The organism is Nocardioides sp. NPDC023903, from assembly GCF_040639295.1.
GTDB lineage: Bacteria > Actinomycetota > Actinomycetes > Propionibacteriales > Nocardioidaceae > Nocardioides.
Genome location: NZ_JBEZZS010000036.1, coordinates 1 through 53378, shown reverse-complemented (window position 1 = coordinate 53378; position 53378 = coordinate 1). Strand labels below are relative to the sequence as shown.

Genomic DNA, 53378 nt, shown 5'->3' with positions numbered 1-53378 from the left:
GTCGGCGAGTCCGGCTGTGGCAAGTCCACCACCGGGCGGATGGTGACGCGGCTCTACCAGCCCACCGAAGTGGGCGACGAAACTCCATTTTCGTCGCCCACAACTACCTTCTCGGCGGCTTAGACGCTGCGGCGACCAAGGTGGATGACGGCGACGGTGATGCGGCGCTCCTCGACGACATACACGATCCGGTAGCGGCCGACGCGGAGGCGGTAGCGGTCCTTGCCCCAGGCGTAGGCGCCGACGTCGCGCGGGGTCTCGGTCAGGGTGTCGACGGTGTCGAAGACCTGGATCAGGCCGATGGGGTCGTCGTCGACGTACGCCTCGGCCGACTGCAACGCTTCGTCGGCCCAGACGACCTGATAGGTCACTCGCTGAGCGGGCGGTCGAGACCGAGGGCGCGGCGGGCCTCGGCGTGCGGGGTGTAGCTGACCTCTCCGAGCTCGCGGCGCAGGGAGTAGCGCGCGAGGGCCAGATCGTCCTCGAGATCCTCGATGCGGCGCTCGTGATCGTTGAGGTAGGCGCGGATGGCCTCGCGGGCGATCTCCTGCTTGGACCGGTTCTCCGTCCTGGCGCGGTCGGTCAGCAGCCGGTCGTCGGCCTCGCTGAGTCGCAGAGTCATAGCCATGGACCCAGCGTAACCCGAAGTGGTATCACGCGGTATCGTACGCAGGTCGGAACGTCGAGTTTCAGCCTGGGGGAAGTCCAACATGACGCTGACCGCGCTCTATCTGCTCGTCGCACTCGGAGCGGGGCTGGTCGCGATGTTCCTCAAGCTCCCGCCCCTGGTCGGCTTCCTGGCCGCCGGGTTCGGGTTGCATGCCGCAGGCGTCGGCGAGATGGCCGGGCTGCACACCCTGGCCGACCTCGGCGTCACGCTGCTCCTGTTCGGCATCGGCCTCAAGCTCGACGTGCGATCGCTGCTCCGGCCCGACGTGTGGCTGAGCACCTTCGCCCACCTGGGCTTCAGCGTCATCATCGGGGTCGGGATGCTGGCCGGCATCGCGCCGCTCGGCTTCGCGCTCCTCGCCGACGCCGACCTGGGCGAGATGGCGCTGATCGCCTTCGTGCTTTCCTTCTCCTCCACCGTCTTCGCGATCAAGGTGCTCGAGGAGCGCCACGACAACAACACCCTCTACGGCCGGATCGCGATCGGTGTGCTGGTCATGCAGGACATCGTCGCGGTGGTGTTCCTGACCATCTCCAAGGGCCACTGGCCCTCCCCATGGGTGTTCGCCCTGGTGTTGCTCCTCCCGGGCGCCTGGCTCGCCCACCGGATCTGGGACCGGATCACCTCCGCCGAGCTGACCGCGCTCTTCGGCCTGGCGATCGCGCTCGTGCCGGGCTATTGGCTCTTCGAGGCGGTCGGGCTCAAGGGCGACCTCGGGGCGCTGGTTGTCGGCGTACTCCTCGGGTCGCACGTCAAGGCGCCGGCGCTGGCCAAGCTGCTGTTCAGCACCAAGGAGCTCCTGCTCATCGCGTTCTTCCTGAGCATCGGGCTGACCGGGGTGCCCTCGCTGGAGGACCTGGCGCTGGCCGCCGTGCTGCAGCTCCTGCTGCCGCTCCAGGCCGTTGCGTACGTCGTGATCTTCGTGATCATGGGGCTGCGCTACCGCACTGCGACGCTGGCCTCGTTCACGCTGACCAACTACTCCGAGTTCGGTCTGATCGTGATCGTCATCGCCTCCGCGACCGGGCTGGCGTCGGCGCAGTGGCAGACTGTGCTCGCGGTCGCGACCTCACTCTCGTTCCTGGTGGCCGCGGTCTTCAACGCGTACGCCGCGAAGCTCATCAACCTGCTCAACCGGCTGCTGCCGGAGCGGAGGCCCGCCCGGCTCCAGGAAGCGGACCGGCCGATCAACCTCGGTGACGCCAAGGCGCTGGTGGTCGGGATGGGCCGGGTGGGGCGTACGACCTATGAGGAGCTGCGCGACGCCCAGGGCTATCAGGTCCTGGCGGTCGAGCATGACTCGCTGCGGGCAGCCTCGCTCAAGGCGGAGGGCTTCGACGTGGTCGAGGCCGACGCCACCGACCAGGACTTCTGGGAGCGGGTCAAGAAGGGCACCGGCATGGAGCTGGTCGTCCTGACCATGCCCTTCCACGGCGACAACCTGCTCGCCATGGACCTGCTCCGCAAGCTCGGCTTCAGCGGCACCGTGGCCGCCATCGCCCTGCGCCCCGAGGAGCGCGACGAGCTCAAGAAGCGTGGCGCCCACGCCGTCCTGAACCTGTACGCCTCCGCCGGCTCCGACCTCGCCGAGAAGGCGCTCCGGGTGAACCAGGAGCGCCAACTCTCGGCGTGAGTCAGCCCAGCAGGTTGTAGCCCGACAGTGCACCCAGGTAGGTGCGGGTCAGGCCGGTGCCGGTGCTGTTGCGCTCCAGCGCATAGATGTAGCTGCCAGACCGCACGATCAGGTCGCCGCCCGAGCCGGCCCGCAGATCGCGTACGCCGAGCACCGCGTCATAGCCGGACAGGTTGATCGACAGGGTCTGCGTGGAGACCAGGCCGCCGGGCCCGTTGCTCTCGTGGACGACGGTGCTGGTGCCGTTGACGAAGAGCACGTCAGGGGTGTTGCCGCTGTTCCAGCGCCCGACGCCGACCAGGCGGGTGCCCGCGGCCGAGGACTTCATGGTGATCGACGTACCGACCTTGGTCGAGCCCTTGCCCGGCCACAGCTTGATCGTGCCGCCGGAGGTGCGGCCCATCAGGTCCGGGTAGCCGTCGCCGGTGACGTCGCCGACCGCGTCGATGACGCTGACCGTGCCGAGGCCGGTCGCGATCGTGACGGGGCTGGTGAACTTGCCGGTGCCGTAGCCCCGATAGAGGCGTACGGAGCCGTCGGACATCTTGGCCAGGAAGTCGCCCTTGCCGTCGCGGTTCCAGTCACCGGCGTTCATCAGTGCGGTGGCGCTCGTCAGGGTGATGCCGCTGTCGACCGGCGCGGCCAGGCTGACCCGACCGCTGTTCGGCTTGACGTAGAGCGTCGAGCCGGACTTCATCACCAGGTCCGCGAGGCTGTTGCCGACGAGGTTGACCGCGCCGACGACGGTGCGGTTGACGTCCGCGTACGGCCCCAACGGCTTGCCGAAGCCCGAGCCGGAGGCCGGGTAGATCCAGCCGCGGTTGGAGCCGTCGCGGCCGATCAGGTCGCCGCGGCCGTCGCCGGTGAAGTCGCCGTAGCCGCTGATCTGGACCAGCGAAGACCAGGACGGGCTCTGGGTCGCGAGCTTGATCGGCGAGCCGAACGTAGCGCTGCCGGAACCCTTGAAGTAGTAGAGCGCCCCGGACTTGCGGCCGATCAGGTCGCGCTTGCCGTCCTTGTTGACGTCGCCGGTCGCGGCGAGCTTGTCGAAGCCGCTCAGCGAGCGCGTCGTGCCGGCCCGGGTGAACCCGCCGGCGCCGTTGCCGGTGTAGCGGACCAGGTAGCCCTTCGCATTCTTGCCGACCAGATCGTTGGCCGAGGTGCCACCGATGTTGCCGGTCGCGGTGATCTTGGAGACCCCGGAGAACGTGCTCTTGCCGAGGTTCTTGAAGACCGCCGCGAAGGTGCCGTCGCCGCGGCCCTTGCGGATGCCGGCCGAGCCGTCGGTGCGGACCTGGATCAGGTCGGCCTTGCCGTCGCCGGTGATGTCCGGGGTGACGACGGCCTCGCGCACGGTGCTGCCGACCGTCGTGGACGTCTTGGTCGAGTTGAACCCGGCGAACCCGCCCGTACGCAGCGTGAAGATCCGGCCGTCGGAGGCCCGTCGCGCCACGAAGTCGGAGTGGCTCGTGCCGGCGATGTGGGACTCCAGGTCGCGGCCGCTCCAGCTCTTCTGGAGGCTGGCGGCGAGCGTACGGATGGCGGGGAGCTTGGCTTGGAGGTTCGCGCCCGGGCAGACGGTCTCGCCCGCGTCGCGGTGGCCGTTGATCGCGTGCGGGAACACCGTCTTGGTGACGCCGTCGGTCTTGGTCAGCGCCACGTTGGTGGCGTTGGCGGTGACGCCGTGGAGGGACAGCTTCCAGGCGTAGAGAGAGCCGTACGCCTGGATCAACGCGTCCGTGGGCTGGTTCTGCGTCGCGCCGGCGTCGTTGAGGCAGCCGGCCGCGACCGTGTCGAAGCAGCCGAGCGCCGAAGCACCGAAGCTGTCGTAGTTGTAGCCGCTGGTGTGGGCGCCCTCGACCGGCAGCGCGACGCCACCGTGGCGGCCCTCCCAGATGCGGCCGAACTTGTCGACGAAGTAGTTGTAGCCGACATCGCGGTAGCCGCGGGTGGTCACGTGGAACTCGTAGATGCCCCGAATGATGCTGGGGACGTCAGCCTCGGTGTAGGCGTTGGTGCCCGCGGTGTGGTGGACGAAACCGCCGTGGATCGTGCGGTAGCTCGGGGCCGTCTGCTCGCGGAGCGTCTCGTCGGCGCCCCACTGAGCCCGGCTGTAGATCGTCGGGCTCGAGGTGTAGGTGGACGCGACCAGGTTGAGGTCGGAGTCCTTGCTGCCCTTGTGGACGTTGGTCGCCCGGGGCTTGTCCTTGTCGGTCTCGATGTCGGGAAGCTCGGAGACCGTGTCCTCGGGCTTGCCCGGCTCGATCACCGCGAGCTCGAGGTCGCCGGGGATCTCGGCAGCGTCAGGGACGATGATCCGGGTCTGCACCTGGTCGACGTGCCCGGCCAAGAACTCGTCGGTGCCCGGGCGGACGCCCTTCGCCTCCGCCGTGCCGGCGTCCGGACCGTGGTCCTCGACGTCGACCACCATCGGGCTCCACGACGACCACACGTCGTCCTTCAGGGTGCGGATCTCGGGGCGTACGTCGTCGGCGATGGCGCCGGACCAGGTCACGCCGATGACGCCGAAGCCGGTGACGTCCTGCGGTTCGCTCTTGATGACGTTGGTGCGGGGCTTGTCGACCTTCGTCGCGTGCTCGGTGGCCTTGCCTGTCGAGGTGGTCAGCGCGACCTCCTCGACGTGAGACTCGACCGGGCCGGCGGGAAGGGTGGACGGCTCCCTGTTTGCTGCCTCGAACGCGGCCAGCGGGCCGGACGTGGTCGGCTCGGCGGTGGCGGAGTTCAGCGTCAGGGGGATCGCCACTGCGGCCGCGCCGAGAATGAGGGTGGTGCCGGAGATGGACGCGATCTTGGCGCGTCGGGGCATCGAAAGCCTCCGTGGGGGAAGTAAAGAACGGGCTGAGGAAACCTATACCCCCGCGGGGTGGGGTGTCGCACCTATATTGCGGTGTCGCGCAGATCCGTCTTCAAGACCTTGCCGCTGGCGTTGCGCGGAAGGCTGTCGACCAGGACGTACGCCCTCGGCTGCTTGTAGTTGGCCAGGCGGTCCTTGAGCCACGTCGAGATGGTGTCGGCGGTCAGGTCGTCGCGTACGACGACGAAGGCCTTGCCCACCTGGCCGAGGCGGGCGTCGGGGACACCGATGATCGCGGCCTCGACGATGCCGGGGTGGCCGGCGAGGGTGTTCTCGACCTCGGCGGGGTAGACGTTGAAGCCGCCGACGGTGAACATGTCCTTGATCCGGTCGGTGATCTTCAGGCAGCCGTGCTCGTCGAGGAAGCCGACGTCGCCGGTGTGGAGCCAGCCGTCCTCGTCGATCGCCTCGGCGGTCGCCTCGGGATTCTCGAAGTAGCCGAGCATGACGTTGTCGCCACGGATCCAGACCTCGCCGTCCTCGCCCGGCTCCGCGTCCTCGCCTGCCGCGGTGACGGTGCGGATCTCCAGCCCCTCTACCGCCGGCCCGACCACCTTGGCCACGTGCTCCGGATCCTCGCCGGGACGGGTGGTGGTGGCGACCATGCACTCGGTGAGGCCGTACGCACCCTTGACCTCGTCGATCCCGAGGATGTCGCGCATATCGGCGAAGAGGCTCTCCGGGACGCTCGCGGCGCCGGCGATCGCGAAGCGCAGCGAGGAGAGGTCGTACGCCTTCAGGTCGGGGTGGTTGATGAGCGTGGTGAAGATCGTGGGGGCGCCGGGGAGGACCGTGATCCGCTCGTCCTGGATCAGCTGCAGCGCTTGGGTCGGGTCGTAGGTCGCGATCGGGTAGACCGTCGCGCCCGAGGTGAACGCAGCGATGAAGCCCGCCTTGTAGCCGAAGCCGTGGAAGAACGGGTTGACGATGGCGTAGCGGTCGCGCGTGGTGAGCTCGGCGCCTCGCGCCCAGACGTCGGCGACCCCGATCGTCTGGCGCTGGGCGCTCATCACGCCCTTCGGCTTGCCGGTGGTGCCGGAGGTGAACAGCAGGTCGGCGAGGGTGTCGGGGGTGACCGACGCCTTGACGTCCTCGAGCCGCTGGTCGGTCGTGTCCTCGCCTCTGGCGAGGAAGTCCTCCCAGTCAGTGGCCGAAGCGGAGCCCGAGGCGGTTTGTCCGGCGAGGTCGACGATGGTGAGCAGGTGCTCCGGGAGCGGCCCGGCGTCGTGGAGCATCTGTACGTAGTCGGTGCCGAGGAAGCCGTTGACGGTGACCAGCGCCGTGGCGCGGGAGCGCTCCAGGATCTCGCGCGCCTCATGGCCCCGGTAGCGGGTGTTCAGCGGCACCACGGCCGCCCCGATCGTCTGCGCGCCGAGAACCGCGACCGGGAACTCCCAGCGGTTGGGCGCCCAGATCGCGACGCGGTCGCCGCTGCGTACGCCGCTGGCCAGGAAGGCGCGCGCGGCTCTGTCCGCTGCCTCGGCGAGTTCGGCGTAGGTGAGCGTCGTGGGGCCGTCGACGATCGCCGGGTGGTCGGCGTAGGTCTGCTTGGCCTTCTCGATCAGGGCGGGGATCGTGCGCGGGGTCACCCTCGCTAGCGTAGTTGAGCAACTGCTTGTTTGGTAGGATTCGTCCATGACTGACACGGGGGTTGCGCCGAGAAGGCGGGGGACGGCGTCGGGGTCGTCGCGGCGAGCTGAGCTGCTCACGCTGGCTGCCGAGATGTTCGCGACCAAGGGCTTCGCCCAGACGACCGTACGCGACATCGCAGACGCCGCCGGGATCCTGTCCGGCTCGCTCTACCACCACTTCCGGTCCAAGGAAGCGATGCTGACCGAGCTGCTCTCGGGGTTCCTCGACGGGCTCAACGCGCGGTTCACCGAGATCGTCGAGAGCGGTGTGGACCCGCAGGCCGACCTGGACGGACTGATCACCGAGTCGTTCCGGACCATCCACAACGAGCGGCTCGCCGTCGCGCTCTACCAGAACGAGGCGTCCTTCCTGGCGACCGTCGAGGGCTTCGAGTTCGTCGCCGAGCGCTCACGCGACAACGAGGCGCTGTGGATCCGGGTCATCGAGGCCGGCCAGGCTTCGGGCGCCTTCCACGGCTCCCTCGACCCCGCGCTGACCTACCGGTTCATCCGTGACGGCGTCTGGTCCACCGTCTCCTGGTACCGCCCCGGCGGCCGCCACACCCCCGAGACCCTCGCGGAGCAGTATCTGAAGCTGCTCCACGCCGGCATCCTGGCGTAGCGGGCCTGTCCTAGGGATACCCGGTCGACCGGTATCCCTGGGGTTGACGGGCACTGAAACACCCGTCAACCCGATGAAGTTCCCGTCCAGTTGCCCGCGGTGTCTCAGGGTTCGGGCACCTCGCGGTGGCGCAGGCCCTTGGGGTCTTCCGCGGCGATGATCTTCATCTCGTCCGGGGTGGGCTCGCGGGTGAGTGGCGCGTTGGTGACGTCGATCGGGAAACCGGTCGCCTCCTGGAGCTCCTCGGGCGTGACGCCGGGGTGGATCGAGTCGACCTTGATCAGGCCCCGCTCGTCGTAGCCGAAGACGGCGAGATTGGTGACGACGACGCCGAGGTCGTGGAAGCGCGCGGCGGTGCCGACGGCACGGTCGTTGCCGACGCCGCTGGCGACGTCAACGCGGTCGACGAAGATCCGGGCGGAATGCTTGGCGACCCAGTAGTCGACACGGTGGTTGACGGTGTTGCCAGGGGCGCCGCGTACGCCGATCAGCTGGCGCTTCGGCTGCCGCCAGTCGCCGATCGAGGAGATGTTCTGGTTGCCGTGGCGGTCGATCTGGCTGGCGCCCATCATCGAGTGCCGGCGGCCGCTGGCGACGATGTCGAAGATGCTGCGGAACGGCACCCAGGCCTCCGGGGTGCCGCCGGCCGCCGCCGTCTTCAACAGCGGCGGAGCCTCGGCCATCATGAACGCCTCGCCGTCGCTGAGCGCGAGCTCGGGGGTGTGGGTGGCCTTGGCCAGGCGTACGCCGATGGCCGGGACGATTCCGACGGCGTGGGCGAGCACCTCGCCGGAGCCCTTGAAGGCGTCGGAGACGGCGGCCACGCAGACGTCCGCTCGGCTGATCGTTTGCAAAGTCACAGGTAACGCTCCTCGAACTCGGTCCAGTCACTGTCGGAATCCGACTTGGCTGCGGCGGCGTACGTCTTCTGGAACTCTTCGTCGCGGCCGTAGTCGGGCTCGCAGCTGGTGAAGTGGGCACCGCCCGGGGCCTCGACGACGTGATTCACGAAGATCCGCGGGACCAGGAGCGTCTGCGGCGGGGCCTTGGCGGTCAGGTCATCGGTGGAGACGATCTGCTCGACGGACATGATCGTGCTGTCGGCGGCCATCGCGAAGAGGTCGTCGAAGTACGGGTCGGGGCCGAGGTACTGCCCGTTGCCGGCCGCGTCGGCGCGGTTGAGATGGATGAGCGAGACGTCGAGACGGAGCCCGGGGACGGCGACGTACTCCTCGTCGTCGTAGGGCGACTTCACCGTCTTGAGGTCGGGGTTCATCGCCATCACGTCGCTGCCCAGGCCTGCGCGGATGGGCTGGAACGACAGCCGGTTGGCGCCGGCCTTGAGGCCGGCGACGAACATGCCCTCGTCGTACTCGCTCGTCTCCGGGATCTCGCCCCGCTCACGGGCGCGGGTGAAGTTCGGGTCGAGCGGGATCGAGTCGAGGCTGACGAAGCCGTAGACCAGCTTGCGGATCCTCCCGGCACGGGCGAGCAGGCCCACGTCGGGGCCGCCGAACGCGACCACGGTCAGGTCGGTGATGTCGCTGCGGAGGATCTCCTTGACCAGCGCCATCGGCTTGCGCCGCGAGCCCCAGCCGCCGATGCCGATGGTCATCCCGGACTCGAGCTTGCTGCTGACCTCGGTGAGGGGCAGCGTCTTGTCGATAGGGGTCTTGTTCACGTGTCTCCTCGGAAGAGCTGGGCGGTGGCGTGGGCGCGCTTGAAGTAGAGGTGGGCGTCGTGCTCCCAGGTGATCGCCACCCCGCCGTGGAGCTGGATCATCTCCGCCGCGACCTGCGAGAACGCATTGGAGCACCAGGTCTTGGCAGCGCGGACGAGGCGTCCATCTGGGCTCGGCTGCGTGAGCTCCCAGGCCGCCGCCCAGCTCATCGTCCGCGCGGTCTCGACCTGGACCAGCAGGTCGGCGCACCGGTGCTTGAGTGCCTGGAAGGAGCCGAGCGGCCGACCGAACTGGTGGCGCTCCTTGAGATAGGCGACCGTACGCTCCAGCGCCTCGCGCGCGGCCCCGGCCTGGAGGGCGGTCATCATGGTGGCGCCGACGGTGGTGACGTACGCCGGGTCGACCGTGCCGACGAGGACACCTGCGGCGTCGTCGACGGTGACTGTCGCGAACCTCCAGGTCGGGTCCAGCGCCGGAGTCGGGGTGACCGTGGCCGCCGAAGAATCCACCGCGTGGACCTGGTCGCCGCGCAGCACGAGGAGGATCTCCGCGCCAGTCGCGTCGATGACGAGATCGGACCCCGGGGCGACCACCGCGGCCGTGGCGCCGGTGGCGATCCGCTCCAGCAGCTCACCGGCCTGTGGGGTGCCGGCGGCGGTGAGGACCTGGGTCGCCAGCAGCGTGCCGACGAACGGCGACGGCGTGAGCGTGGCGCCGAGCTCCTCGAGGACGAGATGCGCCTCGATGTAGGAACAGCCGACACCGCCGTACGCCTCAGGGACCGCCAGCGCGGTCACCCCGATCTGCTCGCTGAGCGTCTGCCACAGGGTGGTGTCGTAGCCCTCGGGCGTGCTGATCGCCGCCCGCAGGTCCATCGACGCGGCCCGCTTGGCGATCAGCGTGTGCACGGTCGCGACCAGGTCGGACTGCTCCTCGGTGAGCGCGAACCTCATCGGCCCTCCACCAGCGACTCGAGGATCCGCGCACGATGCTCGGCCGGCGTGCCCCAGGCACCGACCAGCGCGCGCACCTTCAGGATCCACAGGCTCAGGTCGAACTCGCGGGTGTAGCCGATCGCGCCGTGGACCTGAAGCGCGGTGCGCGAGGCGAGGTACGCCGCGTCGCCGGCCGCCACCTTCGCGGCCGAGACCGCGCGGCCGCTTGTCGGGGTCCCGGCGTCGAGCTCGACCGCCGCGTTGTGCACCAGCGGGGCCGCGAAGTCCAGGGCGACGCGTACGTCCGCGAGCAGGTGCTTCACCGCCTGGAACTCGCCGATCGGACGCCCGAACTGCGTCCGCTGCTTCACGTAGGCGACCGAGTCGTCGAGCAGGCGCAGCCCGGCGCCGTGGAGCTGGGCCGAGCAGGCGAGGGTGCCGAGGTCGAGCGCCGTCGTCGTGTCGATCGTGGCGATCTCCGCGCCCGGGGTCACGTCGAAGAGTCGTCGGGTCGGGTCGACCGACTTTCGCTCGGCGCCGACAACCGCGTGGCGGAGGTTCGCGGACGGGACTGTGTTGGTTTCGACACCGGCTCGCTGGCGCTCGCCGGGCTCAACCAACGCGTCGCTGGTCGAGCCGCCGGAGCCGCTAGGCGGAGGCGTGTCGAGACCAACACAGTTCTTCAGCGCGTACGTTCGTTCGGAGATGTCCGCATCCACGGCCCATGCTGCGGGCGCCACCGAGACGATCGCTTCGCCGGAAGCCACCCGTGGGAGGAGGTCCGAGTCGGGCGTGCCGGCGAGGAGTCCCGGCGCGACCGAGGCGGACTCGATCCAGGGCCCCGGGACACCGTGGTAGCCGAGCCGCTCGAAGGCGACGGTCAGGTCGACAGGAGTCGCTCCCACGCCCCCGTGCTCCTCCGGCACCAGCAGCCCGGTGACGCCGAGCTCGGCGAGCCGTTGCCACAGCTTGAGTCCGGCCGAGTGGTCACCGGCCGCCCAGGCGCGCGAGACCGAGGGGACGTCGGCGGCGGTCAGCAGGTCATCGAGTGCTTCGGAGAAGGCGTGCTGCTCCGGCGTACGTCCGAACCTCATCGGCCACCCCTCGGCAGGCCGAGCACCCGCTCGGCGACGATGTTGCGTTGGATCTGGTTGGTGCCGGCGTAGATCGGGCCGGACAGCGAGAAGAGGTAGTCGTCGAGCCAGCGCCCTTCGAGCTCGGCGTCGGCGCCGAGCAGCGAGAGCGCGGTCTCGTGCAGCGAGAGGTCGAGGTCGGACCACCACAGCTTGTTGATCGAGCCCTCGGCGCCGACCGAGCCGCCGGCCTCGACGTGGGTGACGGTGCCCCAGGTGTAGAGGCGGTAGGACTCGGCCCCGATCCAGGCGTCGACGACCTGGTCGCGCAGATGCGGCTGCGGGTCGGAGGCCCACAGGTCCAGCAGCCGCTCCGCCGCCGCACAGAACCGTCCCGGCGAACGCAGCGACAGACCCCGTTCGTTGCCCGCCGTCGACATCGCGACCTTCCAGCCGTCGCCGACGCCGCCGAGCACGTCCTCGTCGGGCACGAAGACCTCGTCGAAGAAGATCTCCGCGAACCCGGGAGTGCCGTCGAGCTGGTCGATCGGGCGGACGGTGACGCCGTCGGCGTCGAGGGGGAAGAGGAAGTACGTCAGGCCCCGGTGCCGTTCGGCGGAAGGATCCGAGCGGAAGAGGCCGAAGCCGCGGTCGGCGAAGGGCGCGCGGCTGCTCCAGGTCTTCTGGCCGTTGAGGCTCCAGCCGCCGTCGACGCGGGTGGCCGTTGCCCGGAGCGAGGCCAGGTCGGAACCGGCCTCCGGCTCGGACCACGCCTGCGCCCAGACCAAGGATCCGTCGGTCATGTCGCGCAGGTAGCGCTCCTTCTGGGCCTCGGTCCCGTGACCGAAGATGATCGGCGCGAGCAGCGAGATGCCGTTCTGGCTGATCCGGGTGGGAGCGCCGGCGAGGTAGTACTCCTCCTCGAAGATGACCCACTCGGTGAGCGATGCGTCCCGCCCGCCGTAGGCCTCGGGCCAGGTGACGACCGACCAGCGGCCGGAGGCGAGGGTGCGTTCCCACTCCCGGTGGGCGGCGGCTCCCTCGGCGGTGTCCATCGACGGCAGCCGACCGGGGTTGTTGGCGGCGAGCCACTCGCGGGCCTCGACCCGGAAGGCCTCCTCGGCCTCGGTGAACTCCAGCGTCGCTGTCATGACTTCATCGACCTCGCGTTCATGCCCGCGAGCGAGTCCTTGCCGACCTCGGCGTTGTGGGCGTGGGCCGCGTGGTGGAGGCCGAAGACCGAGTCCATCCCGGCGCGCATCCCCATCAGGTCCTCGGCCTGGTTGACCGCCTTCTTCGCCAGCGCCAGGCCCAGGCGTGGCATCTCGGCGATCCGCCCGGCGAGGGCGAGCGTCTCGGTCTCGAGGTCGTCGCGGCGTACGACATGGTTGACCATGCCCCAGCGCTCGGCCTGCTCGGCGGAGAAGCGGTCGCCGGTGAAGAGCATCTCCTTGGCAGCGCGGGGGTTGGTGACCCACGGGTGGGCGAAGTACTCGACCCCGGGGATGCCCATCTTGACCACCGGGTCGGAGAAGAAGGCGTCGTCGGAGGCGACGATGAAGTCGCAGGACCAGGCCAGCATGAGGCCGCCCGCGATGCAGGCGCCCTGCACCATCGCGATCGTCGGCTTCGGCAGCTCGCGCCAGCGGCGGCACATGCCGAGGTAGACCTCGGACTCGCGCGCGAAGCGGGAGTCGACGCCCTCCTTGCCGACGTGGTCCCACCACATCACGGCCTTGCGCTCGAAGCTCTCGTCGATGTCGCGGCCCGGCGTGCCGATGTCGTGGCCGGCGCAGAAGTGCTTGCCGTTGCCGCCGAGGACGATGACCTTGATCTCGTCATCGTTGGTCGCTCGGGTGAACGCCTCGTCGAGCGCGTAGGTCACCTTCGAGTTCTGGGCGTTGCGGTATTCGGGGCGGTTCAGCCGCACCACCGCGACGGGTCCGTGGGTCTCGTACGTCACGACACTGGTCTCGGTTGGAGTGGCGCTCATGCCACAGACGCTACCAAACAAGTGCTTGGTTTGGTAGGTTGTCGGGCATGGACCTGACCTACTCCGCCGAGGACGAGGCCTTCCGCGCCGAGGTGCGCGAGTGGCTGGCCGAGCATCTGGTCGGCGAGTGGGCCGCGCTGCGCGGCACCGGCGGGAACGGCCGGGACCACGAGTCGTACGAGGGGCGGCTGGCGTGGAACCGCTACCTGGCCGAGCACCGCTGGACCTGCCTGGGCTGGCCGGAGGAGCACGGCGGGCGCGGATTGCCGCTGTTCCAGCAGGTGATCTTCCACGAGGAGTACGCCCGGGCGGACGCCCCGGTCCGGATCAACCACCTCGGCGAGGAGCTGCTCGGGCCCACCTTGATCGCCCACGGAACCGACGCCCAGAAGGAGCGGTTCCTGCCGAAGATCGTGGCCGTGGAGGAGCTGTGGTGCCAGGGCTACTCCGAGCCCGGTGCCGGGTCCGACCTGGCCGGGGTGCGCACCCGCGCGCGGCAGGACGGATCCCAGTGGGTGGTGGACGGGCAGAAGGTCTGGACCTCGAACGCCCACCTGTCCGACTGGTGCTTCGTGGTGTGCCGGACCGAACCGGGATCGTCGCGCCATCACGGCCTCTCCTACCTGCTAGTTCCGATGGCGCAGCCCGGCGTCGACGTACGACCGATCGAGCAGCTCACCGGCACCTCCGAGTTCAACGAGGTCTTCTTCGACGGCGCCGTCACCTCGGCAGACATGGTCGTGGGTGAGCCCGGCGACGGTTGGAAGGTCGCGATGGCGACCCTCGGCTTCGAGCGCGGGGTCTCCACGATCGGCCAGCAGGTCGGCTTCGCGCGTGAGCTCGAGACGGTCGAGGAGGCAGCCCGGGCCAACGGCACCATCGACGCCCCCGGCATCGCCGCCCGACTCAGCCAGGCCCACGTCGGCCTGGAGGTGCTCCGGCTGCACGCGCTGCGGACCCTCTCTGCGTACGACTCCGGCTCCTCCGGTCCAGAGGCGAGCGTCTCCAAGCTGCTGTGGGCGCGGTGGCACCGCGAGCTCGGCGAGCTGGCGATGGACGTTCTCGGGCTCGCCGGGCTGACCACCGGGGAGGGCTACGCGCTCGACCGGCTGCAGTCGCTCTACCTCTTCTCCCGCGCCGACACGATCTACGGCGGCTCGGACGAGATCCAACGGAACATCATCGCCGAGCGCGTGCTCGGCCTGCCACGAGAGGCCCGTGCATGAAGCCGGAACAACCAGCCCCCGCGTACGTCCCCGGCCACTCGCTCCTGGACGGACGGGTCGTCGTCGTGACGGCCGCCGCCGGTGCGGGGATCGGGGCGGCGGTGGTGCGGAAGGTGCTCGAGGAGGGTGCGAAGGCGGTCGTCGTCTCCGACACCCACGAGCGACGGCTCAAGGAGTCGCGCGATGCCCTCGCCGAGGAGTTCGGGGACGATCGGATCACGGCCGTGACCTGCGATGTCACGCAGGAGGACCAGGTCCAGGCGCTGCTCGATGCGGCGGAGCCGTACGGCGGTGTCGACGTGATGATCAACAACGCCGGCCTCGGCGGGACCGCCTCGGTGCTGGAGATGACCGACGAGCAGTGGTCCCGTGTTCTCGACATCACCCTGACCGGGACGTTCCGATGCATCCGCGCGGTCGGACAGCGGTTCGTGGCTGCCGAGAAGCGTGGCGTCATCGTCAACAACGCCTCTGTGATCGGCTGGCGGGCGCAGGAGGGGCAGGCGCACTACGCCGCCGCCAAGGCCGGGGTGATGGCGCTGACCCGCTCGGCTGCCGCCGACCTCGCGCCGCACGGGATCCGGGTCAACGCGGTCTCGCCTTCTTTGGCGATGCACCCGTTCCTGGAGAAGGTCACCTCGCCCGAGCTTCTGGTGGAGCTCAAGGGCCGCGAGGCGTTCGGCCGCGCGGCCGAGCCCTGGGAGGTCGCCAACGTCATGGTCTTCCTGGCCAGCGACTACTCGTCCTACATGACCGGCGAGGTCATCTCCGTCTCCAGCCAGCACGCCTGATCGAGAGGATCACACATGCCTGAGGCTTTCATCGTCGACGCCGTTCGTACGCCCGTGGGGAAGCGAGGTGGCGCGCTCGCCGGGATCCATCCCGCTGATCTCGGCGCCCACTCGCTGGCCGCGCTCGTCGACCGCACCGGGATCGACCCGGGGGCCGTCGACGACGTGATCATGGGTTGCTGCGACACGATCGGCGGGCAGGCCGGCGACGTCGCGCGGACCGCGTGGCTGGTGGCCGGGCTGCCCGACCACGTACCCGGCGTGACCATCGACCGGCAGTGCGGCTCCTCGCAGCAGGCGGTGCACTTCGCGGCTCAGGGAGTGATGTCGGGGACGCAGGACCTGGTCGTCGCGGGTGGGCTGCAGAACATGTCTGCGATCCCGATCTCGGCGGCGATGCTGGTGGGGGCGCAATATGGCTACACCACCCCGTTCGCCGAGTCGCCCGGCTGGGTCAAGCGCTACGGCGACCAGGAGGTCTCCCAGTTCCGCTCCGCCGAGATGATCGCGGAGAAGTGGGACATCTCGCGGGAGGACATGGAGGCGTACGCGCTCGCCTCCCACCAGCGGGCGAAGGCCGCGATCGCCGAGGGGCGGTTCGACCGGGAGATCGTGCCGGTCGGCGACTTCGCTGTCGACCAGTGCCCTCGCGACACATCCCTCGAGAAGATGGCCTCCCTGGAGCCGCTCGCTCCCGGCGGACGGATCACCGCGGCTGTCGCCTCCCAGATCTGCGACGCGTCCTCGGCGTTGCTGGTGGCCTCGGCCGCGGCCGTACGCACGTTCGGCCTGACCCCGCGAGCCCGGATCCATCACCTCTCGGTCCGAGGTGACGACCCGGTATGGATGCTCACCGGACCGATCGAGGCCACCCGTCACGCCTTGGCGAAGACGGGTCTGACGGTCGACGACATCGACCTGTTCGAGTGCAACGAGGCCTTCGCCTCCGTCGTCCTTGCGTGGATGAAGGAGCTCGACGTCCCGCACTCGAAGGTGAACGTCAACGGCGGCGGCATCGCCCTCGGCCACCCCATCGGCGCCACCGGCACCCGGCTGATGACCACCCTCCTCAACGAACTCGAGCGCACCGGCGGCCGCTACGGCCTCCAGACCATGTGCGAAGGCGGCGGTCAGGCCAACGTCACCATCATCGAGCGACTGTGAGCACGGCTCGCTTTTCATGTCGTTTCTCGGCGCGTTCGGCGGCCGGTGAGCCGGGGGTGGGGAACCAGCGGTGGGTGACCGCGGCCTGGCCGGCGGTCCACAGGCCGCTGATGACCCAGTAGACCAGCAGGGCGAGGGGGACGCTGCTGCCGGCGAGGAGCATGCCGGCGGCTGAGATGACGGGCATGAGCTCCTGCATCCGCACCATCGACTCGGGCAGGTCGGCGCGCACCATGTTGGGCAGGACCCACAGCCGCTGGCTGAGGTAGCTGACCGCGGCGGCGGTCGCGGCGAGGCCGAGGGTGATCACCAGGTGGGTGGTGTCGCCGGAGAGGTAGCCGCTGCCGGTGAGCGGAGTGCCCAGGAAGGTCGCCGCTCCGAGTGAACTGACCAGCGAGTCGTTCATCGCGCCGACCGCGTTGTTCCGGCTGACGTCGGAGAGCAGGTGGTAGAGCGCCAGGAAGATCGGCAGCTGGGCGAAGGCGGCGAGCATGGCGAAGCGGGGTACGCCGTGCTCCTCGTTGATCTTGCGCCGCTCCTCCATCATCGCCATCACGTCGGCCTGACTCGGGCTCTTGGACGAGTTCTTCTTGGTGTACTTCTTGGTCAGCGCCTGCAGCTGCGGCCGGGCCCGGGCGGAAGCGTGGGAGTGGCGTACGCCGCGGATCGTGAGCGGGAGGAGGACGAGCCTGACCAGCACCACGACGGCGGCGATGGCCAGCAGCCAGCTGACGTTGGGGCCTACGAAGGAGAGGACGTGGTGGGCGCCGGCGAGGACGGCCGCGAGCGCATGCGACAACGGGGCGAGAACGGACATGGGTGTGCTCCTGAGATGGATGAGTAGGGCTGACGGGCTCGCCGGATTCGGCGAGTGTCAGGCCTGCTCAGGAGCGCGCGGACGGCGCGGGGAGCACACCGGGTCGGTGACCCGGGCAGCGAGATGGTGAGGTCCGTCGGAGACGTCCGGAGGGACCGTCGAACGCGCCCTGACCAGGGCGAACGAGCTCACGTTGTGGAGCGCTCCGACCGCGACGGCCGCGAGCGCGGTCGAGACGGCGATGGTGAGCAGCGCCTGCTCGGGATCGACGCTCATCAGCGCCGGGAGCATCAGCGTGAAAAGTGCGACGAGCGCGATGCGTACGCGGCTCGTCTCGTTCTTCACGACTCACACTCTACCGATCGAGGTCAACCACGCCCTCATCTCAGGTCGCGCCGCATCAGCACGCGCGGGTGGCCGGCGAGGACCGAGGTGGTGTCGGCGGCCCAGGTGAAGCCCGCGGCCTCGAAGTTCTTGCGGATCCCGGCATACGCCATCGTCAGGTCGACCTTGGCGCCCTGGTTATCGAGCGGGTAGGCCTCGACGGCGGGAGCGCCATGGTCGCGGGCGAAGTCGACGGCACCCTCGATGAGCGTGTGCGAGATGCCCTTGCCGCGGTGGCCGGGGCGGACCCGGATGCACCACAGCGACCAGACCGGGAGGTCGTCGACGTGAGGGATCTTCCGGTTGCGGGCGAAGGTGGTGTCCGCGCGCGGGGCGACGGCGGCCCAGCCCACCGGCTCATCGCCTTCGTAGGCCAGGACGCCCAGCGGCCCGGAGGCGAGCAGGTCGCGTACGAACTCTCCTCGCGCTGGCCCGCTCAGCTCGTTGTTGAGCTTCGACGGAATTCGGTAGCTGAGGCACCAGCACACGCTGGCGTCGGGGCGTTTGGGACCGACAAGAGTGCGTACGTCCTCGAACACCGTCGCCGGGCGAACCTCGATGGCCATGGGTCCACCCTGAGGCTCAGACGCGGGTCGCGTCCAGGTGTTTGAGTCGGTCGGTGGCCTGGGCGACGATGCGGTCGACCAGCTCCTCGCAGGTGGGGAGGTCGTCGAGGAGGCCGACGACCTGGCCGCTGGAGAGCATCCCGGCATTCGTGTCGCCCTCGACGAGGCCGGCGCGGAGCAGCATGGGGGTGTTGGCGGCGAGTACGACCTCGGCCCAGGTGCGGTCGCCGCCGTGGACCATCGCGCGGCCGTCCTTGATCAGGGTGCGCCAGGGGAGGCCGGACATGTCCTTGAACTGGCGGGTGCGCTTGAGCGTGCGCAGCAGCTTCGCGGTGAGGCCCTCCTTCTCGAGGGTGTCGATGAACTCGGTGCGGAGCAGGCGATGCGGCATGCCGTCGGCCTTGGTGGTCACGACGGTCCCGTCGAGGCCGAAGGACAGGTAGCGCCGTCGGACGTCCTCCGGGACGGCCGAGTCGGCGGTGAGCAGGAAGCGCGTGCCCATGCCGATGCCGGCGGCGCCGTACGCCATGGCCGCGGCGAGTCCACGGCCGTCGAAGAAGCCGCCCGCGGCGACGACGGGGATGTCGACGGCGTCCAAGACGCTGGGAAGGAGCAGAGTGGTCGGGACCGCGCCGGTGTGGCCGCCGCCCTCGCCGCCCTGGATCATCACCATGTCGGCGCCCCAGCCGGCGACCTTCTTGGCGTGCTTTGCTGCGCCGATCGAGGGCATCACGACGATGTCGTGCTCCTTGAGCGTGCTGATGAGCTCGGGTTTGGGTGCCAACGCGAAGCTGGCGACCTTGACGCCGTGGTCGATCAGGAGTCGGCAGCGGTCGGGGGCGTCGGAGGCGTCGGCGCGAAGGTTGACGCCGAAGGGCTTGTCGGTGCGGCCCTTGACCTCGACGATCGCCTTCTCGAGCTCATCGAGGGTCATCGTGGCCGAGGCCAGGATGCCGAGTGCGCCCGCGTTGGCGGTCGCGGAGACGAGGCGCGGGCCCGCGACCCAGCCCATTCCGGTCTGGACGATCGGGTGATCGACCCCGGTCAGCTCGGTCAGCGGCGTACGAAATGTCTGTGCGGTGCTCATCGTCCGTCCTTCACGAAGGCGTCGCGGCGCTCGTCGGCGACGCCGGCGAGGTTGAGCTCGTAGGTGAAGCCCTGCTCGAAGCGGTAGGAGGCGTTCACGTCGACCGGGTCGATGCCGTTGAGCGCGGCCTTGGCCGCGCGGATGACCTGCGGGTCCTTCGCGGCGATCTGTCGTGCGACCTCGAGGGCGGCCTCGTCGAGGTCCTTGCGGGGAACGACCTGGTGGACCGATCCGAGCTCGTGGAGACGCTGGGCGGTGATGGTCTGGGCGGTGAAATAGAGCGTACGCAGCATGTGCTGGGGCACCAGCCTGCTCAGATGGGTGGCCGCGCCGAGGGCTCCGCGGTCGACCTCGGGTACGCCGAAGAAGGCGTCGTCGCTGGCCACGATCGTGTCCGCGTTGCCGACCAGGCCGACGCCACCGCCGAGGCAGAAGCCGTTGACCGCGGCGATGACCGGGACCGAGCACTCGTAGATCGCCTTGAATGCCGCGTAGCAGCCTCGGTTGGCGCCGAGGATGCCCTCGAACCCCTCGATCTGCTGCATCTCCTTGATGTCGACGCCGGCGTTGAAGCCCTTGCCCTCGGCGCGCAGGATCACGACTCGTGCGCCCTCGTCGGCGGCGGTCGTGACGGCGTCGGCGACCTCGAACCAGCCCTTCACCGGCAGCGCGTTCACCGGTGGGTGGTTCATCGTGACGACGGCGATCTGCTCGTCGGTGATCTCGGTGGAGATGCCCATGGTCCGTTCCTAACCTAGCGATTGCTTGGTAGCCTAGCAGTTGCTTGGTTTCTGTACGCAAGACTGGAAAGGGACGCCACCATGGCTCGACTGCTCGAAGGCCGGATCGCGATCGTCACCGGAGCGGGGCGAGGCATCGGCCGGGCGCACGCGCTCGAGCTCGCCCGCCACGGGGCGAAGGTGGTCGTCAACGACTTCGGCGTCTCGCTGGCGGGCGAGGGCACCGGTGAGTCGCCCGCTTCGCAGGTCGTTGACGAGATCGTCTCCGCAGGTGGGGAGGCAGTTGCCAACGCCGCCGATGTGGCCGACTTCGCGGATGCCGAGGCGATGGTGCGGCAGGCCATCGAGACGTACGGGGGTCTGGACATCCTCGTCAACAACGCCGGGTTCGTGCGCGACCGGATGCTCGTCAACACCTCCGAGGAGGAGTGGGACGCGGTCATCCGGGTGCACCTGAAAGGTCATTTCGCGACGCTGCGGCACGCGGGTGCGTACTGGCGCGCCGAGTCCAAGGCGGGCCGGCAGCGGGATGCTCGGGTCATCAACACCTCCTCCGGCGCGGGCCTGCAGGGTTCGATCGGGCAGGGCACCTACTCGGCCGCCAAGGCCGGGATCGCCGGGCTCACCCTGGTCGCTGCCGCCGAGATGTCCCGTTACGGCGTGACCGTCAACGCCATCGCGCCGGTCGCCAAGACCCGGATGACCGAGGGCGCCTTCGACACCTCCGCCATGGCGCTGCCCGAGGACAACAGCCCCATCGTCGCCTGGCTCGCCTCCGGCGACGCCCGCGACATCACCGGCCGGGTCGTCGAGATCGACGGGTCAACGATCACCGTCGAGAACGGCTGGGCCCACGGCCCCTCCGCCGACGCCGGCGCCCGCTGGGACGCCGCCGACGTCGGCCCGGCCCTCCGCAAGCTCCTCGCCCAGGCGCCGGAGCCGGAGAAGGTGTACGGGGTCTAGTTGCAGGAATACCCGGTTAACAGGGTATTCCTGCACTTCTCTGGCAACGCAACGCCAGAGAAGTGCAGGTTTCACCGGTTAACCGGGTATTCCAACGACTCAGCCGAGCTCCCCACACACTGCCGCCGCGATGTCAGCGAGCGGGGTGTCGAGGGGTGCGGCGGTGGGGTCGTCGGAGCGGGTGAGGGCGGCGATGACGATCGGGGCGCCGTCAGGGGTCCAGGTGACACCGACGTCGTTCCGCGACGCGTAGTCGCCGCCGCCGGTCTTGTCGGCGAGCCGCCAGCCGGCCGGAACCCCGGCGCCGAACCGCGTGACGGTGGACTGGTTGGCCAGCATCCAGGTGGTCAGCTGGTCCCGGTCGGCGCGGTCGAGGGCGTCGCCGAGGACGAGCTTGGTGTAGGTCTGCGCGATCGCACGGGGCGAGGTGGTGTCGCGGGGGTCGCCCGGGATCGCGCTGTTGAGGTCGGGCTCCCAGCGGTCGAGCCGGGTCACGGTGTCGCCGAGCGATCGGGCGAACCTGGTGATGCCGGAGGGGCCACCGATGAGGTGGAGCAGCTCGTTGGCGGCGGTGTTGTCGGACCGCGTCATCGTCGCCTCGGCGAGCTGCGCGACGGTCAGGCCGTTGCGGGTCGTGAGCGAGGTGACCGGTGAGTTGACGACGACATCGGCTGCCTCCCAGGTCAGCCGCTGCTGGAGCGTACGCGCGGGGAGATCGCGCAGGATCGACGCGGCGAGCAGGGTCTTGAAGGTCGACAGCATCGGGAAGCGCTCGTCGGCCCGGTGCTCGATGACGCGGCCGGTCCGCATGTTCTTGGCCCAGACGCCGAGGTGACGCTGGTGCTTCTGCTCGAGCGCGGCGATCGAGGGGCTGTCGGTGGCGTACGCCACGGAGCTGCTGACTCCGGTCGCGGCGACGGCGACCGCGGTGGCGGCGCCGCCCAGGATGGCGCGGCGGCTGAGGATCGGTGTGGTCATGCCGAGCATCGTGAGGCCGCCTCGGCAACCGCGTCCAAGGACGATCCGGCATGGACGTATGCATCGCCGACATGGGACGAGGTGGGGGCGATCAGCCATCCTGTACGCGTGGACCTACTGCTTCACCTGCGCGGCTTCGCCGCCGTCGCGGACGAGATGAGCGTCTCCGAGGCCGCCCTCGAGCTCGGCGTCGACCAGCCGCTCCTCAGCCGCCGTCTCCGTGCTCTCGAGCGGGAGCTCGGGGTGGAGCTGCTCGACCGCACCCGCCGCCAGATCGCGCTCACCCCGGCCGGTACGGCGCTGCTGCCGCGGGCCAGGCACCTGCTCGACCAGGCCGACCATCTGCTGCGGAGCATCCGCCGGCACGACCGGGAGAGCTTCGTGGTCGCGGTGCCGTCCGGCTGTGACCCTGCTCCGCTCGGGCGTTTGGTCGCGCTGCTGGAGGCGGAAGGCGTCGACGTACGCCTCGCGAGCGACAGCGACGAGACGCCGCAGCCGGCCGCCTGGACGGTCGAGGCGTGCGACCCGGACGCGGCCACGTGGCTCACCCCGCTGGGCGCGGCCACCGCTCCCGGGACCACTGAAGGGTCGGTGTCGCTGAGCGCGCTGCGACCACGCCGAGGCGGAGAACGTACGCAGGTCCTGGCCCTCCCACGAGACCTCGACGATCCCGCCGGCCGGCTGCGACGGCTCGCGGAACGGGCCGGCATCGGACCGGCCACCTTGCGCCGAGCCCCGCATCAGCTCGCGGTGGCCGAGACCTTGGCGGGGCGCGCGAGCCTGGTCTGCGCGCGGCATGAGGCGGTGACGTACGGACTGAGCTGGTCCCCCTTCGTCGACCAGGTGGCGCGCGGCCACCGGCTGGTCGAGCAGCCGCCGGCACCCGGACCGCTCGCGGCCGGCCCGGTGCGGGAGCAGGCGCTCGCCCTGCTCGGCGCCTGCGTCGGCGCACCTGAGGAAGGACGCGAATGAGTCCGCTCGTCGGCGGCGACCGGGGCCTGATCGATCTCGCCGAGGCCATCGCGGAGCGCTTTCGGGAGCTCCAGGTCCGGGTCGCGTTCCTCGCCCGCGACATCGACACCGGCTACGAGGTCGGGGTCGGCGTCGACCGCCCGATGCCGCTGGCGTCGGTGGCGAAGGTGCCGCTGGCGCTGGTGGTGGCGGACCGGATCGCCCGCGGCGAGATCGACGGAGGCGAGATGGTGACGCTGACCGCCGCGGAGCGGAGCTACGGGCCGTACGGCATCTCGGCCTTCACCCACGACGCGACCTGCTCGGTCACCGACCTGATGCTGATGATGCTCGGCCTCAGCGACAACGCCGCCGCGGACGCGCTCTTCGACCTGGTCCCACCGCGCGAGGTCGACGAGCAGCTCGCCGAGTGGGGCGTGGAGGGGCTGCGGGTGCGGCACCGGATGCAGCCGATGTACGACTACGCCACCCGTGTCGCCGGCCACGACTTCGCCCTCGCCACCCAGCTCGCGGTCGAGGGCCGCCGGCCGGGTGGCCGGCACGTCATCGACTCGCTCGACGTCGGCCGCGCCACGATCGGCTCGCCGCGCGCCTGCGTCGACCTGCTCCAGCGCGTCTGGCGCGACGAGGTAGCCAAGCCCGAGGCGACCGAGCTGGTACGGCGGCTGATGGGCAAGCAGGTCTTCACCCATCGGATCGCCGCCGACCTGCTCGCCGACGACATCGAGCTCGCCGGCAAAACCGGCGGATTCCTCACCCTGCGGCACGAGATCGCCGTCGTCATCCATCCCGCCGGCCGCGTCGCCATCGCCGTACTCACCGACTCCGACCGCACCGCCCGGGTCCAGAACGACGTCGACCTCGCCATCGCCGCCACCGCCCGCGACACCGTCGAAGCCCTCGCCTCCCGCCGCCCCCGCTGAGGCCAGAAAACCAGTCGGCAATCACCCGGTCGCGGTGGTGGAATTGGCCGGTGCCCCTGCCCGGTTTCATCAGCAACCTCATCCCGCCGACACCGTTGTCGCGGCGGTTGGCGACGCAGTCGCTGCTCTTCGCGGCGGGGGACGGGACGTTCAACACCGCGGCCGCGTTCTACCTCGTCGCATTCGTCGGCCTGAGCCCGGCGCAGATCGGTGTCGGTCTGACGGTGGCGGGGATCGCGTCGTTCCTCACCGCCTACCCGATGGGGCGGCTGGCCGACTTCATCGGCCCGAAGCGGATCTGGGCGATCAGCGCGCTGATCAGCGCATTGATGTTCGCGACGATGCCGTTCATCCACGGCTTCTGGGCCTACCTGGCGGTCATCGTCGTCTTCGAGGTGGTCAACAACGCGGGCGGCGCCGGCCGGAATGCGTACGTCCTCGATGTGCTGCCCGACAAGGAGCGGGTCGCGACGCAGGCGTTCATGTACTCCAGCCTCAACCTCGGCTTCACGATCGGCGCTCTGATCGCCGGTATCGCGCTCGCGCTGGACACCGACACGGTCCTCAAGTGGGGCGTGCCGTTCTTCGCGCTGGCCATCGGGATCGCCAACTCCGTCTGGATCACCCGGCTGCCGAGGGCGCCTCATGACGAGCGCCGCGCGGCCGGCGAGGTCGTCGAGAAGCTGCCCGGCCCGGGCGCGCTGCGCAACGTCGGCTGGCTCCTGGTGACGACCTTCACCGGCACGCTGTGGTCCAACCAGGTGCTGCTGCACACCGTGATCCCGCTGTGGCTGGTCGAATTCACCGACTCCCCGCGCTGGCTGCTGGCCTGGCTCTTCGCGACCAACACGGTGCTGTGCATCATCCTCCCGGCCTACACGTCCAAGGGCGTCCGCAACGTCCGCGACGCGTTGCGCCGGGTCTGGTGGAGCAGCGCGTTCTTCGTCGCCGCCTGCGCGATCACGCTGGTCACCCACGACACCCGCGGGTTCCTCACGATCTTCCTCGTCTGGCTCGGCCACGTCGCCGTGACCGGCGCAGAGCTGGCCATCGGCTCCGCCTCGTGGGCCTTCCAGGCCGAGCTCATGGACCCCGAACGACGGGGCGAGTACGAAGGCGTCGCCGGCATCGGCCGCCAGCTCGGCGGTGCCTGGGCACCCGCCCTGTTCACCTTCCTCGCCATGGGCTGGCACCCCGACTTCTACAGCGGCGCCGGCTGGCTCGTCATCGGCGCCATCGTCGTCGCTGCTGCCGCCGCCATGGGGCCCTCGACGAGGATGGCCGTACGTTTCAAGCAGACCCACTTCCCGCACGAGGACGAGCCCGAGCCGGAGCCGGCGGCCGCCTAGCTCAGCACAATCAGCGCAGGATGGTCGCCATCCGGTCGCCGAGGTAGGGCGCGAGGGTGGCGGCGTAGAGCGGCGAGATGTGGAAGCCGTCCTGGTAGACCTGCAGGTTGCCGACGACGGGGGAGCAGGTGTCGGGCTCGCAGAAGTAGTCGGTGAGATCGACACGGTGGGCGTTCGGGGTCAGCCGGGTGGCGCCGGCGCTGCCGTCGTCGCGTACGACCCGGTCCCGAGCCCGAGCGCAGGTCGATCCCGCCGCGAGGCCGGCGTCGTCGATGCACGGCTGGACCACGCGCGCGAACCGGGTGGTGCTGCCCTCGAAGATCGGGCTGTCCCGGATCGCGATCACGGGCACGGCCGGGTCCGGCCGGCTCGCCCAGGCCTCCGCTAGGCCACGGCTGAGCGCCTCGGCGGGAGTCTCGTCACCGTCGGCCTCGACCGAGACCTGGCTGGAGTGGATGACGACGTACGCATCGATCCCCTCCTCCTCGGAGAGGTAGGTCGCCAGCCGCGACTTCCACTCCCGGCACAGCTCGACGGTCGTCCGGGGAGCGCCGACGCGATCGCGCGCGTTCCAGTGGCAGCCGGCGCGGCTGGCGACGTCGATGCGCCACCCGCGCTGCCTGGCGATCTCGCGGTAGGCGGGGACGAGCTGGTGGTTGTGCGAGTCGCCGATCGCGAGCAGCCGCCGCGTGTAGCCGCGAGCGGGCCCGAGTGTGCAGACCTTGAACCGCACCGGCCGCTCCTTGTTGGACCAGCAGCCCGACCCGTCGGGCGCCTGGTAGCCGAGGCTGGCGTCGAGCAGCCGGTTCGGACCCTCGCAGCCTGCGGTCGCGGGGTCCATGGCGGCGGCGCCGATGCAGCCGGCGTACCTCTTCGCGGCGTCGACGGCGGCCGCCCTGGCCGCGGCGTCTTGGCGGTCCACCGCGGTGGCGCCGGCCATCGTCGTGCCCGCGACGAGCGCGAGCACGACTGGGATGGCAACGAGCCGTCCGAGGCCGGCGCTGTGCGGTCCGAGGGGCGGCCCGAGGCGGGTGACCGGCACCTCGACGAACCGGTGGGTGAGCCAGGCCAGGACCACCGAGGCCGAGAGCACGACGACCGCGGCGAGGAGCGTGGTCCGGGTGGCGTACGTCCAGCTCAGCCACGCCACCAGCAGCGGCCAGTGCCACAGATAGAGCGGGAAGGAGATGTCCGCGACGAACCGCAGCGGCCTCACCGCGAGGAGTCGCTGCGGCCCCCAGGAGTACGCAGACCCGGAGCCGATCACGACCAGCAGCGCCCCGCCGACCGGCCACAGCGCCCACGGGCCAGGGAAGAGGGCGGCGCCGTCGAGCACGAATCCCGAGGTCACGACGAGCAGCAGCCCGGCCCAGGCGAACAGAGGGCGCGCGGCCCCCGGCGGGCGGAGACGGTCGAGCCCGAGCGCGAGCAGCGCGCCCACGCCGAGCTCCCAGAAGCGTGCGCCGGTGTGGAAGTAGGCCACCTGCTGGTCGGCGATCCCCAGCCGCCACGCGAAGACGAACGAGGCGACCGTCGCCACCGCCACGACGAGCGCCAGCGCGAGCCGCAGCCGGGTCCGCGCCACCCGCCAGATCACCAGCACCACCACCGGCCAGACCAGCAGGAACTGTCCCTGCACCGCCAGCGACCAGAAGTGCTGCAGCGGGCTAGCGCTCGGCCCGGCCGCCCCGTAGGCGAGCTGCGACCGGATCATCTCCCAGTTCAGGACGTACGCCGCCGAGGCAGCGATCTCCCGCAGCGTCGAGCTCCACATCGCCCGCGGCATGACCGTCACCATCAGCACCGCCGTCCCGGCGAGCACGACCAGCGTGGGAGCCGAGAGCCGCAGGAACGTACGTCCGTAATGGTCCCCCAAGCGCAGCTCGGACGACGCGGCCCGGCGGACGAGCGACCGGGTCACCAGGAACCCGGTCAGCGCCAGGAAGACGTCGACGCCGCCGGAGACCCGGCCGTTGCCGAAGAGGTGGAAGACCACCACGAGCGCCAGCGCCAGCCCCCGCAGCCCGTGGATCTCGGCGATGCGCGGCGGTCGGGGAGGCTGCGGCATCGGGTCACGCTAAAGGCCCCCGGTGACCCGGGGGAGAAGTGCAGGTTAAGAGCCGAGGATTTGCTCGAGGTAGGCGTTGCCGAAGGTGCGCGACGGGTCGAGCTTGTCGCGCAGCGCGACGAAGTCCCCGAACCGCGGATAGCGTTCGCCCAGGTCAGCGGCGGTGAGCGTGTGCATCTTCCCCCAGTGCGGGCGGCCGCCGGCCTCGCCGGCGATGCGCTCGAAGGTCGCGAAGTACTCCTCGCGCCAGGGTGAGGAGGGCGCTGTGTGGATGGCGATGTAGACGTTCTCGCGCTCGAACCCGGTGGACAGCGGGATGTCGTCGGCGCCGGCCACCCGGACCTCGACCGGGAAGGAGATGTTCCACGACGAAGCCTCGACGGCGCGCTGCAGCGAAGCGAGGACCTCCATGCCGACAGCACGCGGGACGGCGTACTCGCTCTCCACGAACCGGACCTTCCGCTGCGAGGTGAAGACGCGGTAGGAGATGTCGGTGAACTCGCGTGGCGAGAGGGCGGAGGCGGCGAAGCGGGCCAGCGGCTTCACCAGACCCGGGACGCGAAGACCGAGACCGACGGTCGCGCCGAAGGCCTGGTTGGAGAGGAGCTCGTCGTCGAACCAGCCGCGCACCCGGCCCACCGGCGCCAGCGGTGTCTCCGGCAGCGGCAGCCGGGTGTTGTGCTTGGTCAGGACCCGGGTCGTGTGCGGGAACCAGTAGAACTCGAAGTGGTCCGTGCCGGAGGCGTGCTCCTCGAACGATGCCATCACCTCGGCGAGCTCTCCGTTGCCCTCGCGTGCGCGCAGCGCGTAGAGAGGCTCGGTCTGGAGCGTGACCTCGACGATGATCCCGAGCGCGCCCAGCCCCACCCGGGCGAGGTCGAAGACCTCGGGATTCTCTTCAGCCGAGCAGGCGATCACGGAGCCGTCGGCGAGGAGCAGCCGCAGGCCGCGTACCTGGGTCGCCAGGCCGCCGAAGCGCGCTCCCGTGCCGTGGGTGCCGGTCGAGATCGCCCCGGAGATCGACTGCTCCTCGATGTCACCGAGGTTGGTCATCGACAGGCCGAGCGCCTCGAGCGCGCGGTTGAGGACGTTGAGACGGGTGCCGCCGCGTACCGTCACCAGGCCGGTCGTCGCGTCCGCGCGGACGATCCCCGAGAGACGATCCAGGTTGACCTGGAGGTCGACCGGCGATCCGATCGCGGTGAACGAGTGCCCTGCGCCGATCGGCCTGATCCTCCGCCCGGCCTCCGCCGCGGCCACGACGACCGCCGAGAGCTCTGCCTCGTCGCGAGGCAGCACGACCTCGATCGCGCCCGCGTGCTGGTTGCCCGCCCAGTTCTGCCACTCCCTCACGCGGGAAAGGGTGTCGCCTCGGAGGCGCCCGGTCAACGCCTTCGCCCACATCGATCGGCCCGCGCGGCGGCACAGTTCGTCACCTCCCGTTGACGGGAGCGCCGCGTGGGGCATAGACACTTGCGTCGTGGTCACGACTTCCCACCATCTCTCCGCCCAGCAGCACGAACGGCTCGACCGGGCGACCGCTCGTCTCGACGGACCCGTCGGGGCGGTGGACCTCGCGGCGTTCGACGCCAACGCCGACGACCTCGTGCGCCGTGCCGCCGGCACCCCGATCCGAGTGGCCAGCAAGTCCGTACGCTGCCGGGCCCTGATCGACCGGGTGCTCGCCCGCGAGGGATACGAGGGGATCCTGGCCTTCACGCTCTTCGAGGCGCTGTGGCTGGCCGAGTCGCACTACGACGTCGTGGTCGGCTACCCGACCGCCGACCGAGCCGCGCTCGCCACCCTCGCGAAGGACGAGGAGAAGCTCGCCCGGGTCACCCTGATGATCGACAGCGCCGAGGGGTTGTCGCTGGTCAAGGCCGCGATCGGCACCCCGGTCGCCCCCGTGCGCGTGGCCATCGACCTCGACGCCGCGCTGGTCATCGCCCGCCGCATCTGGCTCGGCGCCCGCCGCTCCCCGGTCCGCACCCCCGAGGACGCAGTCGCTCTCGCCCGGATCGTCGCCGAGGACCCGGACTTCCAGCTGGTCGGGCTGATGGCCTACGAGGGCCAGATCGCCGGCACCGTCGACCGCCCGCTCGGCGGCAACCCGCCCCCGGCCGTCATCAGGAGGATGAAGAAGGCCTCCATCGCCGAGATCACCGAGCGCCGCGGGAAGATCGTCGCCGCCGTACGCTCCCTGACCGATCTCGAGTTCGTCAACGGCGGTGGCACGGGCTCGATCGAGTCCACCCACGCCGACCCCTCGGTCACCGAGATCGCGGCCGGGTCCGGGCTCTACGGGCCGACCCTCTTCGACCGCTACGACGGCTTCACGCCCCACCCCGCGGCGTACTTCGGGCTGAGCGTGGTCCGCCGCCCAGCGCCCGGCATCGTCACCGTCGCCGGTGGTGGCTGGATCGCCTCGGGCCCGCCCGGACTCGACCGCGTCCCCAGCCCGACCTACCCCTTCGGCCTGGAGTACGTCGGCACCGAAGGCGCCGGGGAGGTCCAGACGCCGCTGCGCGGCCATGCCGCCGACCAGCTCGCGATCGGTGACAAGGTCTGGTTCCGGCACGCGAAGGCGGGCGAGGTCTGCGAGCGGCTCGACACGCTCCAGCTGATCGAGGGCGACTCGATCATCACGGTCGCGCCGACCTACCGGGGCGAGGGTCAGACCTTCCTGTGACCTGCCGGGTCACTCGCCCAGCAGCTGGAACCAGCTCTCGGTGAGCAGCTCGCACATGCGGTCGTGCTCGACGCCCCAGAACCCGTCCGTCCAGCGCTGGAACAGATAGTCGAGCTGGCCGACCGCGAGTGCGCCACGCAGCCGCCGGCTGTCGGCGTCGAACCGGTCCGCCTTGTCCAGACCCACGCTGACGTCCTCGATCGTCTCGTCCGTCCAGGAGTCCACGATGCGGGTGAGATCGGGATCGACGGCCTGGGCCGCCCGGGCGATCGTGACGATCGGACGCACCGCCGGCCACCGGGCTGTGGCCTGCCGGATCCAGGCACCCAGCTGCTCGCGGGTGCCGGCCGCCACCGCGTCGGCGAGGCCGCCGAGCGAACTGCCCTGCGGGGAGCGGAGCTGGATCAGCTCGTCCTCGAGGCGCTCGGCGATCAAGGCCTTGATGACTTCGGACTTCGAGGGGAAGTAGGCATAGAACGTCACCCGGGTGGTGCGTGCCGCCGAGGCGATCTCGTCGATCGTCGTGGCCGCGTAACCGCTCGCGACGAACCGATCCATCGCCGCGTCCAGCAGGAGCTGGCGAGTCATCGCCCTCTGAGCTGCACGGTTGGTCACGGCCTCACGATAAGCGACGCCGGTACCTCCCTGGGGATTTCCAAGTTTTCTCGAAACCCGATGCCCGGCAGATGGGCCCTCGGTAGGTTCTGTCCCGATGGACGATCATGTGACCTGGGCGGACAAGGGCTTCTGGGAGCCGGGAGAAGCCGTCGATCTCACCACGTACGCAGCCTCCGGCCGCAACCTCTTCGACGGCTCGTTCACCTGGCCGGTGATGGTGCTCAAGAAGAGTGCGCTGGAGCACAACATCGCGACTCTCGCGGGCTTCGCGGAGGAGCACGGCCTGCTGCTCGCGCCGCACGGCAAGACCACGATGGCGCCGTCGCTCTACCAGAGACAGCTGGACGCCGGCGCGTGGGCGATCACGGTCGCTTCACCCAGCCAGGCCCTGGTCGCCCGCCATGCCGGCGTACGCCGGGTCCTGGTCGCCAACGAGATCCTCGACCACAGCGCGCTGAGCTGGGTGGCCTCCGAGCGCGCGGCCGACCCGGAGTTCCTCCACCTGCACTGGGTCGACTCGGCCGAGGGCGTCGAGGCGGCGGCCGAGGCGTCGGCCCTGGTCGGCGTCGAGGACCGGCCGATGGCCGTGCTGATCGACCTGGGCTTCCCGGGCGGCCGCACCGGCTGTCGCTCCGTCCAGGAGGCTGTCGAGCTCGCGCGGGTGGTCGACTCCACGCCTGGCGTACTCCTGGCGGGGGTTGCCGGCTACGAAGGCGGGCTGCGGATGGCGGAGGAGGTCGGCGACTACTTCGACCGCCTCAAGGAGCTCGCCTCGAGGCTGTACACCTTGGGCCTGATCCCCGCCGACGCCATCGTCTCCGCAGGTGGCAGCGCCTTCTTCGACGTGCTCGCCGAGCGCTGGGCCTCGGGCTGGCCGGACGGGATGACGCCTCGCAAGGTGCTGCGCAGCGGGACGTACGTCACCCACGACCACGGCCTCTACGCCGGGAGGACGCCCTACAACCGCATCGAGGGCACCCTGGACCCGGCGATCGAGGTGTGGGCCCAGGTCGTCTCGGCCCCTGAGGAGGGACTGGTCATCGTCGGCATGGGCAGGCGGGACGCGCCCTATGACAGCGGCCTGCCCGTCCCGCTCGCGGTGCGACGCAACGGCTTCGGCGGCGCGGAGCCACTCGAGGGCACCGTCGAGAAGCTGGCCGACCAGCACGCCTTCCTGCGCACCGACGCCGGGCTGCGGCCGGGCGACCTGGTCAGCTTCGGGATCTCGCACCCGTGCACGGCGTTCGACAAGTGGCGGCTGATCCCGGTCGTCGACCTCGACTACACCGTGACCGACCTGGTCCGGACGTACTTCTGAGGACTCAGGCGATGTCGGAGAGACGCACCCTGACCTGGTAGAACGCGCCGTGGTCGGTGGCCCGGCGGGCCGACGGGCCGGAGTAGACCTGGTAGCGGTCGGGACGCAGCGACGGGCTGAGGAAGGCCTGGTCGATCGGCGCCCGGCGGGCGGTGGCGCACTTCTCGTGCGTCGCGAGCGGACTCACCAGACCGGTCCCGGGTGAGGTCAGGTCGCACAGGATGTCGTTGCGCTGGTTGAAGTCACCGGCGACGACCATCGGCACCTCGGCGCGGGCAACCGCCTCCTTGACGATCTGGGCGTTCAGGTCGCGCCACTGCTTCTGCCTGGGGGCCGAGGGAAGGCTCGCCGGGAAGTGCACGGGCAGCACTCCGACGCGCTGGCCGGAGGAACGCTCCTCCAGCACCACCACCGGCGCGCTGACCTGGGCGCCGTGGCGGTAGTACATGGTGACGGTGTCCTTGCTGACCAGCCGGAACACGGAGCGCCGGTAGAAGACCGCGTCGTCGGTGGCGTCGGGCGTGGAGACGAGCGCGTACTCCCGTCCGAACGACTCGAAGGCCTCCCGCTGCGGCGCCTCCACCTCGGCGAGCACGCCGAAGTCGATGAGCGTACGCCGCAGGTGACCCACCACGATCCGCATCCGCGGCACCCCGTCGAGCCGTCCGGCAGCAGCACCCCCGGGCGCGGTGTGGTGATCGGCCCAGGCGTTGAGCCAGGCGAAGCGCTGGAAGCCGGGCTGCACCGGCGCGGCCTGGGCGACCGTGACGGTCGGGCCGGCGGAGGCGGTCGTCGGGACCAGGAAGCTCAGGGCGGCGCCGAGGACACCGCACAACGCGATCGCGGGCACGACGGCGCGCAGGAGCTTGCCCGAGGCGAACAGCTTGGGGGACACGCCTACCGACGGTATGAGTCCGCCATGTGCGCCGAACCAAACGCTTTCGAATACTCAGAAACCTCGGGTGAACTCCGGCGACGGGTCAGGCCGGCGGCCCGATCTCGGCGGTCACGAGGTCCGCGAGGCGCTGGGCGGTGCTGAAGTCGGGAGTGAGGCGGTTCTTGGTGACGGCGAACGAGATCCCGGTGGCCGGATCGGCGTACGCGTAGCTGCCCCCTCCGCCGGGCCAGCCGAGCGCGGTCGGTGCCTCGCCGGCCGTGGCGCCGATGCGGCCCAACGGATAACCCAGAGCCAGCCGGGCCGGGTTGCCGAAGACCTGGTCGATGCCCTCGAAGGCGATCGCCGACAGCTCCTCGAGCTGGTCCGGGGCGATCAGTCGGCCGTCCAGCATCGCGGCGTACGCGGTCGTGATCCCACGTGCGGTGAAGGTGCCCACCGACGGGATGTCGGCCTGGAGGAGCTGAGGGTCGTTGCCCATCGACGCCCGAGGTTGTCGTTCCCAGGGCGCCAGGACGCCGACCGGTTCGGGGGCTTCGGGTGTCGGCGGCGCCGCGTCCTCGAGCCGGGCGAGCCGGTTGAGCTCGCTCGGTGGGACGCCGAAGTACAGCTCACCGGTGACCCCCAGGGGTGTGGCGACCCAGTCGTTCAGCAGCCGTCTCATCGGCATTCCGGTGACCCGGCGCGCGATCTCGCCGACCAGGAAGCCGAAGGTGTACGAGTGGTAGCCGGTCCGGGTGCCCGGTCGCCACAGCGGCTCGGCCACGGCGATCGCCGCGCAGACCCGGGACCAGTCGCCCAGGTCGCCGGGTCCGAGTCCGCCTGGCATCGCGGGCACGCCGACCGTGTGGGTCAGCACGTGACGCAGCGTCGCCGACTCCTTGCCGCACACCCCGAACTCCGGCCATACGTCCGCGACCGGGGTGTCATAGCCGACCAGGCCGTTGCCGACCAGGAGGTGGGCGATCAACGCGGCCATCCCCTTGCCGGTGGAGAGGCTGAAGAACAGCGTCTCCGGGCCGACCGGCCGCCCGGTCCGGCTGTCGGCGACACCGGCGACAGCGTCCACGACCCGGTGGCCGCGGTGGTCGACGGCGACCTGCAGGCCGGTCTCTGTCCCGCTGGCGACGAGCTCGTCCAGGACGTACTGGATCCGGTGCTGGAGGGTCATCGCCGCCTCGTCCGGCCTACAGGTCCATGAAGATCAGGGCGCCCGCGATGTCGGCGGTGCCGTAGTGGAGGTAGTCGTCGACGGTCGCCTCCGGGACGCCCTTCTGTGCGGTCACGAAGCCCACGACGACCGCCTTGGAGGAGTCCTTGGCGACCCACTTCCCGATCACGTCGTCCGCGATGAGGCTGCCGGTGGGCAGGTCGAAGTCGGTCTCCTTGACCGACTCCGCGGCCGCCGTCGCCTCCGCCTCGCTGTCGAAGACGTAGATCACCCGGAGCATCCGCAGCTTGCCGCCCTCGGCGTCGTGGATCCCCATCGCGGCGTAGCCGCAACCCTTCTTCTCCAGGGCCGCCGACGCGATCGGCCCGCAGTCCGGATAGTCCTGAGCGGCCACGTACGTCGCGTTCATGCTCACGTCGCCGAGCTTGAACTTCCAGTCACCCTCGAACAGGTCCGCGGCCAGCCCGCCCGGGACAGGGGCGGCCGACGTGCTCGGCGTGGCCGTCACCGTCAGCGGTCCCGGCTTCGCCGTCGGGTCCTCCTCACCGCGGAGAACGACGATGGCGGCCGTGATGATCACGCCGATGATCAGTATCCCAGCGATCGCCCCGAGCCCGATGACGATCGGCCACGGGTTGTGCGGCTTCTCCGGCGGCGGTGGCCCTCCCGCGCCGAACGAATTTTCGTTCGGCGGCCAGCCAGCTGGTGTCCCGGGCTGGAGGTTCGGCGCAGGAGGCATCGCCCCGTACCCGTCCGGCGGCGGTGGTGGTGTCGGCGTAGTCATCGGACCCCCTGGCCGAGTAAAGATTCACGTAGGAGAAACGTTCCCACGCGGTTCCACGATTCTCTCGTACGCCCCCACAACCGCTGCTACTTTCTGCGATGCGCCAACGGGTGGGCGCCATCTCGGCCCATCACGCTCCGCACAAAGGATCCCCATGCGCGCTCGCTCGACCACGTCCGCCGACTTCTACGTGAGCCAGTAGATGGAGACCAAATGGAAGTTCCTCATCGCGGCCGGCGCGGTCCTGGCGATCTGGGTGATCCTCGAGCTGCTCGGTCTCATGGCCGACGTGATCTTCCGGTCATTCCTGCACAGCTATCCGGTGGCGTTGGCGATCGTCGCGCTGGCGGTCGGTTACCTGCTCGGCCGCGACAGCAATCGCTAGCAGCCGGAAGTAGTCCGGGACGTTTCCGCCCCTATACCCGCAGGTAATAGGCAGAAACGTCCCGGACTATCTCGTTCACACCCTCCCGATCACGGGGCAACCGGGTAGTGGCTGGAGATCGCGATGCGGTTCCAGGCGTTGATGGAGATCGCGACCCAGGTGAGGGCGGCGATCTGCTTGTCGTCGAGGATGCTCTCGACGTCCACCTTGGGGGTGGCGGCGGTGTGCAGGTCGCCGATGCGGGTGATCTGCTCAGCGATGGTGAGGGCGGCCTGCTCCTCGGGGGTGAAGTACTGCGACTCCCACCAGGCGGCGACGAGGGCGAGACGGTCGGCGGTCTCGCCGTTCTTGATGGCGTCCTGGGTGTGCATCCGCAGGCAGAAGGCGCAGCCGTTGATCTGGGAGGCGCGGAGCTTGACCAGGTCGACGGTGAGCCGGTCGAGGCCGGCGACGGTGATGGCCTCCTCGACCGCCTCCTCGACGGCCATCTGGGCCTTGTACGCAGCGGGGAACAGCTTGGTCACGTTGACGTTGGCGAGCATCGGGGTCCTTCGGGTCTGGCCCGCCACAGCGCGGGCACTCGTCAGGTTGACGAGGCGGCGGATGCGATTGTGAGGTCGCCACCTCACAATCGCGATGTCTGGCTCGTCACACTGGGTGAACCGCGGAGGAGATGCCACGATGCCTGACATGGACGACCTGGGCGAGGTGATGGTCGAGCGCCGCCGTCTGATCGCGCTCGCCTACCGCCTGCTCGGCACGGTCGAGGAGGCCGAGGACGCGGTCCAGGAGACCTACCTGCGGTGGTACCGCCTCTCCGACGACGAGCGGGCGGCGATCGACAATCCCTCCGGCTGGCTGAGCCGCGTGACCAGCCGGGTCTGCCTCGACGTACTCAAGTCGGCACGCAGCCGCCGGGAGAGGTACGTCGGCCCGTGGCTGCCCGAGCCGGTCCGGCCGGGCTTCCTCGCCGCCCCCGAGGATCCGGCCGACCGGGCGACCCTGGACGACACGGTGAGCACCGCGCTGCTCGTCGTGCTCGACGCGATGACTCCGGCAGAGCGGGTTGCGTTCGTGCTCCATGACATCTTCGCCGTCCCGTTCGGCGACATCGCCGGTGTGGTCGGCCGCTCACCGGCCGCGGTGCGGCAGCTCGCCGCCTCGGCACGTCGCCGGGTCGCCCAGCAGCGCGACGACGTCGCTCCGCTGCCGGAGCACGACGACGTCGTCCGCGCGTTCGTCTCGGCCACCGCCGGCGGCGACCTCGGCCGGCTGGTGACGCTGCTCGACCCGTCGATCACGCTCCGCTCCGACGGCGGTGGCCGCGTCAGTGCGGCCCTCAACCCGATCCTGGGGCCGGAGAAGGTGGCGCGGTTCCTGCTGGGCGTACTCACGAAGCGGCCGACCTGGGCGATCCGCACCGAGGCCACCGCCGACGGCCTCGGGTTCACGTTCCTCGAGGACGGCGCTCTCCGCGGCGTCGCCAACCTCCGGGTCGCCGGCGGCCGGGTCACCGACGTCTGGATCGTCCTGAACCCGGACAAGCTCGCCCGCTGGAGCTGATCATCAGAGCCACGGCCCGAGCGTCGGCGCGTCCATGAGGTCGTGCGGTCGCCCGGCGAGCCAGGCGGCCACCTCGGGAAGCGGGCCCTCGACACCGATCAGGTCGTCGTCGGCGAGACCGCGCTTCGTACGGATCTCGTCGGCCAGCGCGAGCAGGAAGTCGTCGGGCAGATCGGCGAAGGTGATCCCGACGCCGAGATCGACGGCGTGGACGAAGACCTCTCGGGCCCGCATCCATGGGACGTCGCTGGCCTTGCGGGTGACGAGCTGGGCGGTGATCACCTCGTGCTCCCACTGCTCGGCGGTCAGCCTGTCCATGGCCTCATCGAGCTCTGCGACGCCGCGGTGATACCAGGATCGGAGCTCCTCGGCCGGTCGCGTCGCGGCCGCCTCGATGTCGGCGTTGCGCTGCTCCGTGGAGGCGTACATCCGCTTCTCCACGCCCGTCTCTGCCCAGGAGATCAGGTTGCCGAGGGCGTCGGCGTTGGCGGCGACGTGGCCGACCAGGTGCTTGCGGGTCCAGCCCGGCAGCTGCGAGTCACCGTCGAAGGCCGAAGGATCCAGGCCGTCGATCGCGCCGGTCAGCAGGGCGGTGCCCTCGGTGACCCAGCGGCGGGAGTCGTCGAACGTACGCGTCGGGGTGGTGCCGATCAGGACGGACATCGCGTTCAGCCTTTCACGATCGTGTTGGTGAGGGTGCCGATCCCCTCGATGGTGATCTCGACGCGCTCGCCGCCCCACAGGAACTCCTGCGGCGCGCGTGCATGCCCGACCCCGCCGTTGGTGCCGGTGAGGATCAGGTCGCCGGGGCGGAGCGTGGTGATGGTGGAGATGTAGCGCACCAGGTCGACCGGGTCGAAGAGCAGGTCGGAGGTGTTCGCGCTCTGCTTCTCGACGCCGTCGACGGTCAGCCGCGCGGCCAGCTCCGGACGTACGCCCCCGGGCAGCTCGTCAGGGGTGACGAGGTAGGGGCCGACCGGCGTGGTGGCCTCCCACATCTTGCCCTGGAGCCACTCGCGGGTGCGGAACTGCCAGTCGCGGACGGAGTAGTCGTTGGCGGCGGTGAAGCCGGCGATCGCGGCTGTGGCCTGCTCCTCGTCCGCGCGCCGAACCGTCTTGCCGATCACGATGGTCAGCTCGCACTCCCAGTCGAGCTGCTCGGTCTCGGCGGGCTTGGTCACCGCGTCGTTCGCGCCGGTGAGCGTGTCGGCGAACTTCGCGAACAGGACCGGGTACTCGGGCAGGTCGCGGCCCATCTCCTCGATGTGGCTGCGGTAGTTGAGCCCGACGCAGACGACCTTGCTGGGCTGCGGGACGACCGGCGCGAAGTCGGCTGCCTCGACCGGATAGGTCGTCGAGCCTGTCGAGGCCGCCCGAGAGCCCCAGTCCTCCTCGGCGAGGAGCTCGCCCAAGGAGGCGTAGCCCAGGTCGACGTGCTGGTCTCCGTCGAGCCTGACCGCGCGGGTCCCCTCGGCCGTACGGATGGTGGCGAGCTTCATCGTCTGGTGTTCCTCACTTGTCGATCTGGGTGCGGTCGGGACGCATCGCCTCGAAGACGTGGCCATTGTCACAGCGCCTCCCCAGCTCGCTCAATCTCCTGCGAAGGCGAGCGATAGATGCCAGGTTTGGTGTGATCAGGAAGAGGTGGGATGGACAAGCCGCTCAAGACCCGGCCCCCGTATGCGATCACCAGCGTCGACCACGCACTCAAGCTGGCGGCGATCCTTCAGGTCGAAGGCCGCATGACCGTCTCGGAGGCAGCGGCTCGGCTCGACGTCGCTCGCTCCACCGCCCATCGGCTGCTCGCGATGCTGGTCTACCGCGACTTCGCGGTCCAGGACGAGGACAAGGTCTACCGCGCCGGACCGGTGCTGGAGCTGGCCGCCCACTCCCGCTCGACCGCATCCCGGCTCCGCCAGGTGGCGCTCCCGCATCTGCAGCGCCTGGTCGACCTGCTCGGCGAGTCCGCGAACGTCGCCGTACGCACCGGCGACACCTGCCGGTTCATCGCCTCGGTCGAGTCGCCCCAGTCGCTCAAGGTCGGCTCCCGCGAGGGCATGGTCTTCCCCGCCCACCGCACCACCGCCGGCCTCCTGCTCCTGGCCCAGATCTCCGACGACGAGCTCGCCTCGATCTACTCCCGGGAGAGGTACGCCGACCACCTGACCGACCGCCCGGACATCGAGACGCTGCGTACCGAGCTCGAGCGCGTACGCCGCAACGGCTTCGCCTTCAACGACGGCCGCTCCGAGCGTGGCGTGGTCGCCGTCGGCGTCCCCGTCCGTGGCGCCGGGGGCGACGTCGTCGCGGGGATGTCGATCTCCATGCCCAGCGTCCGCTACGACAAGGAGTCCCTGCCGAGCGTCGTCGCCACCCTGATGTCCGGCGCAGCGGCTCTGGAGCGTGACCTGATCCACGGGTGATCTGCGTCAAGTTGGTGCCGGTAGCCTCGGGTCGCGAGTTAATCTGGGCCCAATGAGCAACACCCCGCCCTCCAGCGATTCCCGAGAAACGAAACCAACGCGCATCGACTGGATCGCGACCTCCGCAGGCGCCCTCGCTGCCGTCACCTCCGCCCTGCTGCTCTCCACGCTCGGTGCCGTCGGGACCCTCGTCGGCGCGGCGATGGGCAGCGTCGCGGCCACGGTCGGCACCAACCTCTACTCCCAGTGGCTTGCGAAGAGCCACCAGAAGGTGACCAGCGTCCAGGCCCTGGCCCGGTGGCGGGCGGCCGGGCTTGCCGGCGTACGGAGCGGCTCGGAGCCCGCGACCGAGCCGGCTTCGGATTCCGTGGCCGAGGCGGCGGAGATGGCCGAGGACGGCGACGCTGAGCCGATGCCGTCGTGGCAGGAGCGCCTCAAGACGCTGCCCTGGAAGCGGATCGCGCTGCTCTCGCTGGCGATGTTCGTGGTCGTGATCGCCGTGATCACCGTCTTCGAGCTGCTGGCCGGACGCAGCGTCAGCTCGATCACGCGCGGCGGAGACGGCGGCACGACGATCTCCCGGGTGACCGGCGGCGGCTCGGAGAAGGGCGACGAGCCGCGAGGCGAGGATCCGTCGCCGAGCAGCACCGCGTCTCCGGAGGAATCCGCGAGCACGAGCACCGAGCCCTCGGAGTCGGCCGAGCCGTCGGAGTCGGCCGCGCCGGAGGAGCCGAGCGCCGAGCCGTCGACCTCGACCGGTTCGAGCGCCACGCCGTCGGCGCAGCCGAGCGAGAGCGGCAGCGCCTCGACCCAGCCTTCGCCCACAGTGGGAGCCTCACCCGAAGCAGGAGACCAGGCGACCCCCTGAGCCGGGCTCACATCCGGAAGAGGATCTCCGCGCCGAGGTCGGTGTTGCCGTAAGAGGTGTACTCCTTGCCCTGGGCCACGGTGATGCCGTCGCTGGCCGTGACCATGGTGTAGACGACGTACTTGCCGTAGTCCTTCACCTTGAACCAGCCCTGGGTGTAGCTGGGCAGGGAGGCTTCCTTGGGCGGGATCACGTGCTCCGGCTCGATCTTCGTGGCGGCCTTGCCTGCGGCCTCGACGGTGCTGAAGTCGTAGATGAAGTGGGTCATCCGCAGGTTGCCCCGCTGAGCCTTGTAGGAGACCCGGACGGCGTAGTCGCAGCCGAGATCGCGGATCGCTGGCTTGAGCGTCGCCTTGCAGCCGGAGTAGTCCTTGCCGCTCAGGTAGCGGGCCTTCAGCGTGACGTCGCCGTAGGTGAACTCCCAGGGGCGCGGGACGTCGGCCTTGGAGAGGTGTTCGGGACCGATGGTCGAGCGCGACGTGGTGGCGCCGTCGCTCGGGTCGGCCGGGGAACTGGTGCCGGGCCAGGCGGGCTTGCCGCTGGACTCGCCGCCGACGTCAGTGCTTCCGCCGCCCTGGCTCGGCGACTCGCTCGGTGTCCTGCCGGCCGACGGCGTGTCGCTCGCGGTCGGCGATCCGGCGGTCGTGGCCGCGTCGTCCCCGCGGGTGAAGAGGGCGTAGACGACGACCCCGCACACGACCACGAGCCCGAGGGAGACAGCGATCGTCAGCACCTGGCGCAGCGGGCCGCCCTGGGCGGCGCGCTCCTTGCGGGCGTTGAAGGCCGGCCGGTTGCCGCCGATCTCCTCGGAGAGCCCGATCAGGCGCTCGTTGTAGTCGAAAGGGGCAGGCTGCTTCTGCGGCTCCTCGTCAGGCGCGCCCGAACCGGGGGAGCCTGGGGGCGGCGGATACGGCATGGGGTTTGTCTACCATCTATCAACGGTCGCCACGCCGAAGGTTTGGAAGACGGACGAAATACCGCCCGAATCCCCGCTCGTGCAGCGAGATGAACACGGATACCCACCGTACGCGGCCCGCGACCCGGGCACCTACAACTTGGCAATGCTTACCCAATCCTCTTCTGCGGGCGAGGTGCCGAAAACCCTGCGGAATCGCGTGTTGCTGCATTGCAAGAATCCGAAGAACGAGTCTTTGCAATGCAGATTCTTGGGGAATCGAATGTGGTGCGGGAATTGGGAAAGAACACGAAACTCAGTTACCCGCCCCCGGTAAGCCGCGAAACCCGTGGATTCGGGGGCGGAAGCCCGCAACACGTGGGCCTTTCCCCCAGGAGGAGACGTATGAGGTTCCAACGCACCACCTTCCGTCCCCGCACGATCGCCGCGCTTGCCGCGGGTGTGGGTCTCGCGGCCTCCGCCGCCGTCGCCGTCCCGGCTGCCGCCGCGGACGCCGAGTTCAGCAAGGCCGAGGTCGCGTCGGTCAAGTCGGCTGTCGCCGAGTCCGCCCCGGTCGGCTCGTCGTGGTACACCGACCCGGCCACCAACAAGGTCGTCGTCACCGTCGACGAGACGGTGTCCGCGTCCGAGATCGCCCAGGTCAAGGAGGCCGCCGCCGAGAAGACGAGCCAGGGCGACGAGGCCGTGACCGTCAAGCACACCAAGGGCGAGTTCAGCCCGCTCATCGGCCCTGGCGACGCCATCTACGGCGGCGGCTCCCGCTGCTCGCTCGGCTTCAACGTCAAGGTCGGCGGCGCCGACTACTTCCTGACCGCGGGCCACTGCACCAACGCCGTCTCGACCTGGTACGCCAACTCGTCGAACACCACGCTTCTCGGCTCGACCGCCGGTTCGAGCTTCCCGGGCAACGACTACGGCATCGTCCGCTACAACTCGACCATCTCGAAGACCGGTGGCTTCACCGCGGGCACCGCTCGGGTCGGCCAGAGCGTCACCCGTGACGGCTCGACCACCGGTGTCCACACCGGCACCGTGACGGCGGTCAACGCCAGCGTCCGCTACGCCGAGGGAACCGTCAGCGGCCTGATCCAGACCAACGTCTGCGCCGAGCCCGGTGACTCCGGCGGCGCGCTCTACTCCGGTTCGACCGCGCTGGGTCTGACCTCCGGCGGCAGCGGCAACTGCTCCACCGGCGGGACGACCTTCTTCCAGCCGGTGACCGAGGCGCTCAGCGTGTACGGCGCCACGATCTACTGATCAAGCCCCGACTGATCAAGCCCCGGCTGATCAAGCACAGCTGATCAATCACAGGTACGCCGCGGGGTGAGGTGGTTTGAGCCACTTTGCCCCGCGGCGTACGAATTTTGATCGAACTGCGAAAGTTTTTTGCCGACGACTGGCCGATGAGGTGTCGACAACGACATACTCACAGTGACGTGTTCGGGCACATCGCGGTGGTCGTGCACGTGGCGCGCGCTACCGAAGCGGGCGCCTGGTCGTCCCAGGAGGAACGCATGAGGCTCACCAGGTCACGCAGCCGGCTGCTCGCGGCAGCGGTCGGTCTAGGGCTGGCGGCTACCGCCGCGGCCACGCCGGCGGTCGCCGCACCCCCCGAGGCGGGGGCCCGCGCCAATGCGCTGGCGTCTGCCTACGCCGCCGTCGACTCCGCGGTCAACAGGTCCGCGCTGTCCGGCATCGCCTGGTACACCGACGAGGCCACCGGCAAGGTGGTCGTGACCGCTGACTCCACCGTCCCCGCGTCCGCGCTGAGCAAGCTGACCCGGACCGTCGGCGCCGATGCCGACGCGATCACGATCAAGCGCGCCAAGGGCGAGTTCAAGCCGTTCCTCGGCGCCGGCGACGCCATCTACGGCGAGGGCGTTCGGTGCTCGGTCGGCTTCAACGTACGCAGCGGTGGCACCCACTACTTCCTCACCGCCGGCCACTGCGCCGAAGAGGTGGGGACTTGGTACACGAACTCAGGTCGGACCACCCGGATCGGACCGACGGTGAAGTCGAGCTTCCCGGGCAACGACTACGCGCTGGTGCGTTACGACAACACGTCGCTGACCCACCAGGGCGGCTACTCCGTCGGTGACGCGCGCGTCGGCCAGCGGGTCACCCGCGACGGCTCGTCCACCGGCGTGCACTCCGGCCGGGTCGAGGCGCTCGACGTCTCGGTCCGCTACCGCGGGTCTGGCACCGTTCGCGGCATGATCCAGACCGACATCTGCGCCGAGTCGGGTGACTCCGGCGGCCCGCTCTACGCCGGCTCGACCGCCCTCGGGATCACCTCGGGCGGCTCCGGTGACTGCGACTCGGGCGGCACCACCTTCTTCCAGCCCGTCCGCGAGGCCGTCAACGCGTACGACGTCAACATCTACTGATATCAGCTCGAATGGGGCGAAGTGGTTCAGACCACTTCGCCCTATTTGGTAATGATTTCCGCCTGGTGGTGAAATTTTCTTCCTTCGCATAGCCGACCGATCGACCCGCCGACATACTCCCGAGAAGGCGTGCTCGGGCACATCGCGGTGGTCGGGTACTCCTGGCGCCTGCAACCACGCGGGTGCCTGGTCGTTCGTAGGAGGAACACATGAGGTTCACCACGTCCCGCACCCGTCTGGCCGCAGTCTTCGCCGGTCTTGGCCTGGCAGCCACAGCTGCCACCACGCCGGCTGTCGCCGCACCAGATCACAAAGAGTTCAGTCCGAAGGCGCTGGCAGCGGTCAACTCCGCCGTCGACAAGTCAGCCGTGTCCGGCATCGCCTGGTACACCGACGCAGCGACCGGCAAGGTCGTCGTCACCGCCGACTCCACCGTCTCCAAGGCAGAGCTCGCCAAGGTCACCAAGGCCGCCGGTGCCGACGCCGACGCGCTCACGATCAACCGCACCGCCGGCAAGTTCACCACGCTGCTCGGCGCCGGCGATGCGATCTACGGCTCCGGCTACCGCTGCTCGTTGGGCTTCAACGTGCAGAGCGGCAGCAGCTACTACTTCATCACCGCCGGTCACTGCGCTGACGAGGTTCCGACCTGGTACGCCAACTCGGCCCAGTCCACCCTGATCGGCCCGTCGGTCTCCTCGAGCTTCCCGGGCAACGACTACGCCCTGGTCCGCTATGACAACCCCGCGCTCTCGCACCCCGGCGGCTTCTCGGTCGCCGATGCGTACGTCGGTGAGAAGGTCACCCGCGACGGCTCCACCACCGGCGTCCACACCGGTACCGTCCAGGCGCTCAACGTCACCGTCCGCTACCAGGGCTCCGGCCGGGTCAGCGGCCTGATCCAGACCAACGTGTGCGCCGAGCCGGGCGACTCCGGCGGCGCGCTCTACGACGGCACCAAGGCCCTCGGCATCACCTCGGGTGGTTCCGGCAACTGCAGGACGGGCGGAACGACCTTCTTCCAGCCCGTTCGTGAGGCCGTCAACGCCTACGGCGTGACGATCTACTGATCCGCCCGACCGCTGGTCGAGCCCCGATCATGGGGCTCGACCAGCGATCGTCTCAGACTGCGACCGGGATGAGTGCCGAGTCGGCGGAGTCCTTGATGAGCCGGGCGTACGCATCGAAGAGCCGCTGCTCGGAGAGGCGCTGCCGGTTGCGGAAGATCCGCTCGAAGTGCTCCTCGCGCTGAGCGAAGGCGGCCTTCCAGGACTCGGCCATCTCGGCCGGGTCGAAGCTCGAGACCAGGCGGAGGTCACCGACCATGGCCGGAGCGTCGCCGACCGGCGTGGTCACCGGGACCGCGCCACAGGCCATCCCCTCGAGCAGGCACAGCGGGGCAGCCTCGCCGAATGCCGAGGTGAGCGTGATCAGGTCGGCGGCGTTGTAGAGCGGCGCCATCTGGCTCTGGATCCCGAGCGCGTGCAGGTTGGTCTCCAGCGCCGGCCACGAGCCGAGCTCGTCGTTGATGAGCTGGGCGAAGGCCGGGTTGTCCGCGGTCATCCCGGCGCCGCACATGACGAGGTGGGCGTCGGGGTGCTCCTGGACGAACCGGCGCGCGGCCCGGACGAAGAGCGGGATGTTCTTCATCTCGTCGAAGCGCGCCGCGATCATCACCACGGGTGCGTCGCCGTCCACCCCGAGCTCGGCCCGCTTGCCAGCCCTCAGCTCGGCGTCGGTGCGGAACTTGTAGAGGTCGACCCCGTTGGGGAGGACCGGCAGCCGCTCCAGCGGGATCCCGGTCGCCTCGTGGTAGGCCCGCTGGGTCGACTCCGCGCAGCACACCGCCGCGGTTAGCAGCCCGGCGCGGTCGAGGTCGATGAGCTCCTGCACGCCGGCACCCTGGTGTTCCGGGTCGGAGCGGTGCAGGCAGGTGATCAGCGGAGTCCCCGAAGTGCCGACCCTGCCCAGCACCGTGAGCGGCTGCTCCTTGAGGGAGAGCACCACGTCTGCCTTCGCCACCGACTGCGCCACGCGCTTGAGCTGGCTGGTGGTGATCGGGCCCGAAGGCGTACGTCTCAATGCCCGCACCGGCACGCCGGCCGAGGTCAGGCGGCGATAGGAGTTGTCGGAGGAGATCCGCTGCGCGGTGAACTCGCGCTGTACGCGGTCGCTGAGGCTCAGCACGCTGTGTCGCTGAGGCGTGGTGGCGTCGAGCGCGCGGACGACTGCGGTGTGCAGGATCCGGGCGCCACCGGCGAAGAAACCTTCGTACAGGGAGAGGACGGAAGGGCCGTCCTCGAGGTATGTCACGGTGGACATGTCGACCTCACTTTTTCCGCAGGAGGCATCGCCCGAGCGGTGATGGTGGTGGGGCTACGGCAGAGATATGCGGCTTCGTCCGGACGCTAACGCGTCCGCGGGCGCATCCCAAGACATCGTCGTCTCGGGGCGAAGGATTTCACTTGATCGTCATCTTCACGCGCGCATCGTAGGGAGCGACGGAGGATTTATCGAAACCGGCGGGGATCCGGCTTCGATTTACGTTATCCGATGTGGTGTTCGTCACGCTATGCGTTCCTCGACATTGTTCGGTGAACGATTGGCGCGGGTCTCGGACGCGCTGCCGAATAGGGCCCCGAGGGTGGCCGGATCCCGCTACGTTCGGGAAGTATGACGACCGAGGTGACGACGTACCGCTATGTCCGTTTCGCTCTGTGCTGTCTGCTCGCGGGGCTGGCGATCTCGGTGGGCGCCGAGACGATCACGAGCGGCGAGTGGCAGACCTCCATCTCGTCCTATTACTACACGCCGGCGGGCCCGGTCTTCACCGCGGTGCTGTGCTCGCTGGGCGTGTGCCTGGTGGTGCTGCGCGGCTATACCGACGCGGAGGACACCGCGCTCAACCTCGCCGGGCTCTCGGCGCCGATGGTCGGCTTCGTGCCGACCCCGGAGATCGGGCAGGAGATCGACAAGGCCGCCATCGTCAACAACGCCTGGAGCTATCTGGCGGTGATGGCGATCGGCTGGGTGGTCGTGCTGATCTTCGGGCTCCGCAAGCGCGCCGCCGCCGGCGCCTGGCCCTCGCGATGGGGCGCCATCGGCCTCGTCTCCGTCGCGGCGGCGTGGGTCGTCGGCGTGGGCTGGCTGCTGATCGACCAGGAGACCTTCGCGACGAAGGCGCACGGGCTCGCGGCGCTGTTCACCTTCACTCCGTTCGCGCTGGCGGTCGTGCTCAACACCGATTGGGGCGTGCGGAAGATCGCGCAGGAGGCCGACAAGGCGCGTACGCGGCTGGACAAGACCTACTGGGCGCTGGTCGTGGCGATGGTGGCGCTGCTGGCGGCCGGCATCGTCCTGGGCCTGACCGGCTGGAAGTACTGGCTGCTGGCGACCGAGGTATCGCTGCTGGCCTGCTTCGCGATCTTCTGGATCATCCAGAGCTTCGACCTGATGGACCCGGAGCGCGACGCGCTCACGACGCGCCCGCGGGACCCACTCACCGGAAGTCGATGAGCAGGTCGTCGTCGCCGTTCTCGGGGTCGGTGATGACGCGGGGGAGGCGTACGGCGGTGTCGGTGCGCTTGGCCAGCGGCACCTGCGGCTCCACCTCCTCTTCCATCTCGACGACCTCGACGGTGTGCTTGAGCTGCGCGTGCGGGAGCACCTGCGTACGCCAGGCACGGCAGTTGTAGGGCAGCTGCATGCCGTCCATGCCGCGGCCGTAGTCGTCGTAGAAGGCCAGCACCTCGCGCCGCTTCTGGTCCTGGGCCTCCGGCCGGAGGGTGGCGATGTTGGAGCGCGACTGGACCAGGTCCTGGATCGAGTGGCGGTCGACGACCTGCCAGTGCCGGAACGTCTGGGCCTCCACGGCGGAGAAGAACCCGGAGTCGTCGAGGATCGGCGCCGGGTCGAAGCCGCCCTCTTCTGTCAGTCCAGTCTGTTTGCCGATCAGCTTGCCGAGCTTGCGCACCCAGGGGATCCGCTCGTCACGCTCGTTCTGGACCACGGCGAGTCGTCCGTCCGTACGCAGCACCCGCCCGATCTCGGCCAGCGCCTTGGCGTGGTCGAACCAGTGGAACGCCTGGCCCACGACGACCACGTCGTAGAGGCTGTCGCCGGTCGGGATCTGCTCGGCGGTGCCGCTGGTGGCGCGTACGTCCGGGAGCTTCCCGGAGAGGATGTCGAGCATCGCGTCGTCCGGGTCGGTCGCGAAGACGTCGTGGCCGAGGCCGACGAGCACCTCGGTCAGCTTGCCGGTGCCGGCTCCGAGCTCGAGGACCGAGCACGGCTCCTCCCCGACCAGCCACTTGACCGCATCCACCGGGTACGACGGGCGCCCGCGGTCATAGCTGTCCGCCACGCCTCCGAAGGAGCGCGCGGGATCGGGGTTGGCTGGGTCCGTCATCTCGGTCAGGGTAACGCGCGCTTAAGGTTGACGCGTGAAGGACGATCCGCTTGCCCGGTTGGTGTCGCTCGAAGGTGTGGCCTCGGGGTTCGCCGCAGCTCGTGACGGTATCGACGTGATGCTGCGTGACCGGGGACTGCGGCGTACGTCTCCGGAGAACACCGCCGAGTCGCTGCTTCGTGGTGCGCACGCCTCTGCCGTGCTGGAGGGATCCGGCTCTACGTTGGGTGAGGTGCGGGACTCCGGCGGGGACGCGATCGCGCAGGACGCGGTGCGGCTCTCGACCGAGCTGCTCTCGCTGGTGCCGGTGGTGAAGCACGCGCCGCTGCAGGCATTCGCGCGGCTGCACGCGCTGGCGGCGGCGGGTTCGCTGGACGCTGAGGAGCTGGGCCGGCCGCGCTCGGCCGACTCGGCCGAGCGGTTGCGGCGTCTCTCCGATCTGCTGCTCGCCCCGACGTCCGCGCCGGCGTTGGTCGTGGCGGCGTTCGTACACGCCGATCTGGCGACCGCTGCTCCGTTCGCGTCCCACAACGGCCTGGTCGCGCGTGCCGCAGAGCGGCTCATCCTGGTCGCGCGCGGCGTGGACGAGAAGTCGCTGGTCGTGCCTGAGGCCGGACATCTGGCGCTGCGGGCCGCCTACGAGTCGAACCTGCGCGGCTTCCGCGAGGGTGGCCAGGCGGGCGCGCACTCGTGGCTGCTCTACGCGGCCGAGGCGTACGCCGCCGGGGCCGAGGCCTCGCCGCTGCGCCTGGACGCGGCCGAGTAGACGAGGGCAAAAGCAGGTGGCACCCGGTGGGTTGTGAGCACCGGGTGCCACCGCTGACACGAGCGTTTCTGGTTACCAAGCGTGCAAGGTCTGGTCACTGCGTCGGGATTTCTCCCCGGCTACAGCACCCCATCAGATGGGTGGATCGCCGCGTGGGTGCCTGTCGCTCGTGTTCGTCTTGTTACACCTCTGTTTCTACGCTGATCGGCGGCCAGATACAAGGCTGGAATTTCTGCAGGATGAGGAGGATCATGTCGCTCCTGCAGAATTCTGAATTCGAGCCGGGTCAGGCGCCGAGGCGACGGCGCTTCGTGCCCGCCCAGATGACGCCGCCGGCAATGGCGACGGCACCCCCGACGGCCAGTGCGGCCAGGGTCGGCGTGGACGGGCTGAGCACGCGGCTGCGCAGTGCGACCGGCTTGTTGAAGACCAGGATGTCCCAGCCCCGTTCCTTGGCGGCCTTGCGGAGGTCCTTGTCGGGATTGACCGCGAACGCGTGACCGACCTCCTCCAGCATGGGGAGGTCGGTGACGGAGTCGGAGTAGGCGTACGACTGCTCGAGGTCGTAGCCGAAGCGCTCGGCCAGCTCCTGGACCGCGCGGGCCTTCTCCTCGCGGTAGGCGTAGAGCGCGATCTCGCCGGTGTAGCGACCGTCCTCGATCTTCATCTGGGTGGCGACGACGTGGTCGGCGCCGAGCATCGCGCCGATCGGCTCGACCAGCTCGGTGCCGGAGGCGGAGACGATGATGACGTCGTGGCCCTGGGCGTGGTGCTGCTCGATGAGCTGCACGGCCTCCTCGTAGACGAGCGGGTCGACCACGTTGTGGAGGGTGTCGGCGACGATCTCCTTGACGGTCGCCACGTCCCATCCGGTGACCATCTCGGAGAGCGACTTGCGCATCTTCTCCATCTGGTCGTGGTCGGCGCCGCCGACGACGTAGACGAACTGCGTGTAGGCCGAGCGGATCATGGCCGCGCGGGTGATCAGGCCGCCGGCCTGAAAATGCTTGGAGAACGCAAGCGTGCTCGACCTCGCGATGATCGTCTTGTCGAGGTCGAAGAACGCAGCGATGCGTGTCATGGGCACATCGTAGACGGCCGTTGGGTGGGCCGATCGCCATCCACAGGGCGGGTTCGGGACCGGGTTATCCACAGGCTCCGGATTTGCGGGTGGAATTGTCGGCGTCGCGGCGGATCCTGCTGCCATGACCTCGGAACCTCTCGTCATCACCTCGGACTCGTTGCTGGCCGCTGAGGCGGCTCGTCTGGCCGCCGCCTCGGGCGTCACCGTCGAGGAGTGCCCCGATGCCGTCGGCGCCCTGCGTCGATGGCAACGACCACCACTGATCCTGGTCGGCGCCGATCTCCTGGCGGAGGTGGCGTCGCTGCGCCCACCCCGAAGAGACGGGGTGTACGTCGTGGGCTGGGGCTCGACCGGCGAACCCCTGCTCCGGGCCGCGCTGGAGATCGGCGCCGAGACGCTGCTCGAGCTGCCGTCGGCCGAGACTGTGGTCGCCGGGCTGCTCGCCGACGTCAGCGACGGTGAGGGCGGCGACGGCATGGTCGTCGGCGTGCTGGCCGGATCGGGCGGTGCCGGTGCGACGACGTACGCCGCAGCCCTGGCCAGCCTGGGAGCCGACCGTGGGTCGACGCTGCTGATCGACGCCGACCGGCTCGGCCCGGGAGCCGGGCGGGTGCTCGGTCTCGACGAGATTCCCGGGGTGACCTGGGGCGATCTCGGGCAGACCGCCGGGCGGCTGGGAGCGCGGGCGCTGCGTGAGGCGGTGCCGCATGTCGGGTCGCTGGGCCTCCTGGGTTGGCCAGGTGGTGATGTGGTGCCACCGAAACCGGAGGTGGTGCGCGAGGTGCTCGCCGCCGCCCGTCGCGGCCATGACCTGGTCGTGGTCGACCTGCCACGCGAGTCGGACGCCGGGGCCGAGGCGCTGCTGACCGGATGCGACATCGTCCTCGTCGTCGTTCGAGCGAATGTCACCGGCACGGCGTCTGCGGCCCGGCTGATCTCTCGCCTTCCCGAGCGGGATCGGGTGCGGATCGTCGTACGCGGCCGCGCGGCCGAACCGGAGGCCGTCGGGCGTGCGCTCGGACTCCCGGTGATCGCGTCGATGTCCGACCAGCGCGGGCTCTCGGAGGCCATCGACCTGGGCCTGGGGCCGATCCGCTCGAAGCGGGCACCGCTGGCTCGTGCCGCGGCCGAGGTGTTGATGCGCTGCCGGGTCGGCGCGGGGGTGATGGCCGCATGATCGGCGCGGTCGACATCGCGCCCCAGGTCGTCGACCTCGTCCGCGACCACTTGGCGCGTACGCCGGGAGAACTCACCCCACACCGGGTTCAGGAGGCGCTCCGTGCGGAGGGTCGGATCGTCGGTGATGCGACCGTGCTGGCGGTCTTCGAGATGCTGCGCCGCGACGTGGTCGGCGCGGGGCCGTTGGAGCCGCTGCTGCGGTTGCCGGGAGTGACCGACGTCCTGGTCAACGGGCCCGATCAGGTCTTCATCGACCGTGGAGCCGGCCTGGAGCCCGCTCCGGTCGCATTTCCTGACGACGATGCAGTTCGGCGGCTGGCGCAGCGGCTGGCTGCGGGGGCCGGCCGCCGTCTGGACGATGCCTCGCCCTACGTCGACCTGAGGCTGGGCGACGGCAGCCGGTTCCATGCGGTGCTCGCGCCGCTGGCTCGACCGGGCACGGTGATCTCGCTGCGGGTGCCTTCGGCGCGGGCGTTCACCCTCTCCGAGCTCGAGGCTTCGGGAATGGTCGTTCCCGTGGTGGCAGACCTGTTGCGCAGGCTGGTGCTGGCGCGGTCCGCCTTTCTCGTCTCGGGAGGCACCGGCACCGGGAAGACGACCCTGCTGGCGTCTTTGTTGTCGCTGGTGCCGCCGGAGGAGCGGCTGGTGCTGGTCGAGGACGCTTCCGAGCTGCGTCCGGACCATCCGCATGTGGTCGGCCTCGAGGCGCGTCCGGCCAACATCGAGGCCGCGGGCGCTGTCGAGCTCCATACGCTGGTCCGCCAGGCCCTCAGGATGCGGCCGGACCGGCTGGTCGTGGGGGAGGTGCGTGGCGCCGAGGTCGTCGACCTCCTCGCCGCGTTGAACACCGGCCACGAGGGCGGCTGCGGCACGCTGCACGCCAACTCCGCCGCCGACGTCCCGGCGCGGGTGGAGGCGCTGGCGCTCGCCGCCGGCCTCGGCAGGGAGGCGGCGCACAGCCAGTTCGCCTCCGGTGTGGACGTGGTCGTGCACCTGCGGCGACGTGAAGGCCGCCGGGTGCTGACCGAGATCGCGGTCCCTCTGCGTGGAGCCGATGGGCTGGTCCGGATGGAGACCGCCTTCTCGGTGGCCGCCGATGGCGGCGTGATCGCCGGACCGGCCGCGGACCGGCTCGAGGCGCTGCTGGGAGCCGAGCGGTGAGCGGGCTGAGCCTCGGGCTGGTCGCCTGCCTGGCGGGAGCTGCCGCCGCGCTGATGCTCCGCCCACGAGCCGCGGTCGGATCACGATCGCCTGCGTGGCGGGTGCCGCGGTGGTCATTCCTCCTGGTCGCCCTGATCCCCATCGTCTTCCCGGGCAAGGCGGTCGTCGCGGCTGTCTTGCTCGGGATCGCCACCTATGGCGGTGTCGCTCTGTGGCGGCGCCGCTGCGAGCGGATCGAGGCGGGACGTACGGCCAACCGCGTCGTCGAGGCCTGCGAGCAGATGGCCGCCGAGCTGGCCGCCGGGCATCCACCCGGCCCCGCGCTCACGCAGCTCGCTACGGAGTGGCCGGTGATCGAGCCGGTCGCGGAGGCGCAGCGCATGGGCTCCGACGTCCCCGCCGCCTGGCGGCAGGTCGCCGAGATTCCCGGAGCCGGATCGCTCCGTGTGGTCGCCGCAGCCTGGCAGATCGCCCACCAGACCGGGAGCGGTCTCGCGGACGCGCTCGACCGGGTGGCGCTCGACCTGCGGGCAGCGGCCGCGACCCAGCGGGTCGTCGACGGCGAGCTCGGATCGGCCCGCTCCACCGCTCGCCTGATCGCGGGCCTGCCGGTGGCTGCCCTGGCGATGGGGAGCGGCGTCGGCGGCAACCCGCTGGAGTTCCTCTTCGGCTCGCCCGTCGGCCTGGCCTGCCTCGGTCTCGGACTGCTGCTCGGCTGGTTGGGGCTGTGGTGGATCGAGGGCATCGCGCGTGGGGTGGAGGCGAGATGAGCGTCTGGCTCGCGGCCGTCGCGCTCGGGCTGGCAGCAGCGTTGCTGCCAGCGCCGGCCTCACCACTTCCCGGCAGGGTCGCGGCCGTTGCGGATCGAGGTGATCCCGGCGGCTGGATGATGCGCTGGCGGCCGTTGCTGGCGCTGCTCGCGGCTGGCGCCGTCTACTCGTTCGTCGGCGGCACGGCGGGTACCGTACTCGCCGCTCCGACGGGTGTCGTCTGCTGGCTGGTCATCGGCCGGGTCGAGCCCGCCGAGGTCCGGCGCGAGCGGGAGGCCGCGAAGGCCGAGCTGCCTGCCTTGGTCCGCCTGCTCTCCGCCGCACTCACCTCAGGCGCGGCGCCTGCCGAGGCGCTGGTGGCGGTCGCGGCAGCGCTCCCCGGCCCGGCAGCCGCCAGACTCCTGCCGGCGGCTTCTCGGCTTCGTCTGGGAGCCGATCCGGAGAAGACATGGCGCACCCTGGTGGACGATCCCGCTCTGGCGCCGTTGGGCCGGGCCCTGGCCCGAGCTCAGGCGACCGGTGCCCCGGTCGCCACGACGGTCGAGCGCCTCGCCGACGACCTGACCAGAAACGCCCGCGCGGAGGTCGAGGATCGCGCCCGCGCGGTGGGAGTCAAGGCCGCCGTCCCGCTCGGCATCTGCCTCCTCCCCGCCTTCCTGCTGCTCGGCGTCGTCCCGGTCGTCGGCGGCCTCCTCTCCAACCTCGGCATCTGACCCACCTGCCGAGGCGTCACCCCGGTCGGCCGAGACGTCACCCGCGTCGGCCGAGTTGTCCGGAGAGCGCGCGGGACGCCCGGTGTCAGCGACTCGGTGGCCGAGAAGGTCCGCCAGGCGGCACGCGAGCTCGGCTACG

General features: G+C 70.1%; 53 protein-coding genes. 24 read left to right on the top strand and 29 right to left on the bottom strand.

The genetic code is table 11. From position 1 onward, the window contains the following. Positions 1-119 precede the first annotated feature (119 nt). Positions 120-371 (bottom strand): type II toxin-antitoxin system RelE/ParE family toxin, encoded by a 252-nt coding sequence (locus AB0F44_RS25605; protein WP_160026251.1) that lies wholly within the window; start codon positions 369-371, stop codon positions 120-122. After that, the gene (locus AB0F44_RS25600; RefSeq protein WP_355223608.1) at positions 368-628 is read right to left on the bottom strand and encodes a ribbon-helix-helix protein, CopG family; all 261 of its coding nucleotides are present in this window, start codon (positions 626-628) and stop codon (positions 368-370) included. Before AB0F44_RS25600 ends, AB0F44_RS25605 begins: the two co-directional genes overlap by 4 nt. 82 nt (positions 629-710) lie before the next feature. Between AB0F44_RS25600 and AB0F44_RS25595 the strand changes: the two genes are divergently transcribed. Then, positions 711-2303, top strand: coding sequence for a cation:proton antiporter family protein (locus AB0F44_RS25595; protein WP_357359534.1), 1593 nt, complete (start codon positions 711-713; stop codon positions 2301-2303). Between the two features lies 1 nt (position 2304). Here the strand turns inward: AB0F44_RS25595 and AB0F44_RS25590 are convergent, their stop codons facing one another. Both AB0F44_RS25590 and AB0F44_RS25585 read right to left on the bottom strand, forming a co-directional pair. Continuing rightward, entirely contained in the window at positions 2305-5130 is a 2826-nt protein-coding gene (locus AB0F44_RS25590; protein ID WP_357359532.1) for an FG-GAP-like repeat-containing protein, read from the bottom strand. A 71-nt stretch (positions 5131-5201) separates the two neighbouring features. After that, a complete protein-coding gene (locus AB0F44_RS25585; RefSeq protein ID WP_357359530.1) occupies positions 5202-6767 on the bottom strand; it encodes a FadD3 family acyl-CoA ligase in 1566 nt (521 codons plus the stop codon). A 46-nt stretch (positions 6768-6813) separates the two neighbouring features. Between AB0F44_RS25585 and AB0F44_RS25580 the strand changes: the two genes are divergently transcribed. Beyond that, positions 6814-7431, top strand: a complete 618-nt coding sequence (locus AB0F44_RS25580) for a TetR/AcrR family transcriptional regulator (protein WP_357359528.1) — start codon at positions 6814-6816, stop codon at positions 7429-7431. Positions 7432-7535: 104 nt separating this feature from the next. Here the strand turns inward: AB0F44_RS25580 and AB0F44_RS25575 are convergent, their stop codons facing one another. From AB0F44_RS25575 to AB0F44_RS25550, 6 genes are read right to left on the bottom strand one after another with little or no spacing between them, the layout of a single operon-like run. Beyond that, on the bottom strand, positions 7536-8291 hold the full coding sequence (locus tag AB0F44_RS25575; protein ID WP_357359526.1) for a CoA-transferase: 756 nt from the start codon (positions 8289-8291) through the stop codon (positions 7536-7538). Next, positions 8288-9112: a CoA-transferase gene (locus AB0F44_RS25570; protein ID WP_357359524.1), complete on the bottom strand. Its 825-nt coding sequence runs from the start codon at positions 9110-9112 to the stop codon at positions 8288-8290. The genes AB0F44_RS25575 and AB0F44_RS25570 overlap by 4 nt, the downstream gene beginning before the upstream one ends. Next, positions 9109-10065, bottom strand: a complete 957-nt coding sequence (locus AB0F44_RS25565) for an acyl-CoA dehydrogenase family protein (protein ID WP_357359522.1) — start codon at positions 10063-10065, stop codon at positions 9109-9111. The genes AB0F44_RS25570 and AB0F44_RS25565 overlap by 4 nt, the downstream gene beginning before the upstream one ends. Next, positions 10062-11141 carry an acyl-CoA dehydrogenase family protein gene (locus tag AB0F44_RS25560; RefSeq protein ID WP_357359520.1) on the bottom strand — a complete coding sequence of 360 codons (1080 nt, stop codon included), beginning with the start codon at positions 11139-11141 and terminating at the stop codon, positions 10062-10064. The genes AB0F44_RS25565 and AB0F44_RS25560 overlap by 4 nt, the downstream gene beginning before the upstream one ends. Further along, positions 11138-12271, bottom strand: a complete 1134-nt coding sequence (locus tag AB0F44_RS25555) for an acyl-CoA dehydrogenase family protein (protein ID WP_357359518.1) — start codon at positions 12269-12271, stop codon at positions 11138-11140. Before AB0F44_RS25555 ends, AB0F44_RS25560 begins: the two co-directional genes overlap by 4 nt. Further along, positions 12268-13113 carry an enoyl-CoA hydratase gene (locus AB0F44_RS25550; protein ID WP_350660349.1) on the bottom strand — a complete coding sequence of 282 codons (846 nt, stop codon included), beginning with the start codon at positions 13111-13113 and terminating at the stop codon, positions 12268-12270. Before AB0F44_RS25550 ends, AB0F44_RS25555 begins: the two co-directional genes overlap by 4 nt. A gap of 47 nt (positions 13114-13160) precedes the next feature. On the opposite strand from AB0F44_RS25550, the gene AB0F44_RS25545 reads away from it, so the two are divergent. The 3 genes from AB0F44_RS25545 to AB0F44_RS25535 are packed head-to-tail and all read left to right on the top strand — an operon-like array spanning position 13161 to position 16294. Then, complete coding sequence (locus tag AB0F44_RS25545; RefSeq protein WP_357359516.1) at positions 13161-14339, top strand: acyl-CoA dehydrogenase family protein; 1179 nt, start codon at positions 13161-13163, stop codon at positions 14337-14339. Continuing rightward, positions 14336-15130 carry an SDR family oxidoreductase gene (locus tag AB0F44_RS25540; RefSeq protein WP_357359514.1) on the top strand — a complete coding sequence of 265 codons (795 nt, stop codon included), beginning with the start codon at positions 14336-14338 and terminating at the stop codon, positions 15128-15130. The genes AB0F44_RS25545 and AB0F44_RS25540 overlap by 4 nt, the downstream gene beginning before the upstream one ends. Before the next feature lie 15 nt (positions 15131-15145). After that, positions 15146-16294, top strand: a complete 1149-nt coding sequence (locus AB0F44_RS25535) for an acetyl-CoA C-acetyltransferase (RefSeq protein ID WP_357359512.1) — start codon at positions 15146-15148, stop codon at positions 16292-16294. Here the strand turns inward: AB0F44_RS25535 and yidC are convergent. Genes yidC through AB0F44_RS25510 form a run of 5 tightly spaced genes read right to left on the bottom strand, consistent with a single transcriptional unit; the run spans position 16278 to position 19888 of the window. Further along, positions 16278-17111, bottom strand: a complete 834-nt coding sequence (yidC, locus tag AB0F44_RS25530; protein WP_357359510.1) for a membrane protein insertase YidC — start codon at positions 17109-17111, stop codon at positions 16278-16280. The genes AB0F44_RS25535 and yidC overlap by 17 nt on opposite strands. Before the next feature lie 57 nt (positions 17112-17168). Next, positions 17169-17456 (bottom strand): hypothetical protein, encoded by a 288-nt coding sequence (locus AB0F44_RS25525; protein ID WP_350660343.1) that lies wholly within the window; start codon positions 17454-17456, stop codon positions 17169-17171. A gap of 35 nt (positions 17457-17491) precedes the next feature. Next, entirely contained in the window at positions 17492-18061 is a 570-nt protein-coding gene (locus AB0F44_RS25520) for a GNAT family N-acetyltransferase (protein ID WP_357359508.1), read from the bottom strand. Positions 18062-18077: 16 nt separating this feature from the next. Next, a complete protein-coding gene (locus AB0F44_RS25515) occupies positions 18078-19148 on the bottom strand; it encodes a nitronate monooxygenase (protein WP_357359506.1) in 1071 nt (356 codons plus the stop codon). Next, positions 19145-19888 (bottom strand): enoyl-CoA hydratase family protein, encoded by a 744-nt coding sequence (locus AB0F44_RS25510; RefSeq protein WP_357359504.1) that lies wholly within the window; start codon positions 19886-19888, stop codon positions 19145-19147. The genes AB0F44_RS25515 and AB0F44_RS25510 overlap by 4 nt, the downstream gene beginning before the upstream one ends. 81 nt (positions 19889-19969) lie before the next feature. On the opposite strand from AB0F44_RS25510, the gene AB0F44_RS25505 reads away from it, so the two are divergent. After that, positions 19970-20851, top strand: coding sequence for an SDR family oxidoreductase (locus tag AB0F44_RS25505; protein WP_357359502.1), 882 nt, complete (start codon positions 19970-19972; stop codon positions 20849-20851). Between the two features lie 99 nt (positions 20852-20950). On the opposite strand, the gene bla is transcribed toward AB0F44_RS25505, so the two are convergent. Beyond that, complete coding sequence (gene bla / locus AB0F44_RS25500) at positions 20951-21829, bottom strand: class A beta-lactamase (RefSeq protein ID WP_357359501.1); 879 nt, start codon at positions 21827-21829, stop codon at positions 20951-20953. An 81-nt stretch (positions 21830-21910) separates the two neighbouring features. Here bla and AB0F44_RS25495 point away from each other — a divergent pair, with 81 nt between their 5' ends. From AB0F44_RS25495 to AB0F44_RS25485, 3 genes are read left to right on the top strand one after another with little or no spacing between them, the layout of a single operon-like run. Then, positions 21911-22801, top strand: coding sequence for a LysR family transcriptional regulator (locus tag AB0F44_RS25495; protein ID WP_357359499.1), 891 nt, complete (start codon positions 21911-21913; stop codon positions 22799-22801). After that, the gene (locus AB0F44_RS25490) at positions 22798-23724 is read left to right on the top strand and encodes a serine hydrolase (protein ID WP_357359497.1); all 927 of its coding nucleotides are present in this window, start codon (positions 22798-22800) and stop codon (positions 23722-23724) included. The genes AB0F44_RS25495 and AB0F44_RS25490 overlap by 4 nt, the downstream gene beginning before the upstream one ends. Positions 23725-23774: 50 nt before the next feature. Further along, positions 23775-25073, top strand: a complete 1299-nt coding sequence (locus AB0F44_RS25485) for an MFS transporter (protein WP_357359495.1) — start codon at positions 23775-23777, stop codon at positions 25071-25073. Between the two features lie 10 nt (positions 25074-25083). Here the strand turns inward: AB0F44_RS25485 and AB0F44_RS25480 are convergent, their stop codons facing one another. After that, positions 25084-27141: an acyltransferase family protein gene (locus AB0F44_RS25480; protein WP_357359493.1), complete on the bottom strand. Its 2058-nt coding sequence runs from the start codon at positions 27139-27141 to the stop codon at positions 25084-25086. A 45-nt stretch (positions 27142-27186) separates the two neighbouring features. Continuing rightward, a complete protein-coding gene (locus AB0F44_RS25475; protein ID WP_357359492.1) occupies positions 27187-28494 on the bottom strand; it encodes a D-arabinono-1,4-lactone oxidase in 1308 nt (435 codons plus the stop codon). Between the two features lie 127 nt (positions 28495-28621). On the opposite strand from AB0F44_RS25475, the gene AB0F44_RS25470 reads away from it, so the two are divergent. Further along, positions 28622-29830, top strand: coding sequence for an amino acid deaminase/aldolase (locus tag AB0F44_RS25470; RefSeq protein WP_357359490.1), 1209 nt, complete (start codon positions 28622-28624; stop codon positions 29828-29830). Between the two features lie 9 nt (positions 29831-29839). Here AB0F44_RS25470 and AB0F44_RS25465 read toward each other — a convergent pair whose 3' ends face one another. After that, positions 29840-30445, bottom strand: coding sequence for a TetR/AcrR family transcriptional regulator (locus tag AB0F44_RS25465; RefSeq protein WP_357359488.1), 606 nt, complete (start codon positions 30443-30445; stop codon positions 29840-29842). Positions 30446-30542: 97 nt separating this feature from the next. Here AB0F44_RS25465 and AB0F44_RS25460 point away from each other — a divergent pair, with 97 nt between their 5' ends. After that, on the top strand, positions 30543-31766 hold the full coding sequence (locus AB0F44_RS25460; protein WP_357359486.1) for an alanine racemase: 1224 nt from the start codon (positions 30543-30545) through the stop codon (positions 31764-31766). Between the two features lie 4 nt (positions 31767-31770). Here the strand turns inward: AB0F44_RS25460 and AB0F44_RS25455 are convergent, their stop codons facing one another. From AB0F44_RS25455 to AB0F44_RS25445, 3 genes are all read right to left on the bottom strand, one after another. After that, complete coding sequence (locus tag AB0F44_RS25455; RefSeq protein WP_357359484.1) at positions 31771-32661, bottom strand: endonuclease/exonuclease/phosphatase family protein; 891 nt, start codon at positions 32659-32661, stop codon at positions 31771-31773. Positions 32662-32746: 85 nt separating this feature from the next. Further along, positions 32747-33832, bottom strand: a complete 1086-nt coding sequence (locus AB0F44_RS25450; protein ID WP_357359482.1) for a serine hydrolase domain-containing protein — start codon at positions 33830-33832, stop codon at positions 32747-32749. 16 nt (positions 33833-33848) lie between these two features. Further along, positions 33849-34616, bottom strand: coding sequence for a hypothetical protein (locus AB0F44_RS25445; RefSeq protein WP_357359480.1), 768 nt, complete (start codon positions 34614-34616; stop codon positions 33849-33851). 202 nt (positions 34617-34818) lie between these two features. Here AB0F44_RS25445 and AB0F44_RS25440 point away from each other — a divergent pair, with 202 nt between their 5' ends. Then, complete coding sequence (locus AB0F44_RS25440; protein WP_357359478.1) at positions 34819-35001, top strand: hypothetical protein; 183 nt, start codon at positions 34819-34821, stop codon at positions 34999-35001. A gap of 89 nt (positions 35002-35090) precedes the next feature. Here AB0F44_RS25440 and AB0F44_RS25435 read toward each other — a convergent pair whose 3' ends face one another. After that, positions 35091-35543, bottom strand: a complete 453-nt coding sequence (locus tag AB0F44_RS25435; protein ID WP_357359477.1) for a carboxymuconolactone decarboxylase family protein — start codon at positions 35541-35543, stop codon at positions 35091-35093. A 139-nt stretch (positions 35544-35682) separates the two neighbouring features. Between AB0F44_RS25435 and sigJ the strand changes: the two genes are divergently transcribed. Then, positions 35683-36564, top strand: coding sequence for an RNA polymerase sigma factor SigJ (sigJ, locus tag AB0F44_RS25430; RefSeq protein ID WP_357359475.1), 882 nt, complete (start codon positions 35683-35685; stop codon positions 36562-36564). 3 nt (positions 36565-36567) lie between these two features. Here the strand turns inward: sigJ and AB0F44_RS25425 are convergent, their stop codons facing one another. After that, entirely contained in the window at positions 36568-37227 is a 660-nt protein-coding gene (locus AB0F44_RS25425; protein WP_357359473.1) for a maleylpyruvate isomerase family mycothiol-dependent enzyme, read from the bottom strand. Between the two features lie 5 nt (positions 37228-37232). After that, positions 37233-38063 carry a fumarylacetoacetate hydrolase family protein gene (locus tag AB0F44_RS25420; RefSeq protein ID WP_357359471.1) on the bottom strand — a complete coding sequence of 277 codons (831 nt, stop codon included), beginning with the start codon at positions 38061-38063 and terminating at the stop codon, positions 37233-37235. Between the two features lie 150 nt (positions 38064-38213). On the opposite strand from AB0F44_RS25420, the gene AB0F44_RS25415 reads away from it, so the two are divergent. Both AB0F44_RS25415 and AB0F44_RS25410 read left to right on the top strand, forming a co-directional pair. Further along, on the top strand, positions 38214-38987 hold the full coding sequence (locus AB0F44_RS25415) for an IclR family transcriptional regulator (RefSeq protein ID WP_357359469.1): 774 nt from the start codon (positions 38214-38216) through the stop codon (positions 38985-38987). Positions 38988-39039: 52 nt separating this feature from the next. Next, on the top strand, positions 39040-39855 hold the full coding sequence (locus AB0F44_RS25410) for a hypothetical protein (RefSeq protein WP_357359467.1): 816 nt from the start codon (positions 39040-39042) through the stop codon (positions 39853-39855). Positions 39856-39862: 7 nt separating this feature from the next. Here the strand turns inward: AB0F44_RS25410 and AB0F44_RS25405 are convergent, their stop codons facing one another. Further along, entirely contained in the window at positions 39863-40771 is a 909-nt protein-coding gene (locus tag AB0F44_RS25405; protein ID WP_357359465.1) for a hypothetical protein, read from the bottom strand. Positions 40772-41155: 384 nt separating this feature from the next. Between AB0F44_RS25405 and AB0F44_RS25400 the strand changes: the two genes are divergently transcribed. From AB0F44_RS25400 to AB0F44_RS25390, 3 genes are all read left to right on the top strand, one after another. Next, complete coding sequence (locus AB0F44_RS25400) at positions 41156-42028, top strand: S1 family peptidase (RefSeq protein WP_357359463.1); 873 nt, start codon at positions 41156-41158, stop codon at positions 42026-42028. Between the two features lie 257 nt (positions 42029-42285). Next, positions 42286-43158 carry a S1 family peptidase gene (locus AB0F44_RS25395; RefSeq protein ID WP_357359461.1) on the top strand — a complete coding sequence of 291 codons (873 nt, stop codon included), beginning with the start codon at positions 42286-42288 and terminating at the stop codon, positions 43156-43158. 209 nt (positions 43159-43367) lie between these two features. Further along, entirely contained in the window at positions 43368-44228 is an 861-nt protein-coding gene (locus tag AB0F44_RS25390; protein WP_357359460.1) for a S1 family peptidase, read from the top strand. A gap of 52 nt (positions 44229-44280) precedes the next feature. Here AB0F44_RS25390 and AB0F44_RS25385 read toward each other — a convergent pair whose 3' ends face one another. Further along, positions 44281-45480 carry a glycosyltransferase gene (locus AB0F44_RS25385; protein ID WP_357359458.1) on the bottom strand — a complete coding sequence of 400 codons (1200 nt, stop codon included), beginning with the start codon at positions 45478-45480 and terminating at the stop codon, positions 44281-44283. A gap of 351 nt (positions 45481-45831) precedes the next feature. Here AB0F44_RS25385 and AB0F44_RS25380 point away from each other — a divergent pair, with 351 nt between their 5' ends. Further along, a complete protein-coding gene (locus AB0F44_RS25380) occupies positions 45832-46674 on the top strand; it encodes a hypothetical protein (protein WP_357359456.1) in 843 nt (280 codons plus the stop codon). Here AB0F44_RS25380 and AB0F44_RS25375 read toward each other — a convergent pair. Continuing rightward, on the bottom strand, positions 46658-47566 hold the full coding sequence (locus tag AB0F44_RS25375) for a class I SAM-dependent methyltransferase (RefSeq protein WP_357359454.1): 909 nt from the start codon (positions 47564-47566) through the stop codon (positions 46658-46660). The genes AB0F44_RS25380 and AB0F44_RS25375 overlap by 17 nt on opposite strands. Positions 47567-47600: 34 nt before the next feature. Between AB0F44_RS25375 and AB0F44_RS25370 the strand changes: the two genes are divergently transcribed. After that, positions 47601-48332 carry an oxidoreductase gene (locus AB0F44_RS25370; protein WP_357359452.1) on the top strand — a complete coding sequence of 244 codons (732 nt, stop codon included), beginning with the start codon at positions 47601-47603 and terminating at the stop codon, positions 48330-48332. A gap of 286 nt (positions 48333-48618) precedes the next feature. Here AB0F44_RS25370 and AB0F44_RS25365 read toward each other — a convergent pair whose 3' ends face one another. Then, complete coding sequence (locus AB0F44_RS25365) at positions 48619-49413, bottom strand: HAD family hydrolase (protein WP_357359450.1); 795 nt, start codon at positions 49411-49413, stop codon at positions 48619-48621. Between the two features lie 124 nt (positions 49414-49537). Here AB0F44_RS25365 and ssd point away from each other — a divergent pair, with 124 nt between their 5' ends. From ssd to AB0F44_RS25345, 4 genes are read left to right on the top strand one after another with little or no spacing between them, the layout of a single operon-like run. Further along, a complete protein-coding gene (gene ssd / locus AB0F44_RS25360) occupies positions 49538-50593 on the top strand; it encodes a septum site-determining protein Ssd (protein ID WP_357359448.1) in 1056 nt (351 codons plus the stop codon). After that, complete coding sequence (locus AB0F44_RS25355; RefSeq protein ID WP_357359446.1) at positions 50590-51756, top strand: TadA family conjugal transfer-associated ATPase; 1167 nt, start codon at positions 50590-50592, stop codon at positions 51754-51756. The genes ssd and AB0F44_RS25355 overlap by 4 nt, the downstream gene beginning before the upstream one ends. Next, complete coding sequence (locus tag AB0F44_RS25350; RefSeq protein WP_357359445.1) at positions 51753-52526, top strand: type II secretion system F family protein; 774 nt, start codon at positions 51753-51755, stop codon at positions 52524-52526. Before AB0F44_RS25355 ends, AB0F44_RS25350 begins: the two co-directional genes overlap by 4 nt. Then, positions 52523-53239 (top strand): type II secretion system F family protein, encoded by a 717-nt coding sequence (locus AB0F44_RS25345; protein ID WP_357359443.1) that lies wholly within the window; start codon positions 52523-52525, stop codon positions 53237-53239. The genes AB0F44_RS25350 and AB0F44_RS25345 overlap by 4 nt, the downstream gene beginning before the upstream one ends. Positions 53240-53378 lie beyond the last annotated feature (139 nt).

Bases quoted from the DNA above. Each gene is read 5' to 3' on its own strand.
- AB0F44_RS25380 (WP_357359456.1), top strand. From the start codon at position 45,832: ATGACGACCGAGGTGACGACGTACCGCTATGTCCGTTTCGCTCTGTGC.
- AB0F44_RS25600 (WP_355223608.1), bottom strand. From the start codon at position 628: ATGGCTATGACTCTGCGACTCAGCGAGGCCGACGACCGGCTGCTGACC.
- sigJ (WP_357359475.1), top strand. From the start codon at position 35,683: ATGCCTGACATGGACGACCTGGGCGAGGTGATGGTCGAGCGCCGCCGT.
- AB0F44_RS25450 (WP_357359482.1), bottom strand. From the start codon at position 33,832: ATGACCCTCCAGCACCGGATCCAGTACGTCCTGGACGAGCTCGTCGCC.
- AB0F44_RS25545 (WP_357359516.1), top strand. From the start codon at position 13,161: ATGGACCTGACCTACTCCGCCGAGGACGAGGCCTTCCGCGCCGAGGTG.
- AB0F44_RS25440 (WP_357359478.1), top strand. From the start codon at position 34,819: ATGGAGACCAAATGGAAGTTCCTCATCGCGGCCGGCGCGGTCCTGGCG.
- AB0F44_RS25595 (WP_357359534.1), top strand. From the start codon at position 711: ATGACGCTGACCGCGCTCTATCTGCTCGTCGCACTCGGAGCGGGGCTG.
- ssd (WP_357359448.1), top strand. From the start codon at position 49,538: ATGACCTCGGAACCTCTCGTCATCACCTCGGACTCGTTGCTGGCCGCT.
- AB0F44_RS25565 (WP_357359522.1), bottom strand. From the start codon at position 10,065: ATGAGGTTCGCGCTCACCGAGGAGCAGTCCGACCTGGTCGCGACCGTG.
- AB0F44_RS25345 (WP_357359443.1), top strand. From the start codon at position 52,523: ATGAGCGTCTGGCTCGCGGCCGTCGCGCTCGGGCTGGCAGCAGCGTTG.
- AB0F44_RS25555 (WP_357359518.1), bottom strand. From the start codon at position 12,271: ATGACAGCGACGCTGGAGTTCACCGAGGCCGAGGAGGCCTTCCGGGTC.
- bla (WP_357359501.1), bottom strand. From the start codon at position 21,829: ATGACCACACCGATCCTCAGCCGCCGCGCCATCCTGGGCGGCGCCGCC.
- yidC (WP_357359510.1), bottom strand. From the start codon at position 17,111: ATGTCCGTTCTCGCCCCGTTGTCGCATGCGCTCGCGGCCGTCCTCGCC.
- AB0F44_RS25540 (WP_357359514.1), top strand. From the start codon at position 14,336: ATGAAGCCGGAACAACCAGCCCCCGCGTACGTCCCCGGCCACTCGCTC.
- AB0F44_RS25460 (WP_357359486.1), top strand. From the start codon at position 30,543: ATGGACGATCATGTGACCTGGGCGGACAAGGGCTTCTGGGAGCCGGGA.
- AB0F44_RS25390 (WP_357359460.1), top strand. From the start codon at position 43,368: ATGAGGTTCACCACGTCCCGCACCCGTCTGGCCGCAGTCTTCGCCGGT.
- AB0F44_RS25405 (WP_357359465.1), bottom strand. From the start codon at position 40,771: ATGCCGTATCCGCCGCCCCCAGGCTCCCCCGGTTCGGGCGCGCCTGAC.
- AB0F44_RS25550 (WP_350660349.1), bottom strand. From the start codon at position 13,113: ATGAGCGCCACTCCAACCGAGACCAGTGTCGTGACGTACGAGACCCAC.
- AB0F44_RS25445 (WP_357359480.1), bottom strand. From the start codon at position 34,616: ATGACTACGCCGACACCACCACCGCCGCCGGACGGGTACGGGGCGATG.
- AB0F44_RS25415 (WP_357359469.1), top strand. From the start codon at position 38,214: ATGGACAAGCCGCTCAAGACCCGGCCCCCGTATGCGATCACCAGCGTC.
- AB0F44_RS25400 (WP_357359463.1), top strand. From the start codon at position 41,156: ATGAGGTTCCAACGCACCACCTTCCGTCCCCGCACGATCGCCGCGCTT.
- AB0F44_RS25395 (WP_357359461.1), top strand. From the start codon at position 42,286: ATGAGGCTCACCAGGTCACGCAGCCGGCTGCTCGCGGCAGCGGTCGGT.
- AB0F44_RS25355 (WP_357359446.1), top strand. From the start codon at position 50,590: ATGATCGGCGCGGTCGACATCGCGCCCCAGGTCGTCGACCTCGTCCGC.
- AB0F44_RS25490 (WP_357359497.1), top strand. From the start codon at position 22,798: ATGAGTCCGCTCGTCGGCGGCGACCGGGGCCTGATCGATCTCGCCGAG.
- AB0F44_RS25410 (WP_357359467.1), top strand. From the start codon at position 39,040: ATGAGCAACACCCCGCCCTCCAGCGATTCCCGAGAAACGAAACCAACG.
- AB0F44_RS25590 (WP_357359532.1), bottom strand. From the start codon at position 5,130: ATGCCCCGACGCGCCAAGATCGCGTCCATCTCCGGCACCACCCTCATT.
- AB0F44_RS25520 (WP_357359508.1), bottom strand. From the start codon at position 18,061: ATGGCCATCGAGGTTCGCCCGGCGACGGTGTTCGAGGACGTACGCACT.
- AB0F44_RS25375 (WP_357359454.1), bottom strand. From the start codon at position 47,566: ATGACGGACCCAGCCAACCCCGATCCCGCGCGCTCCTTCGGAGGCGTG.
- AB0F44_RS25435 (WP_357359477.1), bottom strand. From the start codon at position 35,543: ATGCTCGCCAACGTCAACGTGACCAAGCTGTTCCCCGCTGCGTACAAG.
- AB0F44_RS25480 (WP_357359493.1), bottom strand. From the start codon at position 27,141: ATGCCGCAGCCTCCCCGACCGCCGCGCATCGCCGAGATCCACGGGCTG.
- AB0F44_RS25385 (WP_357359458.1), bottom strand. From the start codon at position 45,480: ATGTCCACCGTGACATACCTCGAGGACGGCCCTTCCGTCCTCTCCCTG.
- AB0F44_RS25560 (WP_357359520.1), bottom strand. From the start codon at position 11,141: ATGAGGTTCGGACGTACGCCGGAGCAGCACGCCTTCTCCGAAGCACTC.
- AB0F44_RS25535 (WP_357359512.1), top strand. From the start codon at position 15,146: ATGCCTGAGGCTTTCATCGTCGACGCCGTTCGTACGCCCGTGGGGAAG.
- AB0F44_RS25515 (WP_357359506.1), bottom strand. From the start codon at position 19,148: ATGAGCACCGCACAGACATTTCGTACGCCGCTGACCGAGCTGACCGGG.
- AB0F44_RS25420 (WP_357359471.1), bottom strand. From the start codon at position 38,063: ATGAAGCTCGCCACCATCCGTACGGCCGAGGGGACCCGCGCGGTCAGG.
- AB0F44_RS25365 (WP_357359450.1), bottom strand. From the start codon at position 49,413: ATGACACGCATCGCTGCGTTCTTCGACCTCGACAAGACGATCATCGCG.
- AB0F44_RS25425 (WP_357359473.1), bottom strand. From the start codon at position 37,227: ATGTCCGTCCTGATCGGCACCACCCCGACGCGTACGTTCGACGACTCC.
- AB0F44_RS25505 (WP_357359502.1), top strand. From the start codon at position 19,970: ATGGCTCGACTGCTCGAAGGCCGGATCGCGATCGTCACCGGAGCGGGG.
- AB0F44_RS25580 (WP_357359528.1), top strand. From the start codon at position 6,814: ATGACTGACACGGGGGTTGCGCCGAGAAGGCGGGGGACGGCGTCGGGG.
- AB0F44_RS25510 (WP_357359504.1), bottom strand. From the start codon at position 19,888: ATGGGCATCTCCACCGAGATCACCGACGAGCAGATCGCCGTCGTCACG.